The following is a 57671-nucleotide window of genomic DNA, read 5'->3' on the forward strand; positions in this document are numbered from 1 at the left end:
ACAACCACCACTTGCCCCAATCAGCCCTGCAGAGCAAGACGCCTATGCAGGCTATGAGTGGGTGGTACGATTCATACCCTCATTTGTTCCATCGGCGGCCTTATGATCGTCCGGGACTGGACAGCTAGCTGCGGATGAGGTGATCGAACGCGCTGAGCGCAGCCTTGGCGCCCTCGCCTGCGGCGATGATGATCTGCTTGTAGGGCACGGTGGTGCAGTCGCCCGCGGCAAACACGCCGGGCAGGCTGGTGTGGTTTTTCGCATCGACGACGATTTCGCCGAACCGCGACAGCTCCAGCGTGCCCTTGAGCCAGTCAGTATTGGGCAGCAGGCCGATCTGCACGAAGATGCCTTCGAGCGCGAGCGATTGCGCGGCGCCGCTCACCCGGTCTTGGTAGCGCAGCCCCGTGACCTTGTGGCCGTCGCCCGTGACCTCGGTGGTTTGCGCGTTCACGATGATCTCGACGTTGGGCAGGCTGCGCAGCTTGCGCTGCAGCACCGCGTCGGCCTTGAGCTCGGGCGCGAATTCGAGCAGCGTGACATGCGCGACCACGCCGGCGAGGTCGATCGCGGCCTCCACGCCCGAGTTGCCGCCACCGATCACGGCCACGCGCTTACCCTTGAACAAGGGGCCGTCGCAATGCGGGCAGTAGGTGACGCCCTTGGTGCGGTACTGCTCCTCGCCCGGCACGTTCATGTTGCGCCAGCGCGCGCCCGTGGCCAGGATCACGGCCTTGGCGCGCAGGCTCGCGCCGTTTTCCATGCGCACTTCGATCAGGCCGCCCGGCGTGCTCGCGGGCACCAGCGCCTGCGCACGCTGCAGGTTCATGATGTCCACCTCGTACTCGCGCACATGGCGCTCGAGCGCGGCGGCAAACTGCGGGCCTTCGGTCTTGGGGATAGAGATGTAGTTTTCGATGTCCAGCGTATCGAGCACCTGGCCGCCGAAGCGCTCGGCCGCGACGCCCGTGCGTATGCCCTTGCGCGCCGCGTACACCGCAGCCGCAGCGCCGGCCGGGCCGCCGCCGACGATGAGTACGTCGAACGGCTCCTTGGCGTTGAGCTTGGCGGCCTCGCGCGCGGCCGCGCCCTGGTCGAGCTTGGCGACGATTTCGGCCAGCTCCATGCGCCCCTGGCCGAACAGCTTGCCGTTCAAAAACACCGTGGGCACGCCCATGATCTCGCGCGCCTCGATTTCATTTTGGAACAGCGCGCCGTCGATGGCCGTGTGACGGATGCGCGGGTTGAGCACGCTCATGAGGTTGAGCGCCTGCACCACGTCGGGGCAGTTGTGGCAGGTGACGGAGTAGTAGGTTTCGAACTCGTAGTCGCCCTCGAGCTGGCGGATCTGCTCGAGCAGGTCTGCGTCGGCCTTCGGGGGGTAGCCGCCCGTGTGCAGCAGCGCGAGCACGAGCGAGGTGAATTCATGCCCCAGCGGCACGCCGGCAAAACGCGGGCCCGTGCTGGCGCCTGGTTGGGTGATGAGGAACGAGGGCTTGCGCACCGGCAGGTCGTTTTTCTCGACCACGGTGATCTTGTCGGACAGCGCGCGGATGTCTTGCAGCAGCTCGCGCAGCTCTTGCGACGCGGGCCGCTCGTCGAGCGTGGCCACGAGCTCCACGGGGCGCGTGATGCGCTCTAGATAAGCTTTGAGTTGCGCCTTGAGGTTGTCGTCGAGCATGAGAGGGCTCCTGGAATGTCAAAACTACGGGGTGAAAAAAACCGGGCACCCGGCAAGGCGCCAGGAGCCCGGTGAACGTCGGGCCGATCAGGGCGTGCACCTGAGCGGGGTACGCACTGAAGGGCAGAACGCTGGCTCAGATTTTGCCCACGAGGTCGAGCGAAGGCTTGAGCGTGGCTGCGCCTTCGGTCCACTTGGCGGGGCAGACTTCACCGGGGTGGGCGGCGACATATTGCGCAGCCTTGACCTTGCGCAGCAGGTCCTCGGCGTTGCGGCCAATACCTTCGGCAGTGATTTCCACAGCTTGGATAATGCCTTGCGGATCGACGATGAAGGTGCCGCGGTCTGCGAGGCCCTGGCCGGGGCGCAGCACGTCAAAATTGGTGCTGATTTCCCAGGTCGGGTCGCCAACCATGGTGTATTGGATTTTGCGGATGGTGTCCGAAGCGTCGTGCCAGGCCTTGTGCACGAAGTGCGTGTCGGTGGAAACGGAGTAAATCTCGACGCCCATCTTCTGAAACTCGGCGTAGTGGTCGGCCATGTCACCGAGCTCGGTCGGGCACACAAAAGTGAAATCCGCCGGGTAGAAGAAGAACACCGCCCACTTGCCCTTGACGTCGGCATCGGTGATTTCGATGAACTTGCCACCCTTGTAGGCCATGGCTTTGAAAGGCTTGATTTGCGTGTTGAGTACGGACATTTCAGATTCCTTCGGTTGAGTTGCTGAACACGGATGCAAGTCTAGACGCAAACTTGCCATCAAGCCAATTGATAGCCTGCATGCCATCGATTGGGTTTTCCAATGCCACAAAAGCCAAGCGCAATGAGTTTCGCACGACCCCGCCGGGTGCGAACACCGCAGGCTCCTAGGCGCCGCGGGGCGCACAGGTTCAGTAGGTGCGTAGCCGTGCAGGTCTGCAGGGTGATACCTGGGTACACCGCAGCCAACAAGCGGCCCCCCTAAAATTGCACCCCGCGACTACCCACACCCCCGCCCTCCCCGGCCGGGGGTTTCGTCGTTTCTGCCTTTTGTTTTTTGCTTCCCGCGCCTCATGGACTTGCCCAAACTCTCCCCCGGAAAACGCTTTACCCTGCCGCGCCTCGTGGGCAGCGCCGATGCGCTGCTGCTCGCGCAGCTCGCAGCGCGTGAAAAATCGGGGCGGCGGCTCACGGCCATCGTCACGGCCGATGCGAGCGACGCGCAGCGCCTGATCGACGAGATGGCGTTTTTTGCGCCCGACTTGCGCATTGCGCTGTTTCCCGACTGGGAGACGCTGCCCTACGACAGCTTTTCGCCGCACCATGACTTGATCAGCGAGCGCCTTGCCACGCTGTGGCGCATCAGCCAGAAACACCAGGACACGGGCGCCGACGTGGTGCTGGTGCCGGCCACGACGGCGCTGTACCGGCTCGCGCCGCCCTCGTTTCTCGCGGCCTACACCTTTCACTTCAAGACGGGGCAGAAGCTCGACGAGGCCAAGCTCAAGGCGCAGCTCACGCTCGCCGGCTACAGCCACGTCACGCAGGTGGTGAGCCCCGGCGAATACGCGGTGCGCGGCGGCTTGATCGACCTGTTTCCGATGGGCTCGCCCATGCCCTACCGCATAGACCTGTTCGACGACGAGATCGACAGCATCCGCAGCTTCGACCCCGACAGCCAGCGCAGCCTCTACCCCGTGCCCGAGGTGCGCCTGCTGCCGGGGCGCGAATTTCCCATGGACGAGGAGGCGCGCACGCGCTTTCGGCGCCGCTGGCGCGAGCTGATCGAGGGCGACCCAACCAAGAGCCGCATCTACAAAGACATGGGCAACGGCGTGGCCACGGCGGGCATTGAGTATTACCTGCCGCTGTTTTTCGACGACACGGCCACGGTGTTCGACTATCTTGGCGCGCAGGCCACCGTGGTGCTGCACGGTGACGTGCAGGCCGCGTTCGCACAGTTCTGGCAGGACACGCGCGAGCGCTACCGCCTGGCGCAAGGCGACCCCGAACACCCCGTGCTGCCGCCCGAAGCACTGTTTTTGAGCGCCGAGCAGTTCTACACCCGCGCCAACGCCCATGCGCAACTGGCGCTGCGGGCCGCTGCAGGCGCTGGTGCAACGGGCGACGCGACGGCCGAGGGCGCAGCGTCGGTCGAAGGGACAGCAAGTGCGTATGCCGAATTCGCCACCTTGCCCGACCTCACCGTGGTGCGCGGCGCCGACGAGCCACTCACGCGCCTGCAGGCGCATGTGCAGCGCACACCGCAGCGCGTGCTGCTGCTGGCCGAAAGCGCAGGGCGGCGCGAGAGCCTGCTGGACTTTTTGCGCGCGAGCGGCGTGCACCCGCCGGCGTTCGAGTCGCTCGCCGAATTCCAGGCCGCGGATGAAAAAATCGGCATCGCCACCGCGGCGCTGGGCAACGGCTTTTCGTGGCCCGAAGGCGGCATCGACTTCGTCACCGAAACCGAGCTTTTTGCCACCGGGGCCGCCACGCGCCGGCGCAAGCGCCAGGAACAGACCAGCGACGTCGATGCGCTCATCAAAGACCTCTCCGAGCTCAACGTGGGCGACCCCGTGGTGCACAGCGCGCACGGCATAGGCCGCTACCGCGGGCTCGTGCACATGGACCTGGGCGAGAAAAACCCCGACGGCAGCCCGGCGATGCAGGAGTTCTTGCACCTCGAATACGCCGACAAGGCCGCGCTCTACGTGCCCGTGAGCCAGCTGCAGCTCATCAGCCGCTACACCGGCGTTTCTGCCGACGAAGCCCCGCTGCACAAGCTGGGCAGCGGCCAGTGGGACAAGGCCAAACGCAAGGCCGCCGAGCAGGTGCGCGACGCCGCGGCCGAGCTGCTCAACATCTATGCACGCCGCGCTGCGCGCCAAGGCTACGCCTTTCGCTTCCACGCGCAGGACTACGAGATTTTTGCGAACGACTTCGGCTTCGAGGAAACCGCCGACCAAAAGGCCGCAATCCACGCCGTGATCCAGGACATGATCAGCCCGCGCCCCATGGACCGGCTGGTGTGCGGCGACGTGGGCTTTGGCAAGACCGAAGTCGCCCTGCGCGCGGCCTTCGTGGCCGTGACGGGCGGCAAGCAGGTGGCCTTTCTCGCGCCCACCACGCTGCTGGCCGAGCAGCATTACCAGACGCTGGTTGACCGCTTTGCCAAATGGCCTGTGAAGGTGGCTGAGGTGTCGCGCTTTCGCTCCACCAAAGAGGTGGCGGCCACGCTCAAAGGGCTGGCCGAGGGCACGGTGGATATCGTCGTAGGCACGCACAAACTGCTCAGCGCGTCGGTGCACTTCAAAGACCTGGGCCTGCTCATCATCGACGAGGAGCACCGCTTTGGCGTGCGCCACAAAGAGGCCATGAAGCAGCTGCGCGCCGAGGTCGATGTGCTCACGCTCACGGCCACGCCGATCCCGCGCACGCTGGGCATGGCGCTCGAGGGCCTGCGCGACCTCTCCGTGATCGCCACCGCGCCGCAGCGGCGCCTGGCGATCAAGACCTTCGTGCGCAGCGAAAGCACGGGCGTGATCCGCGAGGCCGTGCTGCGCGAATTGAAGCGCGGCGGGCAGGTTTACTTTTTGCACAACGAGGTCGAAACCATTGAAAACCGGCGCCAGAAGCTGCAGGAAATATTGCCCGAGGCGCGCATCGCCGTGGCCCACGGCCAGATGCCCGAGCGCGAACTGGAGCGCGTGATGCGCGACTTCGTGGCGCAGCGCTACAACCTGCTGCTGTGCTCGACCATCATCGAAACCGGCATCGACGTGCCCACGGCCAACACCATCCTCATCAGCCGCGCCGACAAATTCGGCCTCGCGCAGCTACACCAGCTGCGCGGGCGCGTGGGCCGCAGCCACCACCAGGCCTACGCCTACCTCATGGTGCCCGACCTCGAAGGGCTCACCAAGCAGGCGCAGCAACGGCTCGAAGCCATCCAGCAGATGGAGGAGCTCGGCAGCGGCTTTTACCTGGCCATGCACGACCTCGAAATCCGCGGCGCGGGGGAATTGCTGGGCGAGAGCCAGAGCGGCAACATGCTCGAGGTGGGCTTTCAGCTCTACAACGAAATGCTCAGCGAGGCCGTGCGCGCACTGAAGGCCGGCAAGGAGCCCGACCTGCTCGCGCCGCTGTCGGCCACCACCGACATCAACCTGCATGCCCCCGCCCTGCTGCCAGACGACTACTGCGGCGACGTGCACCTGCGCCTGTCGTTCTACAAAAAGCTCGCCACCGCGCACAGCGACGAGCAGATCGACAGCCTGCTCGAAGAAATCGTGGACCGCTTCGGCAAGCTGCCGCCGCCCACGCAAACCCTGATCGACGTGCACCGCCTGCGCGTGCTCGGCAGCCGCTACGGCGTGACCAAAGTCGATGCCGCGCCCGGTGTGATCCACATCAGCTTCAAGCCCCAGCCACCCATAGACCCGATGGCGATCGTCGGGCTGATCCAGAAAAACAAGCACATCAAGCTCGCCGGCAACGAAAAGCTGCGCATCGAACGCGCCCTGCCAGACCCAAAGGCGCGCGCGCAGCTCGTGCGCGACGTGCTGCGCAGCCTAGGCCAGCCGCTCGAGGTTGTGGCGGCTTGAGTGCACAATTATTGACAATTGGTCATCTGCGTATTAACACCCCTCGCCCAGAAAAAAGCCCGCCGAAGCGGGCTTTTTTCTGGGCAGGTTCAGCGCATCAGACGCTCACCGTCTCAGCCGCTTGCTTGAACTCCTCGATCTGGTCGAAGTTCATGTAGCGATAGACTTCGCTGGCCTTCTGGTTGATCACGCCCATTTCGGCATGGTATTCCTCCACCGTGGGCAGACGGCCCAGACGCGAAGCGATGGCCGCGAGCTCTGCCGAAGCGAGGAACACGTTGGTGTTCTTTCCCAGACGGTTCGGGAAATTGCGCGTGCTCGTGGACACCACCGTCGCGCCCTCGTGCACCTGCGCCTGGTTGCCCATGCACAGGCTGCAGCCCGGCATTTCGGTGCGTGCGCCGGCGGTGCCGAAGGTTGCGTAATAACCTTCCTTGATGAGCTCGTTCTGGTCCATCTTGGTCGGCGGCGCGACCCACAGGCGCACGGGGATGTCGCGTTGGCCTTGCAGCAGGCGCGCCGCCGCGCGGAAGTGGCCGATGTTGGTCATGCATGAGCCGATGAAGGCCTCGTCGATCTTGGTGCCCGCCACTTCGGACAGCACCCTGGCGTCGTCCGGGTCGTTCGGGCAGCAGAGGATGGGTTCTTTGATGTCGGCGAGGTCGATCTCGATCACGGCGGCGTACTCGGCATCGACGTCGGCCTCGAGCAGCTGCGGCTTGGCCAGCCACTCTTCCATCTTCTTGATGCGGCGCGCGATCGTGCGGGCATCCTGGTAGCCGTCGGCGATCATGTTCTTGAGCAGCACGATGTTCGACTTCAGGTACTCGATGATGGGCTCCTGGTGGAGCTTGATCGTGCAGCCTGCGGCCGAGCGCTCGGCCGAGGCGTCGGAGAGCTCGAACGCCTGCTCCACCTTGAGGTCCGGCAGGCCCTCGATTTCGAGGATGCGGCCCGAGAAAAAGTTTTTCTTGCCCTTCTTCTCGACGGTCAGCAAACCCTGCTTGATCGCATACAGCGGAATCGCGTGCACCAGATCACGGAGCGTGATGCCAGGCTGCATCTGGCCCTTGAAACGCACCAGCACCGACTCGGGCATATCCAGCGGCATCACGCCCGTGGCCGCGGCAAAGGCCACGAGCCCCGAGCCTGCCGGGAAGCTGATGCCGATCGGAAAGCGCGTGTGCGAATCGCCGCCCGTGCCCACGGTGTCGGGCAGCAGCATGCGGTTGAGCCAGGAGTGGATCACGCCGTCGCCCGGGCGCAGCGCGACGCCGCCGCGGCTGCTGATGAAGGTGGGCAGCTCGCGGTGCATCTTCACATCGACGGGCTTGGGGTAGGCCGCGGTGTGGCAGAACGACTGCATGACCAGATCGGCGCTGAAGCCTAGGCAGGCCAGGTCTTTGAGCTCGTCGCGCGTCATCGGGCCCGTGGTGTCCTGGCTGCCGACGGTGGTCATCTTGGGCTCGCAGTAGGTGCCGGGGCGAATGCCCTGGCCTTCTGGCAGACCGCAGGCGCGGCCCACCATCTTCTGCGCCAGCGTGAAGCCCTTGCCCGTATCCTCGGGCGCCTTGGGCAGGCGGAACACCGTCGAGGCCGGCAGGCCCAGAAATTCGCGCGCCTTGCCCGTGAGGCCGCGGCCAATGATCAGGTTGATGCGGCCGCCCGCGCGCACTTCGTCGAGCAGCACTTCGCTCTTGAGCTGGAAAGTAGCGATGACTTCGCCGTTTTTCTCGATCTTGCCCTCGTAGGGGTAGATGTCGATGACGTCGCCGAATTCGATCTTGCTGACATCGACCTCGATCGGCAGCGAGCCAGAGTCTTCCTGCGTGTTGAAGAAGATCGGCGCGATCTTGCCGCCCAGCGTCACGCCGCCAAAGCGCTTGTTGGGCACATAAGGAATGTCGTGCCCGGTGTGCCAGATCACGCTGTTGGTGGCCGACTTGCGGCTCGAGCCCGTGCCGACCACGTCGCCCACGTAAGCCACGAGGTGGCCTTTTTGCTTGAGCTGCTCGATCACGCCGATCGGGCCGCGCTTGCCGTCTTCCTCGGGCTCGAACGGCGCATCGGGGCGCTTGTTCTTGAGCATGGCGAGCGCGTGCAGCGGAATGTCGGGGCGGCTCCAGGCGTCAGGCGCGGGCGAGAGGTCGTCGGTGTTGGTCTCGCCAGGCACCTTGAACGCCGTCACGGTGATCTTTTGCGGCACTTCGGGGCGCGTGAGGAACCATTCGGCATCGGCCCAGCTTTGCATCACGGCCTTGGCGTGCGCGTTGCCAGCCTGCACCTTCTCGGCCATGTCGTGGAAGGCGTCGAACATCAGCAGCGTGTGCTTGAGCCCCTCGGCTGCGATCGGCGCGACTTCGGCATCGTCCAGCAGATCGATCAAAGGCTTGACGTTATAGCCGCCCACCATGGTGCCGAGCAGCTCGGTCGCCTTGGCCCTGCTGAGCATGCCCACCTGGATGTCACCATGCGCCACGGCGGCGAGGAACGAGGCCTTCACTTTGGCCGCATCGTCCACCCCCGGCGGCACGCGATGCGTGAGCAGGTCGAGCAAAAACTGCGCGTCTTCGCCCGCGGGCGGATTTTTGATGAGTTCGATCAGCTCCCCGGTCTGCTGCGCAGTTAGCGGCAGCGGCGGGATGCCCAGAGCGGCGCGTTCGGCCACATGGTCACGGTAGGCTTTCAACATTTTGTTCTCTTGTGATTGCAATTGGAAACGGCGCAGCCGCGAGGGTTGCGCCCCCACCGGCCGCGCCTGCTGAAACAATTAATTGCGCGAATCCAGCAGACTCGGCGGCGGGTTTTTCTTCAAGGCCTCGGCCACGACCACTTGCTGCGCGCTCATGCATTCATCGGCCATGCGCTGACCGATTTTCTGGTTCATGAGCATGGACTTGTTGGGGATCTGCAGCCAGACGGCGCCGGCCTTGTGGTCTTCGAGGCGAATGGCGCCAGTTGCCGAAACGACGGGCGCCATGTGGTACTTGAAGCCCTTGCCCTCCACGTGGAAGTAACCGGGCGCGGCGTTGTCGGCGGATACCGTGACATACGCGCCGAGTTCGCAAGGCATGCGCCCGACGTACACCTTGTCGGCAATCGCCAACTCTTCGGGCGTGAGCGCTTTTTCCGCCGCATCAAAGCCGCTGGCCACCTGTTTGGCCGCGCTGTGCAGCTGCTCGCGGCTGGTCATGGGTTTGGTCTTGGCGCTCGAGGCCTTGGCCACAGTTTTGTGTGAGGGCTTGGCCGGCGTCGCATCAGAATTCGCAGCAACCGCAAAGGCTGGAACCATGGCCACCAGCACGGAAGCAAACAAGGACTTCATAGAAACTCCTGCAGGAAGGGAAAAGCAAAGTCAGGGGGCATCCGCTGAAGCGGCAAGCGTAAACCAAGCGCGCACGGCCTCGGGCAAGAAAAGCCCTGTTCGGTGTGCACGTTCTAGCACCTGCCAATAGTACCGATAGCTGGCCCGATCGTGCAGCACCCCGTCCATGTTGATGGGAGCCCACTCAGCACCGGCGGCAGCTGCAATGATTTTTGCAGCGTGCTCGACATCGTCCTGCGTGGGCGCGAACGCTTCGAGGATGGGGCGGATCTGCGCCGGGTGGATGCTCCACATGCGCGTGTAGCCCAACTCGTGCGCGGCGCGCGTGGCGGCGGCCTTCATGGCCGCCATGTCGCTGAATTCGGTAACTACGCAATGCGCGGGCACCTTGCCATGGGCATGGCAGGCCGCGGCTATTTCGAGCTTGGCACGCAACACCAGCGGGTGCGAAAACTGCCCTGCCGAAGTCATGGCCTCGGCCGGAACCGCCCCCGCCATGCGCCGAGACGAAGTCCATCAGGCCAAAGCTCAGACTCTGCACGCGCGGATGCGCCGCGATCTCGAAGGCCCGGTACACGGCCTGCGGCGATTCGATCAGCACATGCAGGGGCAAATGCCCCGCCGACGCACGCTGCAACGCCTTTTCCGCCGTGAGCACGTCGTCGATCGATTCCACCTTGGGAATCATGATGTGGCAGAGCCTGTGCCCGGCCTCGCCGGCGATCGTGGCCACGTCGTTCGCAAAAGCGGGGTGATCGACAGGGTGCACGCGCGCTGCGACACGGGCGTGCGGTGCAGCGTCGCGCGCGAGCGCCGCCACGAGCCTGGCGTGGGCCGCCTCGGCGCCTACGGGGGCGCCATCCTCGCAGTCGAGCGTGACGTCGAAAACGCAGGTGCCGAATTCTTGCGTCATCTCGGCCTGCAGCTGCAGGCTTTTGCGCATGCGCGCCTCAACGCCGCTGTAGTGGTCGCAAACCGGCAAAAAACCGGTCTGCGCCTGGGCGCCCAGAAGCACGTCGCGCGGATGGCCTGCGGCGTTACTGCGCTTTGCCACGGAGGGCGGCGCGGATTCCTGGGCCGAGTGCATCGCCATACTGCCGCTTTGCTTTACAGCAGATGCTTCACGCCGTCTTGCTCGGACAGCAATTCCGCCAGGGTGATGTTGATGCGCTCTTGCGAGAAGGCGTCGATCGCCAGCCCCTCGACCACCTTGTATTCACCGTTGGCACAGGTCACGGGGAAGCCGAACATCACGTCTTTTGGGATGCCGTACTGGCCATCCGAAGGAATGCCCATGGTCACCCACTTGCCGTTCGTGCCCAGTGCCCAGTCGCGCATGTGATCGATGGCCGCATTGGCTGCCGAAGCCGCCGAAGACAGGCCCCGCGCCTCGATGATGGCAGCGCCGCGCTTGCCCACGGTGGGCAGAAACACATTGGCGTTCCAATCCGGGTCATTGATCATCTGGGCGACGCTCTGCCCCTGGATGGTGGCAAAGCGGTAGTCCGCGTACATGGTGGGCGAATGGTTGCCCCAGACGATCATTTTTTCGATCTCTGCGACCGGCTTGCCCGTCTTGGCGGCGATCTGGCTCAGGGCGCGGTTGTGGTCCAGGCGCAGCATGGCCGTGAAATTCTTGCGCGGCAGGTCGGGCGCGCTTTTCATGGCGATGTAGGCATTGGTGTTTGCGGGGTTGCCCACCACCAGCACCTTGACGTTGCGGCTCGCCACGGCATTGAGCGCCTTGCCCTGTTCGATGAAGATGGCGCCGTTCACGGCCAGCAATTCGGCACGCTCCATGCCGGGGCCGCGCGGCCGCGAGCCCACCAGCAGGGCGTAGTCGGCATCCTTGAAGGCCGTCATGGGGTTGCTGTGTGCCTCCATGCCCGCGAGCAGCGGGAAGGCACAGTCTTCGAGTTCCATCATCACGCCCTTGAGCGCTTTTTGCGGCCCTTCGACAGGCACCTCGAGCAGCTGCAGGATGACGGGCTGGTCCTTGCCCAGCATTTCGCCGGAGGCGATACGAAACAACAGGGCGTAGCCAATCTGGCCGGCCGCACCGGTGACAGCAACACGTACGGGCTTCTTGCTCATGGTGAAAACTCCAGGAAGTGAGGAAATAGGTCAGCGATTGCACGAGACCAGGCAGATCGCGCAGTTCCGTGGGACTTGCTCCCCCACGGGTTTTGCGCAGCGCATTCGTGGACGGTGCAATCGACGCAAGCACCAGCGCCCGCAATGAACAACCCGACGGGCCGCGCCCTGCACGCCATGCAAACAGAGCGAAAGTTTACCGCCGAACGCGACGCACGGTCAATTTGTCTTATGTCTTATATAAGATATGATTGCACGCAGGCGACCTGCTCAGAGGGTGCGCATGATCCCGCGCACCTGCCCGCCTTGTCCCACCTCCAGCCATGTCTTCGTTGCCCCACTCTGCCGACACCTCTGCGACGGCTGCAACTGCAGCCGCTACGCCGGCGTTCAGCCCGCTGTACCAGCAGATCAAGGGGCTGATATTGCAAGGTCTGCAGCAGGGCGAGTGGAAACCGGGCGAAGCGATCCCGAGCGAGGTCGAGCTTGCTGCGCGCTTTCGCGTGAGCCAGGGCACGGTGCGCAAGGCCATAGACGAACTCGCGGCCGAAAACCTCCTCGTCCGCCGCCAGGGCAAAGGCACCTTCGTTGCCACGCATGCGGAGCAGCAGGTGCAATACCGCTTTTTGAAGCTGCGCCCCGACGTTGGCAACGCCCGCACCGAAGGCCCGGCACAGCGCACGATTCTGGACTGCCGCCGCACACGCGCCAGCGCCGAGGTAGCGCGCGCGTTGGCACTGCGCAGCGGCGACGCCGTCGTGCAGGCGCGGCGGATTCTCTCTTTCGGGGGCACGCCCACCATCCTGGAAGACATCTGGTTGCCCGGCCAGGCCTTCAAAGGCCTCACCGCGGAACATCTGGCCAGCTACCAGGGCCCGACCTACGCCATGCTGGAATTGGAATTCGGCGTGCGCATGGTGCGCGCAGAAGAAAAAATCCGCGCCGTGCTCCCTGATGCCGAGCAGGCCGAGCTGTTGCGGGTCACTACCGGTACGCCGCTCCTGAGCGTGGAACGCATTTCCTACACCTACAACGACGTCCCCATGGAATTGCGCCGCGGCCTGTACCGCACCGACACGCACCACTATCACAATACCTTGATCTAAAGCAGGCACCACATGCTGCAGACACACCCGAGTGTGAGCATCAAATTTTGGCGCGCGGCAGGGCGTGGCAGTGGCCTTGCAATAGAATTTTGCGTTGTCTGCACCATTCCTCCCACAAAGCAACATCCTCGAAGAAAGCACCAGACATGACAGAAATCGCCAAAAAAAGGCCCGAATTCCGCAACATCAATGCACTTTCGGACCTGCCCTCCTACCGCCTTCCTGCCGCAGGCTGGGTTTCCATCCTGCACCGTGTCAGCGGCTTCCTCATGCTGTTGCTGCTGCCCTTCATTCTCTGGATGTTCGATACCTCCGTGTCGTCCGAGATTTCCTTCGAAAGATTCAAGGCGGCATTCCAAGGCGGCCTGGGATTTTTCCCGGGCTGGTTCATCAAGCTCGTGGCGCTGGCATTGATTTGGGCCTATCTGCACCACTTTACCGCGGGCTTGCGCCATCTCTGGATGGACATCAGCCACGAGGCCGTGAGCAAAGAATTCGGCAAAACTTCCGCCGTTGTCACCCTGGTGATCACCATCGCCCTGACGCTGGTGCTCGGTGCCAAGCTGTTTGGCTTGTACTAAGCCATCCCCACCGCTCCAGCAACAAGAAAGGAAACCCCCATGCCCACCAATTACGGCTCCAAACGTACCGTCGTCGGCGCCCACTACGGCCTGCGCGACTGGCTCAGCCAGCGCGCAACGGCCGCGCTGATGGCCTTGTTCACCATCATCGTGCTGGCCCAGTTGCTTTTGTCCCAAGGCCCGATCGGCTACGACCTGTGGGCTGGCATCTTTGCCCACCAGTGGATGAAGGTATTGACTTTTGCCGTCATCGTCGGCCTGGCCTGGCACGCCTGGGTTGGCGTGCGCGACATTTTCATGGATTACATCAAGCCCGTTGGCGTGCGCTTGGTGTTGCAGGTTCTTGCCATCGTCTGGCTGGTCGGTTGTGCCGGCTGGGGCATGCAGATTCTGTGGCGTCTTTGATTTCCGCGACTGAAGGCTAACAATGAGCTATACCAACGCTACCATCTCCAAGCGCAAATTTGACGTTGTCATCATCGGTGCCGGCGGCTCCGGCATGCGCGCCGCACTCGAACTCTCCCGCGCGGGGCTCAACGTGGCTTCGCTCTCCAAAGTTTTCCCCACGCGCAGCCACACCGTGGCCGCCCAGGGTGGCGTGTCGGCCTCGCTCGGCAACATGAGCGAGGACAACTGGCACTACCATTTCTACGACACCGTCAAGGGCTCCGACTGGCTCGGCGACCAGGACGCGATCGAATTCATGTGCCGCGAAGCGCCCAACGTGGTGATCGAGCTAGAACACTTCGGCATGCCGTTCGACCGCAACCCCGACGGCACCATCTACCAGCGCCCCTTTGGCGGCCACACGGCCAACTACGGCGAAAAGCCCGTGCAGCGCGCCTGCGCCGCCGCCGATCGCACCGGCCATGCCATGCTGCACACGCTGTACCAACAAAACGTCAAGGCCAAAACCAATTTCTTCGTCGAGTGGATGGCGCTCGACCTGATCCGCGACGCCGACGGCGACGTGGTGGGCGTGACCGCACTCGAAATGGAAACGGGCGACCTGTACGTCCTCGAGGCCAAGACCGTACTGCTGGCCACGGGGGGGGCCGGGCGTATTTTTGCGGCCTCGACCAATGCCTTCATCAACACCGGCGACGGTCTGGGCATGGCGGCGCGCGCCGGCATCCCGCTGCAAGACATGGAATTCTGGCAATTCCACCCCACCGGCGTTGCCGGTGCGGGCGTGCTCCTGACCGAAGGCTGCCGCGGTGAAGGCGCCATTTTGCTCAACAGCAATGGCGAGCGTTTCATGGAGCGCTACGCCCCCACGCTCAAAGACCTGGCCCCGCGCGACTTCGTCTCGCGCTGCATGGATCAGGAAATCAAGGAAGGCCGCGGCTGCGGCCCCAATAAGGACTACGTGCTGCTCAAACTCGACCACCTCGGGGCCGAGACCATCCACAAGCGCCTGCCCTCGGTGTACGAGATTGGCATCAACTTCGCCAACGTGGACATCACCAAAGAGCCCATTCCCGTGGTGCCCACCATCCACTATCAAATGGGCGGCATCCCCACCAATATCCACGGCCAGGTCGTCACGCAAGCCAATGGCGTACACAACGCCGTCGTGAACGGCCTGTATGCGGTGGGCGAATGTTCCTGCGTGAGTGTGCATGGCGCCAACCGTCTGGGCACCAATTCGCTGCTCGACCTGCTGGTCTTCGGCAAGTCTGCGGGCAGGCATATCGTCGAATTCGTTGCGCAGAACAAAGAACACAAGCCCCTGCCCAAAGATGCCGCGGAGCGCACGCTGGAGCGTCTGAACCAGCTCGAGAAATCCACCGATGGCATTTATGCGCAGGACTTGGCCAACGACATCCGCGCCGCCATGCAGCAGCATGCCGGGGTATTTCGCACGCAGGCGAGCATGGACGAAGGTGTGCAAAAAATCGCCGCCCTCCGTGCCAAGGTTGGCAGCGTCACGCTCAAGGACAAGTCCAAGGTCTTCAACACCGCGCGGATCGAAGCGCTCGAGGTCGACAACCTGATCGAGGTCGCGCAAGCCACCATGGTGTCCGCCGCCGCCCGCAAGGAATGCCGCGGTGCCCATACCGTGGATGACTACGAGCACCCTGCAGACCACGCTGAATTCCCGCTGGGCCGCAACGACAAGGAATGGCTCAAGCACACGCTGTGGTACAGCGCAGGCAACCGGCTCGACTACAAGCCCGTGAACCTCAAGCCGCTCACGGTGGAAAGCATCCCCCCCAAAGTCCGGACGTTCTGAAGCGCCAGCCTCCCAAGAGAACAACCATGCAAAAACGCACCTTCAAAATCTACCGCTACGACCCGGACCAGGACGCCAAGCCGTACATGCAGACCATCGAGATCGAGCTCGATGGCCACGAGCGCATGCTGCTCGACGCCTTGCTCAAGCTCAAGGCGCAGGACCCCAGCCTATCGTTTCGTCGCTCCTGCCGCGAGGGCGTCTGCGGCTCGGACGCCATGAACATCAATGGCAAGAACGGCCTCGCATGCTTGACCAACATGAACTCGCTACAGGGCACCATCGTGCTCAAGCCCCTGCCTGGCTTGCCAGTGATTCGCGACCTGATCGTGGACATGACGCAGTTCTTCAAGCAATACCACTCGATCAAGCCCTACCTGGTCAACGAATCCCCCGCACCTGAAAAGGAGCGTCTGCAATCGCCCGAAGAGCGCGAGGAGCTCAACGGCCTGTACGAGTGCATCCTGTGCGCGAGCTGCTCCACGAGCTGCCCGAGCTTCTGGTGGAACCCCGACAAATTCGTCGGCCCGGCGGGCTTACTGCAGGCCTACCGCTTCATTGCCGACAGCCGCGACGAAGCCACGGGCGAGCGCCTGGACAACCTCGAAGATCCCTACCGTCTGTTCCGCTGCCACACCATCATGAACTGCGTGGACGTGTGCCCCAAGCACCTGAACCCCACACGCGCCATAGGCAAGATCAAGGAATTGATGGTGCGCCGCGCCATCTGATGCTGCGGACTTCCATGGGCGAATCGTTTTCCGCTGCTGATGCGTTGCTGAACGAACGCGAACTGAGCAAGCTGCACTGGCGTTGCCGGCGCGGCCTGCTCGAAAACGATTTGTTCATCTCCCGCTTCTTTGCCCGCTTCGAATCCGAACTGAGGCAATCCCACGCCAGAGGTCTGCTCGCTCTGATGGACCTGGCCGACAACGACCTGCTGGACTTGCTGCTACGCCGCCGCGAGCCCGCTGAGACACTCGATACTCCCGAGGTTTGCACGGTTCTTGCGATGCTGCGCCAGGGCACAGCTGTTATTGTCCCAGGCACAGCAGACCAGACCCGGTGACGTGCATTGGTCACGCCACGCGCTTGCCACCTTTTCAGCCCACTGCCCTACACCCCAAGGAAATGACCATGAAACTAGCCGACTACAAAGCCACCCTGTCCTTCAGCAATGGCAGCCCCAACGTAGATTTGCCGGTCTATCAGGGCAGCATTGGCCCCGATGTCATCGACATCCGCAAGCTGTACGCGCAAACGGGCATGTTCACCTACGACCCGGGCTTCCTGTCCACGGCGTCGTGCCAGTCTGCCATCACCTATATCGACGGCGACAAGGGTGAACTGCTCTACCGTGGCTACCCTATCGAGCAACTGGCCACCCAGTGCGACTATCTCGACACCTGCTACCTTTTGCTCAACGGCGAATTGCCCACCGAATCGCAGCGCGATCAGTTCCACAAACTCGTGATCAGCCACACCATGGTCAACGAGCAGATGCAGTTCTTCCTGCGCGGCTTTCGCCGTGACGCGCACCCCATGGCCGTGCTCACTGGGCTGGTGGGCGCCATGTCGGCCTTCTACCATGACAGCACGGACATCAACAACCCCGAGCACCGCGCCATTTCCGCGATCCGCCTGATCGCGAAGATGCCCACCCTGGTCGCCATGGCCTACAAGTACGGCAAGGGTGAACCCTATATGTACCCGCGCAACGATCTGAGCTATGCGGGAAACTTCCTGCGCATGATGTTCGGCACGCCGTGCGAGGACTACCACGTCAACCCGGTGATCGAACGCGCCATGGACCGGATTTTCATCTTGCACGCCGACCACGAGCAGAACGCCTCCACCTCCACCGTGCGCCTGTGCGGCTCTTCGGGCACGAATCCGTTTGCCGCCATTGCTGCGGGCGTGGCCTGCCTTTGGGGTCCTTCGCACGGCGGCGCCAACGAAGCCTGCCTGAACATGCTCGAAGAAATTCAGGCGATGGGCGGCGTGGCCAAGGTCGGCGAGTTCATGGAGAAGGTCAAAGACAAGAACTCCGGCGTCAAGCTCATGGGCTTCGGGCACCGCGTTTACAAAAATTACGACCCGCGCGCCAAACTCATGCAGGAAACCTGCAACGAAGTCTTGTCCGAACTTGGGCTGGAAAACGACCCGCTGTTCAAGCTGGCCAAGCAGCTCGAGAAGATCGCCCTCGAGGATGACTACTTCGTGCAGCGCAAGCTCTACCCGAACGTGGACTTCTACTCCGGCATCGTGCAACGCGCCATCGGCATCCCGGTCAATCTGTTCACGGGGATCTTTGCGCTGGCCCGCACTGTCGGCTGGATCGCCCAGCTCAACGAGATGATCGGCGACCCAGAATACAAAATCGGCCGCCCGCGCCAGCTCTATACCGGCTCGCCGCGCCGCGACGTGACGGCAGCGGGCAAATAACAACGCTTCGGGGCGCGCGGCCCTGCCCGCGCGCCTTGTGGAAAGCACCTGCGCCGGTGGACTTTCCTGCTACCTGAATCAATCTATACGAGGCGCAGGTTTCCTTGCGCCAGCAGTTTGTCGCGCATGCGCAGCGTCATCGATTGGGTGCTTCCATCGGCGCCCGTGAAGAGGAACAGCGTGGCGTTCGGGCTGATCCAGGTCAGCTGGGTGCGCACCGTGCGTCCCTGGCTCACCAGTTCCACCCAGGTACCAAGCACGAATTCCGGCTGCCACTGAGCCTGCTCGACGCTGGCTGCCGCCCCTTGCTCTGGCCCCGGTGGAGAATCCATCGCCGGCTCCTGCGCAGCTTCGACCGCGGCGGTCTCCTGCGTTGCAGCAGCAGAGGGGTGTGCGGCAGGGACTGCAGGTGCAGCCAGCCCGGCCTGGTGCAGTTCGGTGAGCCGCTGCAAAAAGCTTTGCGCCTTGTCGCGTGGATACGCGATGCTCTCCAGACCCGTTTGCACTTGCGCCAGGATCTCTGGGACCACCCTGGCCAGCCGCTCGGCTTCGGCGCCTGCGCGCTCGGGCTGCGCACTCCATAGCAGCAGCGGCACCATTGCACGCAAAGCCTGCGGGTCGAGGCGCTGGGGCTGCGCTGTGCCAGCACTGCCGTCCTCACTCTGATTTTCCATAGCAAGGGCCACCACATAGGCCCATGGGCCGGTCACGAAATCGGCGATGTCCACCGGCACCCGCGCCCAGTCCGGCAACTGACGAAAGTCGCATGCAATTTTTTCCGCCTGCATCGCGCGCCACAAGGCCTGCTCTTCAGCCTTTTGCTCGGTCTTGCGCTGCCGCTCCTGCACCTCCCAGGCGGCCTCCAGCGCCTTGAGCACCGTCTCGAATGGTGTGGCATCTTCGATGCGCGCTTCGCGCAGCTGACCCACGGCCTCGTCGAGCAGCCGCATGAAGCGGCTGAATCCAGGCGCATCTTCGCTCTCGAATGCCAGGCTGCGGCGCGTGATTTCGTCGAGCAGGCGCCGCGCGGGGTGCATGCCGTCAATGAAAAACCGGCTGTCATGCTGCACCAACTGTTCGAGCGCCGGTGCAAATTCCTGCACGGCACGCAGCACGGGCTGCAGCAGGCGCCGATCTTTTGCGAGCTTCTTCAGCATGCGTCCCACCAGATCCGTCGCAGTGGACTGGGACGAACCCAGCCCCATGGTCGACTCAGCAACGGATGCAAGCTGCACCACCGGTGCAACCAGCGACGCATGCGAGCTCATGTGCGTGGACCCATGAGGCGAAGTCAGTTTTCCGACCAGACGTTCGAGCTGCGCGACGTCCTCCATGGCCTGCACCACAGCTTCGGGAGAAACGTGCTGGCCGGCCGATGGTGCCTGCGGGCCGCTTGCTCCTGCCACTCCGTAGGTGTAAGGGTCCAGTCCACTGGAAAGCATCTGGCGCAGCATGCCGACCGTGAGCAGCGCTTCCTCCGCCGCCGCACCGAATCCGTCGCCACCCAGCGAGGACGACCTAGTGGGCTGGCCTTGTTCACCTGGACTGCGGTACCAAGCCTGGGCATAGCCGCTACTTTGCTTTACCTCTGAAGCGGGAGCCCCCGAGGTGCGCGGCCCTTGTGCTTGCACCGACGCCGCCGCCAGAGCCCCCACCGGCACGCCCAGCATCGCATAGCCCACGGGCTCGACGCCATGCTCGCGCAGGCTTTGGGCAGCATGCCGGTATTCGTTCACCAGCAACGCTCCGAGAGCCACGGACATATGCTGCATCCACAGCTGCCGCACGGGTGCAGCAATGTCCGCATCGGTCATCACACATTGCAATGCGCGCACGTAATTTTCCGGACGCAAGGGGTTGCGTTCGGCCTGCACGCTGCGCAGGCCCTGCGCGGAACTCACCAGGGCATTGAGGTCGGCCAGCACGGCGTCGGTGGCATACACAGCCCGTTGCTGGGCACGTGCGAGCTCGACCTGGCTTTGCATTTCGGCTTCGTCCAGAAGCGCAAGCTCGCCGAAGTCGAGGCCGGTATCCTCCACAGGCGAGGCAGACACCTTGGCCGGGCCTTGCGCGAAGACATCCAGCAGAGCAATCGGGTAGGCCTTGACCAGCGTAGCCCCGTGCTGATTCAAAAGGCGCAGTCCATCGCCGAGCAGCGTGCGCTGCTGGTAGTTTCGCTCCGATGCCTCTGCATTCGCCAATGCCCCGTGGGTGGCATCGACCAGTTGCCGCATGAGCGCTTCTCCCCTGCGCACTGCATCGACGACGCAGGCGCGGAAGACGACTCTCGCTTGTGCTGCACTGAGGGACATGGCGGGGGAAGTCAAGCTCGCGCGGGCCCCGATGCTACCGCGAAACAAGCCCGCTGTAAGAGACCCTGCTACGCTGCTACTTGAGCGCCTTGAAGCGCATGCGCTTGGGCTTGGCGCCCTCTTCGCCCAGGCGTTTCTTCTTGTCGGCTTCGTACTCCTGGTAGTTGCCGTCGAAGAACGTCCACTGGCTGTCGCCCTCGGCCGCAAGGATGTGCGTGGCGATGCGGTCGAGGAACCAGCGGTCGTGGCTGATGACCAGCACGGTGCCGGCAAACTCGAGCAGTGCTTCTTCGAGTGCGCGCAGGGTTTCCACGTCCAGGTCGTTCGAGGGCTCGTCGAGCAGCAGCACGTTGCCGCCCGCGATCAAGGTTTTGGCCAGGTGCAGGCGCCCGCGCTCACCACCAGAGAGCGCGCCGACCTTTTTCTGCTGGTCGCCGCCGTTGAAGTTGAAGCGCCCGCAGTAGGCGCGGCTCGCCATCTGGAACTTGCCCACGGTGATGATGTCGAGCCCGCCCGAAATGTCCTCCCAGACGGTTTTTTCGTTCGCGAGCGCATCGCGGTGCTGATCGACAAAGGCCATCTTCACGGTAGAACCAATCACGACCTCGCCGCTGTCGGGCTGTTCGCGGCCCGCGATCAGCTTGAACAGCGTGGACTTGCCCGCGCCGTTCGGGCCGATGATGCCGACGATGGCGCCGGCGGGGATGTTGAAGCTCAGGTTGTCTATGAGCAGCCGGTCGCCGAACGACTTGCTCACGTTCTTGAACTCGATCACCTGGCTGCCCAGGCGCTCGGCCACGGGGATGAAGATTTCCTGCGTCTCGTTGCGTTTTTGGTATTCGTAGTCGGAGAGTTCCTCGAAGCGTGCGATGCGCGCCTTGCTCTTGGCCTGCCGTCCCTTGGCGTTCTGGCGCACCCATTCGAGCTCTTTCTTCATGGCCTTGGTGCGCGCGTCTTCGGAGCGCTGCTCCTGTTCGAGCCGGGCCTCGCGCTGCTCGAGCCAGGTCGAATAATTGCCCTTGTAAGGGATGCCGTGGCCACGGTCGAGCTCCAGAATCCACTCGGCCGCGTTGTCGAGGAAGTAGCGGTCGTGCGTGATCGCCACCACGGTGCCCGGAAAGCGCTTGAGGAACACTTCAAGCCACTCCACGCTCTCGGCGTCGAGGTGGTTGGTGGGCTCATCGAGCAGCAGCATGTCGGGCTTGGACAGCAGCAGACGGCACAGCGCGACGCGGCGTTTTTCGCCGCCCGAGAGCTGGCCGATTTGCGCGTCCCATGGCGGCAGGCGCAAGGCGTCGGCGGCGATTTCGAGCTGGTGCTCGGAATCGGTGCCCGCCGTGGCGATGATGGCTTCGAGGCGCGCCTGCTCGGCCGCGAGGGCGTCGAAGTCGGCCTCGGGGTCGGCATATGCGGCATAGACTTCATCGAGCTTGGCGCGCGCGGCAAAGACCTCGCCCATCGCCTCTTCGACACTCTCGCGCACGGTGTGCTCAGGGTTGAGCTGCGGCTCCTGCGGCAGGTAGCCGATCTTCAGGCCCGGCATGGGCAGGGCTTCGCCCTCGATCTCCTTGTCCATGCCGGCCATGATCTTGAGCAAGGTGGACTTGCCTGAGCCGTTCAAGCCCAGCACGCCAATCTTGGCGCCGGGGAAAAAACTTAAAGAAATATCTTTGAGAATCTGTCGCTTGGGCGGCACCGTCTTGCTGACGTGATTCATCGAATAAACGTATTGGGCCATGGGATGGGTCTGACTCGCTAAAAATAAACAGGCACGAAGGGCTGGAATTATCGGTGCATGCGACAATATGCCTCTTTGCAGGCTCCAGTACCCTGCAATGTCTGCCCTATCTGAGGGCAAATTTCTCTCCATAAACCCCGCCGGTCTGCAACTGGCGCGACAGCAAATCAAGGCTGTCGCGGCGCACCGGTACCCAGCGCCCAGGACGGGCGCACATCGATCCATGCAATTTGAAGAACTCCAGCTGGCTCCGGCCATCCTGCAGGCCGTGCGCGAGCAAGGCTACGAAACCCCCACCCCGATCCAGACGCAGGCCATCCCTGCCGTGCTCGCGGGCCATGATCTGCTCGCCGGCGCACAAACGGGCACCGGCAAGACGGCCGCTTTCACGCTGCCCATACTGCACCGCCTCGCGCAAGAGCCGGCTGCCAAAGGCAAATCCGGCGCCAAGGCCATACGCGCGCTAGTGCTGACGCCCACGCGCGAGCTCGCCGCGCAAGTCGAAGAGTCCGTGCGCACCTATGGCAAATACCTCGACCTCAAGTCCACCGTGGTGTTCGGCGGCGTGGGCATGAACCCGCAGATCGAGCGTCTGCAGCGCGGCGTCGATATCCTGGTCGCCACGCCCGGGCGTCTGCTCGACCTGCAGGAGCAGGGCTTTCTGGACCTCTCGCAGGTGCAGGTGCTGGTGCTCGACGAGGCCGACCGCATGCTCGACATGGGCTTCATCCACGACGTGAAAAAGGTGCTCGCGCTGCTGCCCAAGCACAAGCAGAGCCTGTTGTTTTCCGCCACTTTCAGCGATGAAATCCGCGAACTCGCCAACGGCCTGCTGCGCGAGCCGCAGCACATCCAGGTCACGCCGAGCAACACCACGGTGCAGCGCATCACGCAGGTGATCCACCCCGTGGGCCGCGCGAAGAAAAAACAGGCGCTGCTGCACATCATCGAACAGCACCAGTGGAGCCAGGTGCTGGTGTTCACGCGCACCAAGTTCGGCGCCAACCACGTGGCCGACTTCCTCAACCAGCACGGCGTCAAGGCCATGGCGCTGCATGGCAACAAGAGCCAGAGCGCACGCACCCAGGCGCTCGCGGACTTCAAGAGCGGTGCGCTGCGCGCGCTCGTGGCCACCGACATCGCCGCGCGCGGCATAGACATCGACGAGCTGCCGCACGTCGTCAATTACGACATCCCGAACGTGCCCGAAGACTACGTGCACCGCATCGGCCGCACGGGCCGCGCAGGCGCGAGCGGCGAGGCCGTGAGTCTGGTGTGCCTAGACGAAGAAGGCTTCATGATGGAGATCGAGCGCTTCACGCGCCAGGAAATCCCCGTGCAGGTGCTCGAAGGTTTGGGCCCCGAGCCCGGCGAAAAAGCCGAGCCGATCGCCATGGGCCGCCAGACCCTCTGGGGTGGCGCGGGCAAGCCGCCCAGCCGCGACGTGATGCAGGCGGCTGCCAAAGCTGCGCGCAGCGAGATGATGGAGCGCATGCGCACCAACAAGGGCGCCAAAGGTGCCCAAGGTGCCCGCGGTGCGGGGCGCGGCGCGCAAACCGGCGCAGCCCAGGATGCCGGCGATGGCCAGGCGCAGCCACGCCCACGCAACGCCAAGCCGCAAGGCAGCGGCCAGGGGCCCAACCAGCGTCCGCGCACCGAACAAAGGTCTGCCAACGGCAATGGCAACCGCGGCCCGGCGCGCCCGCGCCAGGACGGCGGCGCGCGCCAAGGTGGTGGCCCTCGCCATGACGACTCCCAACCCCGCAGCGATGACGCGCACCTGGGCACGCAAATGGGGCACAGCCTGCGCCCCGCAGGTGCGGGCAAAGGCTCAGGCCAGCCCGACCCCATGCGCACCAGCGTGGACACCATGGCGCGGCGCGATGGCCGCGGCGGCAAACCGCGCGGCCAAGGCATGCGCGGGTTTTCGGGGCGTTGATAAATTTCTAACGAAATCGGCTTCTAGCAGCCTGTCGGACTTTGGAATCATCGGCTGCGAATGCGCCGCAGCGGCCCATTTTTTACCGTCTTCTTGCCCCATAGTCCCGCTATGGGGCGGCGAATCCGGCAAAAACTGGCCTCGCTGGGGCCCATTCTCGCTATCGACGCCCAAAGTCCGACAGGCTGCTAGCGCTTTATTGACAAGCGCTAGCAGCTATTAAAAACAAAGCAATCGCAGCCTGCCCGCGGACCTGTCGCGATCACAGAGCAGCAACAAAACGATCAACGGCCTGCGCGAGTGCGGCGGGGTTGTCGGTATAGACCATGTGCTCGCAATCGGGGATCACGGCGAGCTCGCCGCGCGGCAGCGTTTGGGCCAGGCGCTCGGCGGCGTCCTGCAGCAAAAACCAGCTCTGTGCCCCGCGCGCGACCAGCGTCGGCAGCGTGACCCTGCGCAGCGCCTCGAGGTCGGGCATGCCGGGCATGAAGCGCCCGTCCAGCCCGCCCATGGGGTGGCGCGGGTCGAACTTGAGCTGGTACAGGCCGTCTTCGCGCTGCATGAGTTCGTGCCGCGCATTGCGCCGCATGTGCTCCTCGCTGCGCTTCATGCGCGGTGCCTGGCGGCGCACGTACTCGTCCACGCTTTCATAGAGCCGCACGGTCTCGTGGACTTCCTTTTTCGGCTCCCAGCCGGGGTAGGCCACTTCGGGCCCCACATCGACGAGCACCGCGCCGCGCAGCAGTTCGGGCGTGTGCACCATCAAGCGCATGAGGAGCATGCCGCCCACCGAATGCCCGACCACCACGGGGCGCTCGAGCTGTAGCTGAGTAATGATCTGGCGCACGTCCTCGGCCATGGTGTTGTGCGTGGCGTGCGCGTCGCGCGGCCATTCGCTGTCGCCGTGGCCGCGCATGTCCACCGCGATGAGCCGGTATTTGTGCGCGAGCAAGGCACAAAAAGGCCCCCAGGTGCGCCCCGTGACCGCGCCGCCGTGCAGCAGCACCAGCGCCGGGCGGTCTGGCGCGCCCGCACCCCAATCGGTCATGTGCAGGCGCAGCCCCTGCACCAGCAGGTTGCGCGAGACGCAGGCAAATGGCGGCTGCGGCGTGCCGCCGAGGTCGGCAGCGGTGCGCAGCGCGTCACGGAAATACGCGGTGCCGGTGATGTCCAGCGGCGCTGAGGTTTGGGCGAATTCTGTCAAATACATAATGCAGCCGAATATAACGACCGCGGCCTGCCGCCGCCCACTGCCATGCACCCATGCTCTGCACCGCCCGCACGACAACCCCGGCGCTCCATGCCCATGCGCGGGGCTGCGTCCTGCCGCCCTCGCCGGGCCGAAGCGCTGCGCCCCGGCTTGGGTGCGCTTTTGTGCGCGTGCACGGCCTTTTTGCTGGCCGCCTGCGGCAGCACGCCTTTGCCGCCATGGCCAGAACAGGCTTCACAAAGCGGCCAAGCGGCCGCTTCGGAGGTACTGACGCCACCCGCAGCCAGCGCACGCAGCAAGACCGTGCCCGCGCCGCTGGGCCAACGCAGCGCAAGCCAGGTGCGTGTGACGCCGGTGCCGCCGTCCGCGCTCGAGGCGAGCACACCAGCGCAAGGCCCTGCTTCTGCCGCCGCTTCCACCGCATCCACCACCACTTCTGACAGCCCCGCCCTGCCCTACGGCAGCGCCGTCGCAGCCTGGTTCCCCGATCCGGGCACGCGCTACGACCCACCGGGGCTCGCGCCTGGCCGGCAGAGCTTTACGAGCAATGCCGAACTCGCCCTCTGGTTGCAAAAGCTCGCCGCTGCGCCGCCGCATGGCCGCACGCGCAGCAAGCTGCTGAACCTGGGGCTGTCGCAACAGGGCGAGCCCCTGCTGGGACTGCTGCTCACGCAAGCCAAGGACACGGACATTGCGAGCCTGGACGCGAGCGGCCGCCCCACGGTGCTCTTGCTTGCGCAGCAGCACGGCGACGAGCCCGCGGGCGCCGAGGCTATGCTCGTGGTGGCGCGCGAACTCGCGCAAGGCCTGCTCGAGCCGCTGCTCGCGCGCCTGCACGTGATCGTGGTACCGCGCGCCAACCCCGACGGTGCGGCGCTGGGCCAGCCAGGCACCGCGCAGGGCACGGACTTGGAACGCGACCACCTGAGCCTTGCCACCCCCGAGGCGCAGGCGCTCGCACGCCTGGTGCGCGACTACCGGCCGCTGCTCGTGCTCGACGCGCGCGAATACCCTGCCCTTGCACTGCAGCAAAAATTCGATGGCATTGCACGCTACGACGCGCTGCTGAGCTACACCACCACGGCCAACTACCCGCCCTTTCTCGCCAAGGCGGCGCAGCAGTGGTATTACGAGCCGATCACGCAGGCCCTGCGCGCGCAGGGCCTCACTAGCTCCTGGTATTACGAAACTTCTACGCAGCCCGAAGACCGCAGCATACGCACCGGCAGCACGCTGCCAGAGGAAGGGCGCAACGTGCAAGGGCTGAAAAATACCGTGAGTCTGCAGGTAGCCGCGCGCGGCAGCGACCTCGGGCGCGCGCACCTGCAGCGGCGCGTGCACACCATCGTGACGGCCGTCAACAGCGCCTTGCAAAGCACGGCCGAGCGCGCCGCCGAGCTCGAACAGGTGCATTCGTTCGTGGTGCGCGAAACGCGCGCGCAAAACTGCCGCGGCGAACTCGTGCTGATGGCGGAACCCACGCCCGCGCAGCAGGAGCTGGTGCTGCTCGATGCACGCAGCGGCGCCGAAAAAAAGTTCAAGGTCGATGCCCCCTCGGCGCTCGCGCTACGCCCGCTGCAAAAGCGCGCGCGCCCTTGCGGCTACTGGCTCGCAGCCAGCGCCGAGCGCGCCGTCGAACGCCTGCGCCTGCTCGGCGTCGAAGTGCTGCGCGTGGCCGAGCCGGGGACGCTGCTGGCCGAAACCTATGCGCCGGAACTGTCCGCCGACAATGGTGCCGACCCGGCCACGCCCGAGAAGAGCGGCGCCAAGGCCGCAGCAGCCGGCACCACCAGCCTGACCGGCCCAGCCGCCGTGCCGCCCATCGCAGTGCGCCTGCGCCGCAGCGTGATCGACGCGCCCGTGGGCAGCTACTACGTACCGCTCAGCCAATCACTCGCGCCGCTCGTCAGCGCGGCGCTCGAACCCGACACGCCCTTCAGCTACTTCAGCCAGCGGCTCGTGCCCGAACTCTCGGTGCTTGCGCGCGTCCTGGCCGCGCCCGAGCTGGTGTTCGACGACAGCGATTGAACCCAAATTGTCCATGAGGCGGTGCTGCGCACCTACGCGGGCGCCGGCGGGCGGCTGGCGGCTGGCGGCTGGCGCGGCAAGGTGGCGGTGCGTCAGCGGAATGCCCGTGGCGGCCGAGCAGCCGCTGGCTGCTGTCACACCGGGCACCACCTCGAACGCGATGCCGGCCGCCTGTAGCGCGAGCACTTCTTCACCACCGCGACCGAACACATAGGGGTCGCCGCCCTTGAGACGGACGACGCGCAGGCCCTGGCGGGCATGCTCCACCAGCAGGGCATGGATATCTTCCTGGGGGACGGCGTGGTTGCCCAGCACCTTGCCCACGTACACGCGCCGGGCGGTGGCAAGGATCAGCGCCAGCACATCCTCGGCGATCAGCCGGTCGTGCACCACCACCTGGGCTTATTCCAGCCGGTTCAGCGCGCGCAGCGTCATCAGGTCAGCCGCTCCCGGCCCGGCGCCAACGATGCAGACAGAGCCCGCGGCTGGTGCCTCACTCACCATCGATGACTCCCGGTCCCTGGTGAAACACCAGATCGGCGACCACCCGTCCGCCCACCAGGTGCTGCTCGATGATGCGGTCCATGTGCTCGGGTGTCACGCCGTGGTACCAGGTGCCGTCGGGCTGCACGCAGAGGATGGGGCCGCCCTTGCAGGCGGCAAAGCAGCTCACGCGGCTGCGCTTGACGCGCAGCGCGCCTTCGTTCAGCCCGGCGGCCTTGAACTTCTCGCCCAGGCTGTCGAACAGCGCCTGCGATGCGCCGTCCTGCGTGCAGCGTGCGCCGGTGCACACCAGCAGGTGACGGCGGTAGTCGCCGATGCGGGGTTTCTCCGTGTTGCTCATTGCTCGGTTTCCTCGGTTGCGGCGTCGGCCGGTTCGTGCGCGTCGGGTGCCGCCAGCACCTGTTCGATGTAGCCGGCGGGCAGGCGGTGGCGGTCGGCGAGTTCGGCCAGGTCCGCGCCGGCCGCATGGTCGGCCCGCAGCCCCTCGATCCAGCCCAGCAGTCCGCTGGAGAGCGAGCGGCCGGCCTTCTCGCCTTCGCGGGTCTGGAAGTCCTGGTCCGCATCGTACTTGTGGGCGTAGCCGCGTGGGGTGACCATCAGCCCCGCGCGCAGGAGGGTGCTGCTGTTGCCGATCAGCACGGTGCTGAGCATGCCGATCTCCTGTTCGGCCATCTGGTCCAGCGTGGTGTGGACGATGTGCTGGCGGCGCCGGTAGGCGCTCTTGACGACCGCCACCGGCGTGTCCGCCCGGCGGTGCCGCAGGAACAGGCGCTGCGCCTCCACGATCTGGCGCGTGCGGCGCCCGCTCTTGGGGTTATAGAGCGCCACCACGAAGTCGGCCGCGGCCGCCGCGTCCAGGCGCCGCGCGATCACCGGCCAGGGCGTGAGCAGGTCGGACAGCGAGATGGAACAGAAGTCGTGCGTCAGGGGTGCGCCGACCAGGGCCGCGCAGGCGTTGATAGCCGACGCGCCGGGCACGATCTCCACAGCCACGTCGTCCTCCGGCGTCCAGCCGGCCTGAAACAGTACCTCGTAGGTCGGGCCGGCCATGCCGTAGACGCCGGCGTCGCCCGACGAGATCAGGGCCACCTTCTTGCCGGCGCGGGCCGCGGCCAGCGCGTGCACGGCGCGGTCCAGCTCTTCGGTCATGCCCTTGCGCACGACTTCCTTGCCGTCCAGCAGGTCGGCCACCAGCTTGATGTAGGTGACATAGCCCACCACCACGTCGGCCTCGGCGATGGCGGCGCGCGCGCGGGCGGTCATGTGGTCGGTGTGGCCGGGGCCGATGCCCACCAGGCTGATGCGGCCGGTGGTGCACGCGTTGTGCGGGGTGGTGACGGGGGTGTCGGTGGTCATGTCGTTCCTTGGGACGGGCGGGGGTTCAATGGCAAGGCCGCGGTCAGCCATGCAGCGGTTGTTCGGTGGTGGCGCTGGTGTCGGTGTTCCAGGACGGGGCCCAGGTGTTCTCGGTGAACAAGGCCGGCACCGGACGCGCCTGGCGCCACTGTTGCTGGATGAGCAGGGGTGTGTCGTAGAAGCGATCCACCGGACCGATGCACAGCAGGCCCAGCGGCACGGCGCCCGCGGGCAGCGCCAGCAGCGTGTGCAGGTCGCCGGGTTCGAACAGCGACACCCATCCGAGACCCAGGTGTTCGGCGCGCGCGGCCAGCCAGAGGTTCTGCACGGCGGCGCCCGCCGAGCACCACGCCATTTCGCTCGCCAGCGTGCGGCGGCCGAACAGCGTACCGTCGTCTGGCGCCAGCACCAGTGCCCACAGTTCGGCACACTCGCGCACCCCTTCCACCTTCAGCGCCAGGAACTCGGCCGCGCGCGACCCCATGGCCTGGGCGGTGCGCATCCGTTCCTCGTCCACGGCGGCGGCCAGCCGGTCGCGCAACGCCGGGGCGGTGATGCGCAGCACCCGCAGGGGCTGCATCAGCCCCACCGACGGCGCGGCGAGCAGCGCCGATTGCAGGCGCGCCCTGACGTCGTCGGCGATTTGCGTGCCGGCGCTGAAGTGGCGCATGTCGCGCCGCACCTGCATCAGCGACTGCACCGCCTCGCGCTCGGCGACCGTGAAGCGGCGGTTGGGGTCGGTGTTGGCGACGCAAGGCGGGATGGCCGTTCGGGGCATCACGCGCGCCACGGACACGGTGGCATGGCGCCCATCGTTGCCGCGCAGCCGGTGCTTCTCGACGCACAGGGCGGAGGCCTCGGTGGTGCCCGCAGCCAGCAAGGCGGCGGCTTCGGAGACCGAAGGGGTGCCGGTGTGGCGGCGCACGGTTTCGGACGGGTTCGGCACCGCGACCTCGGCCAGCTGGGTCGCGGGGTAGAAGTGCAGCGGCCAGCCGGCCTGCGCCGCCAGCGCCAGCAGACCGGGCTCGTCGGCCTTGAGCGTGATGCTGCCCACGCCAGTCACCTGTCCGCGTTGAAGGCCGGCCACGGCCAGGGCTTCGTCGACCGCGCGCGCCAGCGTGGCCAGCGGCGTGCCGCGGTCGCAGCCGATGCCCAGGGCCACTTTCATGCCGCGGCCTCGGTGGTGGCGTCGTTGCCGGCCGGCAGCGGCGGGCGGTACACCACCAGCCGCTCGTGCAGCGTCTGCCAGAGCGTGTCGTCCACCGGGCGGTGGGTGATCCACAGCACCGCGCGGTAGCGGGCCAGATCCACATCCTCCAGGCGCGTGTGGCGGTGGATGTTCGGTGGCAGCGGGGTGGGGCGGGTCCACCAGTGCGGGCTGCCGGCCTCCTGCACCACGGCCACCGGTTCCTCGTTGACCACCGCGGCCGAGACGCGGGTGATGTTGAGTTTGGGCGCCTCAACCTGCCAGCCCAGCTCACGGCCCAGGATGTCGACCGGGATGGTCTTGCCCACGTCCGACGCGGTGGTGAGCACCGCCGTGGCGCCCAGCAGCGCGGCCACGGTCTCGGCCATGGCGTTGGCGCCGCCCACGTGGCCCGAGAGCACGGGAATGACGAACTGGCCGGCGTCATCCACCACCAGCACGCCGGGGTCCTCGTCCTTGCTCTTCAGGTGCGACGCGATCAGGCGCACCACGGCGCCCAGCGAGACGAAGAACACGATCTGGTCGAAGGCCTGGAAGAGCGACCCGATCTGGTCCTTGAACGCACCCTCGTAGGCCTGCACCGGGTTGGACAGGCCCTGGGTGGCGTCGGTGAACTTGGCCGTGACACAGAGCGACGCCTGCGGCAACTGCCGCGCCAGCGTGGCCGCCTGGGCAACGCCGTGCTTGGTGATGGCGACCAGGCAGACGCGGGGAGGTGCGTTGGTGATGTCCGGGTTCATGGGGCGGTCTCCAGTGGTGGCGGACCGCTCTTTTTCAGGCAGCCCTTGATGCGCTCGCCGCGCACGCGGCGGGGGTTCTTCACGATCAGCAGCGAGAGGTAGCTGACCTTGGTGCCGCGCAGCGCGAGCAGCGCGGGGCCCGAGAGGTGCCGCTCGTCCAGCGCGCCAACGCGTTCGACGAAGTGCGCGCCGGCCAGCAGGTCGCGCGCCTCCAGCCAGTCCAGCAGGTCCTCGATCAGCGGCTTGATCTTCATCAGCACCAGGGTGTCGAAGTCGGGCAGCAGCCGGTCGACCGCGCCCACGCCGTAGGCCGCCGGCACGATGGCCACGGTGTCGTCCTGCTCGGCGAACGGTTCGCCCACATCGGCACAGGCCGCGGTGAACGAATTGACTCCGGCGATGGTGCGCACCGGCAGCCGCTCGTCCAGCCCGCGCAGGGTGCGCGCGAGGTGGCCGAAGGTGGCGTAGGTGGAGGCGTCGCCCTCGACCAGGAACAGCACGTCGCGCCCGGCCTGCAGCCAGGGCAGCACGGTCTGCGCGGCCTTCAGCCAGGCGCGCGCCAGCTTCTCGCCGTCGTGGGTCATGGGAAACAGCAGCGGCGTGTGGGTCTCGGGCAGCGGCAGCCCGGCGCGCTGCACGATGTCCAGCGCATAGCTGGGCGTCTTGCCGCTGCGCACCGGGTAGACCCAGATGGCGTCGCGGCGCTCCAGCGCGGCCCAGGCAGCGCGGGTGATCAGGCCGGGGTCGCCCGGGCCGAGCGAGATGCCGTGCAGGGCGCCCATGCGGGGGGCAGTGGAAGGCGTGGCGTCAGCCATGCGCCGCCTCCTCCGCCGCCACCACCGGCCCGTGTTCGCCGTGGCCCATGGGGCCCACGCCGGCGCACACCAGCCACACCGGGTTCTCGGCGGCCATGCGGTGCATGTGCAGGATGGGGCGGCTGCGCGCGGCCTGCAGCTGCAGCACGTCCCAGTCGGCGTTCAGCTGCTGCAGGGCCTGGGTGGCGGTGGCCAGGTTCTCCAGCGTCACGAAGTTCATCACCAGCCGGCCCTGCGGCCGCAGGCGCCGCAACACCTGCGCGATCAGACCGGCCAGCTCGCCGCCGGAGCCGCCGATGAACACCGCGTCGGGGTCGGGCCAGGTGTCCAGGCCGTCGGGCGCCTTGCCCAGGTGGAGGCTGTAGTTGCTGACACCGAAGGCCGCGTGGTTGCGCCGGGCGATGGCGTGGTCGGCCTCGTTCTTCTCGATGGCGAACACATGGCCCTGCGGGCACAGGCGGGCGGCCTCCAGCCCCACCGAGCCGCTGCCGGCGCCGATGTCCCAGACCACGCTGTCGGCGCGCAACTGCAGCCGCGCCAGGCTGACGGCGCGCACCTCCTGCTTGGTGATCAGGCCCTTCTCGGGCTGGCGCTGCTCGAAGGCGCTATCGGCCAGGCCGAAGCGCACCGGCTGCGGCCGCGGCCGGGTGCGCCACAGCAGCACCACGTTCGGTTCGGCAAAGCGCATGCGGGCCGCCTCCGCCGGGCTGAGTTGCGCATGCACCCGCTCGTCGGGCTGCAGCAGGTGTTCGGCCACGGCCATGTGGAAGTCGCTGCCCAGGCCTTCGGCCAGCAGCAGGCGGGCGATGCGGTCCGGGCTGTTCGCCGGGCTGGTCAGCAGCAGCAGGCGCTGCTCGGCGCGCAGGGCCTGGGCCAGCGCGTACAGGCCGTGCGTGGGCGGGGCGCCGCGCTGCCACTCGCCGGCATCGGCGGCGTGCACGGAGACGATGCGCGCGTCCTGCCAGGCCAGGCCCACGCGGGCACAGGCCAGTTGCAGGGTCGAGAGGTTGGGCAGGATCTCCAGCGCGTCCAGGCACAGGTGCTGGGCAAGGTAGGGTGCGATGCCGTGGCACAGCGGGTCGCCGGTGGCCAGCACCACGCAGGCCTGGTGGGCCTCGCGCGCGGCGCGCACCCAGCCGGGAACCGCCTTCAGCTGGCCGGTCAGGTCGTGGGTGACGGCGCCGGCCTTGAACGTGTGCCGGAACAGCGCCAGCGTGCGCGCGCCGCCGATCACCACGTCGGCCGCGCGCAGGTGGGCCAGTGCGGTGGCGCCGAGGCTGGCCACGCCGTCGTCGAGCACGCCGATCACGCGGCAGCGGTTGGGATCGTGGGAGGGCAGGTCGTTCATTCGGTGTCGAAGTCGGTGTGGTGGGTGTGGCCGATGCCGGTGCGGCCGGCGGTGGCGGGGCGGGGCCGTGCCTCGGCGGGCGCCGAGCGCACATCGGCCACCAGCTTGCCGCTGAAGTCGCACACCAGCACGCGCAGCGCGAAGGCGTGGCCGTAGCGTTCGGGGGCGGTCAGGGTGTCGATGGCGCGCTGCGCCAGCGCTTCGTGAAAGGCCGGGCCCAGTCCGCGCTCGACCATCAGCTCGGCGCCGAAGCGCGCGGTTTCGGCGGCGGCGATGGCGGCGCAGTCCTCGGCCGTGGCGCCGATCTGGCGGGCGATCTCGGCCACCAGGTCGGTGTCCACCATGTTGCGGTTGGCGTGGGTGATGGTCTCGCCCTGGGCGATCTTGGTCAGCTTGCCCACCATCACGCCCAGCACCACCTCGGGCAGGCCCTGGGCCACCACCTCGTCGAGCGCGTAGCGCAGGAAGTCGCCCATCTGCACGAAGCAGGCGGCGGGCAGGCCAGGGCGTTCCGCACGCAGCGTCTGCATGGCGAAGGTCTCGGTGCGGCCGCCGGTGGTCAGCGCCACCACGCCGTGGTCCAGTGTGGCCGCCACCTGGATGCCCTGCACCACGCTGGCCCGCCAGGCGGCGGTGGAATAGGGTTTGACGATGCCGGTGGTGCCCAGGATGCTGATGCCGCCCAGGATGCCCAGCCGCGCGTTGGTGGTCTTCTTCGCCATCTCCTGGCCGCCGGGCACGCTCACCGTGACTTCCAGCCCGTGCTGCGCGAGCAGCCGCGGCGCGGCCTCGTGCAGGTTGTCGGCGATGTTCTGGCGCGGCACCGGGTTGATCGCCGGTCCGCCCACCGCCAGCCCCAGGCCGGGCAGCGTCACCGTGCCCACGCCGTCGCCGGCCACGAAGCTGATCTCGCCCGCTTGGCCGGGCAGCAGCCGCAGGTCCACCGTGAGGTGGGCGCCGTCGGTGCAGTCCGGGTCGTCGCCCGCGAACTTCACCACCATGGCGTGGGCGCTGTGCGCATCGCAGCGCCCGTCGTGCACGGCAAAACGCACGCGCTGGCCGTTGGGCAGCAGGCTCTCCATGGCGTCGGGCACCGCACCGGTTTCCAGTCCCTGCGCGGCGGCCCGGGCGGCCGCGGCCGCGCAGGCGCCGGTGGTGAAGCCGGTGCGGGTGCCGCGCGGGATGGTGCTTTCCATTCAGGCGCCCTCGGCGCGTTGCTGCGCCTCGGCCAGCGCCAGCAGCGCGTGCAGGGCGGCGACCACCAGGGTGGAGCCGCCCTTGCGACCGCGGATGACGATCCAGGGCACGTCGGCGATCTGCGCCATCAGGTCTTTCGACTCCGCGGCCGACACGAAGCCCACCGGCATGCCGACCACCAGGGCCGGGCGCACGCCGTCCTCCACGATCAGCCGCACGAGTTCGATCAGCGCGGTGGGCGCGTTGCCGATGCCGACGACGGCGCCCTGCAGCAGGCCCAGGCGGTGTGCCTTGCGCATGGCCTGCACGGCGCGGGTGGTGTTCTGTGCCTGCGCCTGCGCAATCACGTCGGCGTCGCTGATGAACTGGTGCGTGGCCATGCCGAAGTGCGCCAGGCGCGGCCGCGACAGGCCCGAGCAGATCATCTCCACATCGGCCACCACGGGGGTGCCGCCGCGCAGCATCGCGGCCACGCCCGCACGCACCGCGTCGGGGTGGAAGTCGGTCAGGCCGTTGAACTCGAAGTCGGCGTTGGCGTGGATCATGCGGCGCACGATCGGCCATTGGTCTTCGCTGTAGCCGTGCGGGCCGGCCTCGGCGTCGATGATGGCGAAACTGTCGTGCTCGATGGCCTGGCCGGCGGCGGTGAGCTGCTCGGTGACGGTGTTGACCGTGCTCATGCCGCGGCGCCCTCGTGCACATGGGCGGGCGCGTGGGCGTGCACATGCACCGGGGCGTGCGTGTGTTCGTGCGAATGGCCGTGCCCCAGGTCGTGGGCGATCGCGCGGTAGCTGCAGCCGTCGCAGGGCAGCCGGCTGTCGGGCACACCGGCCAGCAGGTCGTGCACGCGCTGCTCCACCAGCTCGAAGATCTCCTTCTCGAAACCGAAGTGCGTGCCACAGGCAAAGCGCACCTGCGGGTACTGCACCCGCAGGTGGGCGACCTGGCGGTGGATGCGCTGCATCAGCGTGCCGGTGTAGAGGTAGTAGGGCAGCACCACCACCTGGCGCAGACCGATCAGCACCTGGCGCTGAACCACGCGTTCGAGCCGCGGAAAGGTGATGCCGGTGAAGGCCAGGTCCACCAGTTCGTGGTCGCTTTCCTCCTGCAGCCAGCGCGCCATCCGTGCCATGTCGCCGTTGGCGCCGCGGTCAGACGAGCCCCGGCCCAGCAGCACCACGCCGGTGGTGGTGGGGTCGGGCATGTCCAGCTCGGCCATGGCCTGGCGCAGGCGGCGCTGGAGGATGGCGAGGATGGGGTCGCAGGCGCCCAGGTGCGGGCCGTAGAGGAACTCGACGCCGGGTGCGTGCTCGCGGGCGTGCTCGATGGCCTCGGGAATCTCCATCTTGGCGTGACCGGCGGCATTCAGGATCAGTGGCAGCACCAGCACGCGGCGCGACGACCGCGCCGCGGCCAGCAGGCCATCGTGCAGCGAGGGCGCGGCAAATTCGATGAAGCAGACCTCGATGCGCCAGGCCGGCTGGCGCGCGCGCCACTGGTCGACGAAGACGCGGATTTCCTGGTTGCCGGTGTCCTCGCGCGAGCCGTGGCCCACCAGCAGGATCGTGGTGTGATTCATGTCGTGGCTTTCCTGAAGCGGTGTGTGAAGCCCGGGTCGTAGAGCCGGGACCGGGTCAGCTCGGGCCAGTGGCGCGCGCCCAGCGTGGGGCTGGCGATCACCATGGCCTGGCTGACGATGCCAGCGTCGCGGCACTGTTGTTTGATGGTGGCCAGCGTGCCGCGCACGATGCGCTCTTCGCCGGGCCAGCTGGCCTTGTGCACCACGAGCACCGGCGCGTCGTCGGACCAGCCGGCGGCGCGCAGGCCGGCTTCCACCTTGTGCAGCAGCGTGATGGACAGAAAGATGCACAAGGTCGTGCGGTGCGCCGCCAGCGCGGCGAGGTCCTCGCCGTCGGGCATGGGCGTGCGGCCTTCCACCCGCGTGAAGATGGTGGTCTGCGTGACCTCGGGCAAGGTGAAACTCTCGACCGCCGCCGCCGCCGAGGCCATGGCCGAAGACACGCCCGGCACCACCGCCACCGGCACGCCCGCGGCGTCCAGCGGCTGCACCAGTTCGATGAGCGTGCCGTAGAGGGCCGGGTCGCCGGTTTGCAGGCGCACCACGGTGTCGCAGCGCGCCGCGTTTGCGATCAGCCAGGCCGACATCTGCTCCAGCGTCATGTCCTTGCTGTCCGCGATCAGGCAACCCGGCGGTGCCCAGCGGGTGGCCGCCTCGTTCACCAGCGAACCGGCGAACAGGATGGCCCCGGCGTGCGCGATCAGGTCGCGCCCCTTGACCGTGACCAGGTCCGGGTCGCCCGGACCCGCCCCCACAAACCAGACCGTTCCGAGGCCCATGGTGTGCCCCCGGTCAGGCGGCCTGGTGCAGACGGCGATCCACCACCGCGCTGCCCTGCAGGCCACGCAGCGTCTTGGCCAGTGCGAGCACGGCCAGATCGATCAGCGGCTCGGCCAGCACCACGCTCATGTAGGCGGCGCCGAAGCTGCCGATGCTCACCAGGTTCTCGGCGCCCAGGCCACGCCCGTAGAGCGCCCAGAAACCCACCCACAGCACGATGCCGCCCTGGTAGGCCAGCGACAGCTTCAGGGCCTGGCCGTAGCGCAGATCCACATAGGCCATCTGGTCGGGAATCACGCGGCGAGCCAGCGCCGCGGTGGCGAACAGCGGCACCAGCAGCGTGGTCACGTTCATACCGTACTGCGGCAGGTCGAAGGGTGCAAAGAACAGGCCCTGGATCAGCAACCCACCCGCCAGCCCGATGGCCGCGGGTGCCGCGCCGAACAGCAGCATCAGCGTGGTGCCCAGGATCAGGTGCACCTCGGACACGCCCACCGGGTGGTGCGGCAGCACCTCGAAAAAGCAGAACACCAGCGCCGTGGCGAGCAGGGCCCGCAACAGCAGGGCGTGTGCGCCGTCCTTTCTGATCGTGTCGGCCGACAGCTTGGCCGTGTAGCCGATGCAGGCGGCCGCCGTGGTGTAGCTCAGGGCGAGCTTGGCCCCGTCCACCAGACCTGGTTCGATGTGCATGAAGTGACTCCTTGGGTTGGATGCGTTGGACACAACGCGGTTAAAAAGTCGGCAAAGACCCAAGGGAGAGGTGAGGACAGGTTCCGTCGGCGAACGGACAGCCCCCGGCGAGCGCACGCGCAGGCGCTGGCACAGACTCGCAAAGCAATGCGAAGGGACGACATGAGAACACCGGCGAAGACCCCTCACCGCCTTCCCCGACGGTGTTTGGGTAATGCGGCTGCGCTTGGGGCGCAGCCTCCTTGTTGGCCGGTATCCGGGCTGACAGAACGTTTCTCAAAGCCTTCCCGGTGTGACCCAGTGGCGAAATTTTGAGAAATGGGGGCCTTGGCAATGCCTTGGACCACCCGTCTGCTTACCGTTGCGGGGGCAGCGCAGGTTAGGTTCGTCCGTGTGGGACTCGCCCTCCTGCTTCCCGTTGAACTGCGATGCCTGAACAGCATCGCGAGCACCAACAGTTTTTGATTCTATACCCGACACCACTACTGTCCGGTTAAACCCATATTGTTCATTGGGCGGTGCTGCGCACCTACGCAGGCGCTGGCGGACGTCTGACGGTCATTTTGGCCGCTGCCTCGGCGTCCATGGCCGGTGCCATGGACTTCTCGCCCGCGGCCAAACTGCCGCTCCAGTCGCCTCGCCATCATCCCGCGTCCTAATGGACAATCTGGGTTGAACCCAGATTTTCACTGGGCGGAAGTTCCCGGTGTGCGCGTTGTATGCCCCGTCATTGCGAGGACCGCCAGGCCCGTGGCAATCCATGGGGCCTTGGGGTCAGCGCCTGTGCCTCTTGGCAAGGCCGGGACTGAATTGCCGCGCCCCTGCGGGGCTCGCAATGACGGGTGTCGCGACCGCGACCAAACTGCCGTGCCGCCGTCCCGCACCCTAATGAACGTCTGGGATTAACAAGGAAACGTCGATGGCAGACACCTTCTTCGTCTTCGGCCCCATGGGGCAGGTCTATCGCGGCGGCGCGCAAGGGATCGGCCAAGTCCTGCCCGTGCAGGCGGTGCAACGCCCGCAAGCCGTGCGCCGCGCCGATGGCGTGCCGCTGCATGCCGCGCCCCCGCCCAAGCCTGTGCCCGCGGCCAGCACGCCCCCGCGCTGGCAAGAGGCCGTGCGCGCCTACGTGCAGACCGAACAACCCACCCCGGCCGAGCGCCGCCCGCTCACGCAGGTGCGCGACGTGATGACGCCCCACGCGATCAGCGTGCACCCCGACGAGCGCGCCAACGATGCCTGGCAGATGCTGGCCGAGCGCCAAGTGGCGCAGGCGCCCGTGGTCGACGCGCAGGGCCGCGTCGTTGGTCTGTTGCTGCGCGCCGACCTCGCACCCGAGCAACTGTTGCCCGCGGCGGGCGACGTGCAAAACGTGCAAAACGTGCAAAAGGCCATCGCGCTCGCGCGCCGCCCAGTCAGCGAGGTGATGGTGAGCCCGGTGCCCACGGTGGCCCCCGACACCTCGCTGCGCCGCGTGGCCCAGGTGCTTTTGCAAACGGGGCTGCCGGGCCTGCCCGTGACCGACGAGCAGGGCACGCTGCAGGGCTTCATCTCGCGCACCGACATCCTGCGCGCTGTCGCCGCCGACCCGCCGCTGGACCTGTGGGTCGGGCCTGCGCCGGCCTGAAGCCAGCAAGTAGCTATCACATCAATAGCTTCCTGCGCTTATGAATACTTGGCAAAACGCTGATTTGACCAAAATTTTCTGCAAGCCCGGGTTTGCCCCCTTCGGCGCTATGCCGCTTCGTCGAGGCGCAAGCCCTTGGGCAGCGGGAATTTCACCGTCTCCTGCACGCCCTCCATGCGCCGCACCGCGGTCGCGCCCAGCGCCTTGATGCGCTCGAGCACCTGCTGCACCAGGACTTCGGGCGCCGAGGCGCCGGCCGTGAGGCCCACGCGCGCCACGCCCTCGAACCAGCCGCTTTGCAGCTCGGCGGCGCTGTCCACCATGTACGCGGGCGTGCCCAGCTTGGTCGCGAGCTCGCGCAGGCGGTTGCTGTTCGAGCTCGTGGGGCTGCCGACGACGATCAGCACGTCGACCTGCGGGCTCAGCAGCTTGACCGCATCCTGGCGGTTTTGCGTGGCGTAGCAGATGTCTTGCTGCTTGGGCTCGCGCACCTGCGGAAAGCGCGCGCGCACCGCGGCGAGGATGTGCGCCGCGTCATCGACGCTCAACGTGGTCTGCGTGACCACGGCGAGCTTGGCGGTCTGCGCGGGCTGCACGCGCGCAACGTCGTCCACGTCCTCGATCAAGTGGATGCCATGGTCGAGCTGGCCCATGGTGCCCTCGACCTCGGGGTGGCCCTTGTGGCCGATCATGAGGAATTCGTAGCCTTCCTGCGCGAGCTTGGCCACTTCGACATGCACCTTGCTCACGAGCGGGCAGGTGGCGTCGAAAATCTGAAAGCCGCGCGCCTGCGCCTCCTGCTGCACGGCGCGGCTCACGCCATGCGCGCTGAACACCAGCGTCGCGCCCGGCGGCACCTCGGCCAAATCCTCGATGAACACCGCGCCGCGCGCCTTGAGGTCGCTGACCACGTAGGTGTTGTGCACGATTTCGTGGCGCACGTAGATCGGCGCGCCGAACTTGCGCAGTGCGCGCTCGACGATCTCGATCGCACGATCGACGCCCGCACAAAAGCCGCGCGGCTCGGCCAGTACCACCTCTTGCAGCGGCGGCATCACAGCACCCCGATCACGTACACCTCGAAGGTCACGGGCTGGCCGGCCAGCGGGTGGTTGAAGTCGAACAGCAGCGCGCCGTCCTCGCGCACCTGCAGCACCACGCCCGCGTAGCTGCCCTGCGCATCGGGCGTGGGGAACTGCACCACCTCGCCCACGGCGTAGGACTCATCGGGGTCGCCGAGCGCATCGAGCAGCTTGCGCGCCACCCATTGCTGCATCTCGGGCTTGCGCTCACCGAAGGCCTCGCCTGCGGGCAGCTCGAACGTGGCACGCGCGCCCTCTGGCAGGCCCAGCAGGCGCTGCTCCACGGCGGGCGAGAGCTCGCCCGCGCCGAGCGAGAGCGTGGCCGGCTGGCCGCCGAAGGTGTTGATCACATCGCCCGCCGGGCCGGCAAGGCGGTAGTGCAGCGTGAGGAAGGAGCCGGGCTGCACAGTGGGAAGGCTGGAATCAAGGGTGGCGCTGGAGGTCATGGAAGTCCCGATAAACTGGCCTGCATTGTAAAAATCTTGCGACCCCACTCCCGCCATGGCGATCAAAGACCTGCCCGCTGACGCCCAGCCGCGCGAAAAGCTGCTCGCGCGCGGCCCGGGCGCGCTCGCCGATGCCGAGCTTTTGGCCATCCTGCTGCGCACGGGTATTGCAGGCAAAAACGTGCTGCAGCTCGCACAAGAACTGCTCGATGCGCCGCACCGCGACGGCGCCACGGGCAAGGTCTCGGGCGGCTTTGGCGGTATCGCGGGGCTTTTGCACACCACGCCGCGCGAGCTCGCACGCATCAAAGGCCTGGGGCCGGCCAAGCGCGCCGAGCTCGTGGCCGTGCTCGAACTCGCGCGCCGCGCGCTCGCCCAAGAGCTGCGCGAGCGCCCCGCGTTCGACACGCCCGGCGCGATCACGCACTACCTGCAGCTGCACCTGGCCGAAAAAGGGCACGAAGTCTTTGCCGTGCTGTTTCTCGACGGTCAGCACCGCCTGCTCGCGCTCGAGGAGCTGTTTCGCGGCACGCTCACGCAGACCAGCGTCTATCCGCGCGAAGTGGTGCTGCGCGCCCTGCACCACCAGGCCGCGGCCGTGGTGCTCGCGCACAACCACCCGAGCGGCAGCGTGCAGCCAAGCCGCGCCGACGAGGCCCTGACGCAGACGCTGCGGGCCGCGCTCGCGCTCATCGACGTGCGCGTGCTCGACCACGTGATCGTCGCGCCGGGGCAGAGCTTTTCGATGGCCAAAGAAGGTCTGCTGTGAGGGGACTGCTATGAGGGGGCTGCCGTGAGCCACCCACGCTTCGTCGCGCACGCGCTGCAAGACATGGGGCCGCTGCGCGCACGCATCGCGCAGGAGCGCGCCCGTGCCGAGGCCGAGGAACGCGCCCGCCGCGCCGCAGCAGCCCAGGCGCGCGCCGCGCAGCAGGAATTCGCGCGCGCCGTGGGGCCGGTGACGCCACTGCGCGCGCAAGGCACCGTGCTGCTGCGCCCCGAGCCGCCCGCGCCGCTCGCGCTGCAACACCAGCGCGACGAACAGCGCGTGCTGCAAGAGGCGCTCAGCGACGACTTCGACGTGGGTTCGCTGCTCGACACCGACGAGACGCTGAGCTTTCGCCGTCCCGGCATAGCCCCCGAGGTCTCGCGCCGCCTGCGCCAGGGCGCCTGGACGCTGCAGGCCGAGCTCGACCTGCACGGTCTGCGCACCGACGAGGCGCGTGCCGCGCTCGGCCAGTTCTTGCGCACGGCCTTGCAGCGCGGCTTGCGCTGCGTGCGCATCGTGCACGGCAAAGGCCTGGGCTCGCCGGGCAAGAGCCCCGTGCTCAAAGGCCGCGTGCACAGCTGGCTGGTGCAGAAAAACGAGGTGCTGGCCTTCGTGCAGGCGCGCGCCGACGAGGGCGGCGCAGGGGCGCTCGTGGTGCTGCTGCGCGCACAGCGGCAGCGCACGCGCAATGCCGCCGCAAATTTTGGATAAAAAACGCCTCCAGCCCAGGTGTATAAAGCGCTAGCAGCTATACTTTTAGTAACTCCTTCAGCCCGGAGCGGAGCCAGCGGCGTTTGCCTCCACCAGCGACGCCAGCGCCAAAAACGCCTGCATGCCGCGCGTGGCAGGACGCTCGCGGTGGCGCACCAGACACAGCTGGCGCACGAGCGGCGGCAGGCCGGTCGCCACTTCTACCAAGGCGCCGCTGGCCAAAAAATCCGCCACTGCGCTGCGGGAAAGGCAGCTCAAGCCCAGCCCCGCGGCCACGGCACGCTTGATGGCTTCGGAGTTGCCCAGCTCCATGTCGGCGCGCACGCTGCCCAGGTGCGTGAGCAGCCAGCGCTCGACCTCCTCGCGCGTGCCGCTGCCGGGCTCGCGCAGCAGCCAGGGCGCGGCGGCCAGCTGCGCGCGTGTGGGCTGCAGTGCCAGCGCATGGCCCGGCGCAGCGATCACGATCAGCTCGTCGGCACGCCAGCGTTCGACCTGCAAATGCGAATCGCTGCACGCGCCTTCGATCAGACCAAAGTCCACCTCCATCGCCGCGACAGCCGCGACCACCTCGCGCGTGTTGCCCACGGTGAGCTGCACGGGCGCGCCGGGATGGGCCTGTCGGTAAGCGGCCAGTTGCGCCGGCAGCAGGTAGTTGGCAATGGTGGTGCTGGCGCCCAGGTTCAGCGCGGGGCCGCCCTCGTCCCACAGCGTCTGCACCTCCTGCGCCTGGTCAAGCAAAGCCCGCGCGCGCGCCAGCAACTGGCGCCCGTTGTCGTTGAGCACGAGGCGGCGTCCGCGCCGATCGAACAGCGGCCGGCCCAGCGCCGCTTCCAGCCGCGCCAGCGCCTGGCTTGCGGCCGACTGCGTCAGGGCGACGGCCTCGGCAGCGCGGTGCACGTGGTCTTGCTGCGCAATCGCGCAAAACACTTCCAGCTCACGCAAGGAAAAACGCAGGGACATGGTTGATCGTTTTATCTAATCAAAAAAAGAAGAATTATCCGTTTTACTTCTTGAAATCAAGAGCGCAGCATCGCGCCCATGTCTGAACTTACGCGCCCCGAACATCGTCCTGCCTCGGCACCCTCTCCTTGTTTCCGCCAGATGCACCTGCTGCGTCAGCGCGCTCCTGGCCTGGCGCTCACGCTCGCGCTGGCCTTGGCGGCCGCGTGGCTGGCCGAAAAGCCCTGGGTGGCACGCTGGGGCCTGTCGGCACTGACGCTGGCGATCGTCGGCGGCATCGTGCTGGGCAACACGGTGTACCCGGCCTTGCATACCCGGTGCGGCACGGGCGTGGACTACGCCAAGCAGCGGCTGCTGCGGCTGGGCATCATCCTGTTCGGCCTGCGCATCACGCTGCAGCAGATTGCACAAGTGGGCTGGTCGGGCGTACTGATCGATGTGGTCATGCTCACGAGCACCTTTGGCCTGGCGGTATGGCTGGGCCGCTGGCTGCGCATCGACGGCCAGACCGCCATTCTGATCGGCGCCGGCAGCTCGATCTGCGGCGCGGCCGCCGTGCTGGCCACCGAGCCGGTGATCCAGGCGCGCGGTGACAAGGTGGCCGTGGCGGTGGCCACGGTGGTGGTGTTCGGCACGCTGGGCATGTTCGGCTACCCGCTGCTGCACCCCTGGCTGGCTTCGCTGGGGGCGAGCGACGCGGCCTACGGCGTGTATGTGGGCTCGACCGTGCACGAGGTGGCGCAGGTGGTGGGCGCGGCCCGCGCCGTGGGCGAAACCGCAGCCGATCAGGCGGTGATCACCAAAATGATCCGTGTAATGCTGCTGGCGCCTTTTCTGCTGGCGCTGTCGTTGGCCGTAGCGCGCCGCGGCGTGCGTGTCGGCGCCCGTGTGCACGTGGTCGCACCCACAGTTGCGTCCACAGTTGCATCCACAGTTGCGCCGGTAGTCGCGCCCATAACGGCAACCGCGCCCGCAGCAGATGCCAGCGGCCGTGGCCGCATCACGATCCCGTGGTTTGCGCTGGGCTTTGTGCTGGTGGCGCTGCTCAATTCGCTGCCGCTGCTGCCTGCCGTGCCCAAGGCGATGCTGCTTGCGCTGGACAACCTGCTGCTGGCCATGGCCATGGGCGCGCTGGGGCTGAGCACGCACGCCAGCGCCATTCGCCGCGCCGGCAGCCGCCCGCTGGCCTTGGCCGCGCTGCTGTTTGCCTGGCTGGTGCTGGGCGGCGGGCTGGTCAATGCGGTGCTGGGGCACTGGGGGCGCTGAGCAAAAGGCTTGTGCGCTCACATTGCGACGGCTTGGCGGGCGCTGCCCACGAAGCCGCCTGAGAACCTGTTCACGACGTTTTCATGGGCTATGTTGCCCCGCAAAGGCAGTGATTGCAAGGCGCCCAGACTGTCTGAAGCCCTTTTGGCAAGGCCGTGAACCATGTCCTCGCGATCGCTTGGACACGCAGCGCGAGCACGAATGATTATCCCCGCACCGGCTGCACAACCCTGTGGAAAAGCCCGAAAAGGCCTTGTCCGGAATCTGCAATCCATTGATTTTTATATACCAATGACGCATTGCCAAAATTCTCAGCAGGAGGGCACCCGCTTATCCCACGCGCCGCTGGACAAGCATGTGGATAAGTTTGGGCTTGTGCAGTATGGCCGCGGCAAGCCCTTGATTTGCCGGGCGGCGTCGCAGATTGCCTGTTTTTCGTGCACGAGGCGGGGCCGAAAAAGGCATGATTCCAGATTGTCCATGAGGCAGGTGCTGCGCACCTATGCGGGCGCTGGCGGAAATCAGTGCTGCGGGTGCCCATGCACCGAAACGCCGGAAATCGGCCACTTTCTCGGCCAGAGCCGTCTCTTTTCAACCCGTATTGCGCAAACCCGCGGCAATGCCGTTAATGGATAGATGGATGCCGGTGTGCACGCGCTCGTCGCCGGGTTCGGCGCGCCAGCGGCGCAGCAGTTCTGCCTGCAGGTGGTTCAGCGGGTCGATGTAGGGGAAGCGGTAGCGGATCGAACGCGCGAGCGCGCTGTTGTGCGCCAGACGCTGCCTGTCGCCCGTGATGCGGTACAGCGCGTCGGTGGTGCGCTGCCATTCGGCCTCGATGGCGCTGAACACACGCGCGCGCAGCGCCGGATCGGCAACGAGCTCGCTGTAGAGCGCGCCCAGCGCGAGGTCGCTCTTGGCCAGCACCATGTCCATGTTCGACAGCAGGGTGCGGAAAAACGGCCAGTGGCGGACCATTTTTCGTAGCAGCGCAAGCTGCGTTTTCGGGTCTTTGTCGGCTTGTTCGATGAAAGCCTGCACGCCCGAACCAAAGCCGTACCAGCCCGGCAGCGTGATGCGGCACTGGCCCCAGCTGAAAGTCCAGGGAATCGCGCGCAGGTCCTCGATGCGCTGCGAGGGCTTGCGCGAGGCCGGGCGCGAGCCGATGTTGAGCTCGGCAATCTCGCGGATCGGCGTGGCGTGGAAAAAATACTCGGCAAAGCCCGGCGTCTCATAGACCAGCGCGCGGTACGCGGCAAAGCTGGCGGCCGAGAGCTGCTCGGCCGCGGCGTGGAAGGCGGGCGTCGCGGGCTTGGTGGGCTGCAGCAGCGTGGCTTCGAGCGTGGCGGCAACCAGGGTTTCGAGGTTGCGGCGCCCGATTTCGGGGTTGGAGTATTTGGAGGCGATCACTTCGCCCTGCTCGGTCAGGCGCAGTTGCCCACGCACCGTGCCCGGCGGCTGCGCGAGAATGGCCTCGTAGCTCGGCCCCCCGCCGCGCCCCACGGTGCCGCCGCGCCCGTGGAACATGCGCAATCGGATGCGGTAGGACTGCGCGAGCTGGTCGAACAGCTCCACGAGCGCGGTTTCGGCGCGGTACAGCTCCCAGTTGCTCGTGAAGATGCCGCCGTCCTTGTTGCTGTCGGAGTAGCCGAGCATGATGTCCTGCTCGCCATGCTCCCCTTGCGCGCCGCTGCCGCTGCGCTGCACCATGGCGGCGATACCGGGCAGGGCGTAAAAGTCGCGCATGATGGGCGCGGCGTTGCGCAGGTCGGCAATGGTCTCGAACAAGGGCACGACGATGAGCTCGCTGCGCGCCGCGTCGTCCAGGGTGCCGTGCAGCAGGCCCACCTCTTTTTCGAGCAGCAGCACTTCGAGCAAATCGCTCACTGATTCGGTGTGGCTGATGATGTAGTGGCGTATGGCCTCGGGGCCGTGGCGTGCGCGCAGCTGCCGCGCGGTCTCGAAGATCGCGAGCTCGCTGCGCGTGGTGGCCGAATACGCGGCGTCGAGCACGCGCAAGGGGCGCGCGTCGTTCAGCAGGCGCATGAGCAGCGTGCACTTGGCGTCCTCGGCCAGCGCGGCGTAGGCCGGCTCCAGGCGCGCCACCGCAAGCAGCTCGGCCACCACGGCCTCGTGCTGGTCGGAGCTTTGGCGCAAGTCCACCGTGGCCAGGTGGAAGCCGAACACCTGCACGGCGCGCATCAAGGGGTGCAGGCGCTCGCGCGCGAGGTCGGCGCCGTGGTGCGCGCGCAGCGAGGCCTCCATCACGCGCAGATCAGCCAGCAGTTCCTCGGCGCTCGCGTAAGGGTTTTGCGGCGCGACGGCGTGGCGCGCGGCCTCGCCGCCGGTCAGCTCCTTGAGCGTGGCGGCAAGGCGCGCATAAATGCCGGTGAGCGCGCGGCGGTAGGGTTCGTCCTGGCGGTGCTCGCTGGTGTCGGGCGAGCGCGCGGCGAGCGCGGCCATTTCGGGCGTGGTGCGCACCAGGCGCGCCGACATGGACAGCTCGGCGCCCAGAAAGTGCACCTCGCGCAGGTAGTGGCGCAGCGCCATGTCGGCCTGGCGGCGCAGCGCGTGCTGCAAGGTGTCGGCGTTGACGTTGGGGTTGCCGTCGCGGTCGCCGCCTATCCACTGGCCCATACGCAAAAAGCTGTGCACCGGCAGCTCGCCGAGCGCGCCCTCGAGCATGGCGTAGATCTTGGGAATTTCGCGCAAAAAGGTCGATTCGTAGTACGAGAGCGCGTTTTCGATCTCGTCCGCCACGGTGAGGTGGCTGAAGCGCAGCAGGCGCGTCTGCCACAGCTGCACCACGCGCGCGCGCAGCTGGGCTTCGTTGGCCGCGAGCTCGCGCGGCGTGAGCGCGTCCTTGGCGCTGTGGTAGAGCTGGGCGCGCGCGAGGATGTCGTCGCGCTGGTTCAGCAGCTGGGCAATGCTGCGCTCGGCGTCGAGGATGCTCTTGCGCTGCACCTCGGTCGGGTGCGCCGTGAGCACCGGCGAGACGTAGCTGTGCGCCAGCGTTTCGGCGATGGTCTGCGGCGCAATGCCGGCCCAGCGCAGCCGTGCGAGCGCCACATCGATGCTGCCTTCCTGCGTCTCGCCCGCGCGCTCGTGCACGGCGCGGCGGCGGATGTGGTGGCGGTCTTCAGCCAGATTCGCCAAATGGCTGAAATAGGTGAAGGCGCGGATCACGCTCACGGTCTGGTCGCCCGTGAGCGACTTGAGCAAGGTTTTGAGCGCCTGGTCGGCTGCCTGGTCGGCATCGCGCCGAAAGGCCACGGAGAGCTTGCGCACCTGCTCGACGAGCTCGAAGGCGGCCACGCCCTCCTGCTCGCGGATCACGTCGCCCAAAATGCGCCCGAGCAGGCGGATATCCTGGATCAGCGGAAAGTCTTTGTCGGTTTTTTTCACGGAAAATGCCTTTGCAGCGGCAGCAAAATGGCGCTTTCTGCGCCCGGCTGCGCCCGGTTGCCATGGTGGCGCATGCTAGCATCCGCCGCTCTTTTTTTGCCTGCGGCAGACCGTCTTCACTTTTGCCTTCGTGCGCACGATGACTCCGAACGAATCCCCCCCCTCCTCCATCGTGATCGCCACGCGCGAAAGCCGCCTCGCGCTGTGGCAGGCCGAACACGTGCAGGCGCTCTTGCAGGCGCGCGGGCACCGCGTGCGCCTGCTGGGCATGACCACGCAGGGCGACCAGATCCTGGACCGCAGCCTGAGCAAGGTCGGCGGCAAGGGGCTGTTCGTCAAGGAGCTCGAAGTGGCGCTCGAACAGGGCCGCGCGCAGATCGCCGTGCATTCGCTCAAGGACGTACCCATGGACTTGCCCGAGGGCTTTGCGCTGGCCTGCGTGCTCGAGCGCGAAGACCCGCGCGATGCCTTCGTCGCGCCGCACTATACGAGCCTGGACGAGCTGCCCACAGGCGCGGTGCTCGGCACTTCGAGCCTGCGCCGCCAGGTGCTGCTGCAGGCGCTGCGGCCCGATCTGCGCATCACGCCGCTGCGCGGCAACCTCGACACGCGGCTGCGCAAGCTCGACGAAGGGCAGTACGACGCCATCGTGCTCGCGGCCGCGGGCCTCAAGCGCCTGGGCCTGGGCGCGCGCATCCGCAGCATCTTCGCGCCCGACGAAATGCTCCCCGCTGCGGGCCAGGGTGCGCTGGGCATCGAAGTGCAAAGCGCGCGCACCGACTTGATCGCTGCGCTCGCGCCGCTCGCGCACACCCCCACGTGGCTCGCCGTGAGCGCCGAACGCGCCGTGAGCCGTGCGCTCGGCGGCAGCTGCTCCATGCCGCTGGCGGCGCACGCGCGCTGGGTGCAGGGCAAATTGCAGCTCGATGCCGCCTGGGGTGACCCCGAAGGCCGCGCGCCGCTCGTGCGCGCGAGCACTGCCGCCGCGGTGCAAAGCCATGCCGAAGCCGAGGCGCTGGGAATGCAAGTCGCCGCGAGCCTGCGCGCTGCCGCAGCGGTGGGGGACGGGGCAGCGCAAGCTGTGCCTGGCTTGCCTAGCAGCGCGGCATGACGGCGCAGGCGCAGAGCATGGGCGAAGACATGGGCGTGGGCGTGCAAGTCCTTGTCACCCGCCCTGCTCCTGAAGCCGCGCGCTGGGTGCAGCAGCTTGGCGCGCGGGGCATCAGCGCCGCCGCCCTGCCCTTGATCGACATCGCCCCCTGCGCGGACGCCGCGAGCCAGGTTGCCTTGCAACAGGCGCGCGCGCAGCTCGCGCAATACCAGGCGGTGATGTTCGTAAGCGTGCCCGCCGTGCGCCATTTTTTGATGCCAAATGAGGCTCTAGCGCCTGATGTACCTGCGCTGAAAGCTATGCAAACAAGAGCATGGGCGCCCGGCCCCGGCACGGCGCGCGCGCTGCAGCAGGCGGGCTGGCCCGCGGCGCGGCTGGACAGCCCGCCCACCGAAGCCGCGCAGTTCGATTCCGAAGCGCTGTGGCAGCGTGTGGCGCCGCAGGTGGGGCCGGGCGCGCGCGTGCTCATCGTGCGCGGGCGCGAGGCGGGCAGACTTCAGAGCCAGGGCCCGCACCAGGGCCAGGGCCGCGACTGGCTCGCACAGCAGGTCGAAGCTGCGGGCGGCAGCGTCGAAACCGTGGTCGCCTACGAGCGCGCCGCGCCCCATTGGGGCCCCGAGCAGCTGCGCCGCGCGCATGCCGCCGTGGCGGCGCGCAGCTGGTGGCTGCTCAGCAGCTCCGAGGCCGTGCGCCATCTGCACGCGGCCCTGCCCGACCTGCCGCTCGCAGAGGCGCGCGCAATCGCCACGCACCCACGCATCGCCGCCGCCGCGCGCGCCGCAGGCTTCGGGCTGGTGCGCGATTGCCGCCCTACGGTGGCAGACGTGGCGGCCGTGCTGGGAGCCTCGATAGAATCGGCTCCATGAGCTCCGCGCCCAATTCCGGTCATTCCAGCGCTGCCCCTGCCGCGGCCGCCGCGCCTGCCGATCTTGGCGCCACCGCGCCACCCGCTGCCGCACCCGCTGCGGCGGCGCCTGCACAGCAGCCCTTCCAGCCCCCGCCATCTCCTCTTCATCCGCCCGCACCACCCGCACCATCGCCTGCTCCGCAGTCGCCGTGGACGGCCCAGTCCGCGCATACGCCGGCTCCGGTCGCCCCCCGCTCCGGGCTGCAGGCCTATCTGCTGGTCGCAGCCGCGGCCTTGGCCGTCGCCGCCCTGGTCAGCAGTGTGCTGCTGTGGCAAAAGCTGGGCGGCATCCAGGAACAGCTGGCACGCCAGTCGGCCGATTCGAGCACCCAGGCGGTCGAAGCCCGTACCCTTGCGCGCCAGGCCGAAGAACTGGCGCGCGACGCCAGCACGCGCCTGAGCGTGCTCGAAGCCCGCGTGAACGAATCGGCGCTGCAGCGCAGCCAGCTCGAGGAGCTCATGCAAAGCCTGTCGCGTTCGCGCGACGAAAACCTGGTGGTGGACATAGACGCCGCCATTCGCCTCGCCCAGCAGCAAGCGCAGCTCACCGGCAGCCTGGAGCCGCTCGTGGCCGCGCTCAAAAGCGCCCAGCAGCGCATAGAGCGCGCCGCCCAGCCGCGTCTGGCGCCGATCCAGCGCGCCATCACGCGCGACCTGGACCGGCTCGCGCGCGCCAACGTCACCGACACCGCGGGCCTGCTCGCGCGCCTCGATGAACTCGTGCGCCTGGTGGACGACCTGCCCGTGCACAACGAAGTCGCCCGGGCTGAGAGCACGCGCCGCCTGACGCAAACGGGGCAAGCCGCAAAGCCAGCGGACGCGGAAGATCCGTCCTGGTGGCACTCGGGCTTGCAAAATCTGTGGCAGGCCGTGCGCGACGAGACCCGCCTGCTCGTGCGCGTGCGCCGCATTGACCAGCCCGAAGCCATGCTGCTCGCGCCCGAGCAGGCGTTTTTCCTGCGCGAAAACCTCAAGCTCAAGCTGCTGAACGCGCGCCTGGGCCTGTTCGCGCGCCAGTACGATGCGGCGCGCGCCGACCTCGCGGCAGCAAGCGCGGCGCTCAACAAATACTTCGACCCCACGTCCCGCCGCACGCAAAACGCCGCCACACTCCTGCAGCAGGCGCAGGCGAGCATCAAGGCTGCCGAGCTGCCGCGCGTGGACGACACGCTGGCCGCGCTGGCCACGGCCGCGGCCGGGCGCTGAGAACGGTGAAGGGCTAGCCCATGCGCGCTGCACTGTGGTTTCTGATCCTTTTCGGCATGGCCGCGGCCGCGGCCCTTTTTGCGGGCAACAACCAGGGCAGCGTCACGCTGTTTTGGCCGCCGTACCGCATCGACTTGTCGCTGAACCTCGTACTGCTGCTGCTCGCGCTCGGCTTCGTCACGCTGTACGCGGCCCTGCGCGCACTCGCGGCCCTGCTCGAGCTGCCGCGCGAAGCACGCCGCTGGCGCTTGCGTCAAAAAGAGCGCGCCATGCACGGCGCCTTGCTCGACGGGCTGGCCCATTTGCTCGCCGGGCGCTTCGTGCGCGCGCGCCGCGCTGCCGACGCTGCGCTGCAACAAGAGCAGGCGCTGCAAGCCGGCGGTGAAACCGTGGCCCACGCCGTCGCTTTGCGCACACTCGCGCACGTGGTCGCAGCCGAAGGTTCGCACGCCCTGCAAGACCGCAGCACGCGCGAAACGCATTTGCGCGCCGCCCTCGCCAGCGCTCCCGCGCAAGGCCCCGTGCGCGTGCAGGAGTTGCGCGAAGGCGTGCAACTGCGCGCCGCGCGCTGGACGCTCGACGACCGCGACCCCGCAGGTGCGCTGGAGCAACTCGCGGCGCTGCCGCACGGCGCGGCGCGGCGCACGCTGGCGCTGCGCATCAAGCTCAAGGCCGCGCGGCTCGCGGGCCGTACCGGCGATGCGCTCGAGACCGCGCGTTTGCTCGCCAAACACCGTGCGTTCTCGGCCACTGCGGCGCAAGGCATTCTGCGCAGCCTGGCCACCAATCTGCTCGATGGCGCGCACGACGCCGCCCAGTTGCAGCAGCTTTGGACCGCGCTCGAACCCACCGAACGCAACATGCCCGAGCTTGCCATCCACGCCGCGCAACGCCTGGCCGCGCTGGGTGGAGAGCCCTCGCAGGTGCGCGCTTGGCTGCTACCGGCATGGGAGCGCCTGGTGGAGCTGCCGCACGCCTTGCCGGACGCGCAGGCCCTCAAGCTCGTGCGCACGCTCGAAGCCAGCCTGGACAGCCTGGACGCCGCCTGGCTCGCGCGCATAGAGGCTGCGCAGCAGGCCAACCCGCGCGACAGCCGCCTGCAGTACCTCGCCGGCGTCGCCTGCCTGCGCCGCGGCCTCTGGGGCAAGGCGCAGCAATTGCTCACCCAGGCCGTGACGCAGTTGCACGACGCCAGCCTGCGCGCCAGCGCCTGGTGCCATCTGGCCACGCTGGCCGAGCAGCGCGGCGACGCCGAAGCCGCTGCGCAGGCCTGGAAGAACGCGGCCTTGCAGGTCGCGCAGCACACTTGAGCCGCAAGACGCTTGCGTTTGGAGGCGCGTGAGGATACTGAAGCGGCGGCCGCTACGGCGGAGCCACGCGGCAGTCTGTAACCAGGTGGAGCGCCGCTTGCCCCTACGCTGCCGTCGCCACGACGCCCAAAGAAAGACGGGGCAAGAAAAAGCCGCACTCAAGGCGTGGGCAATGGCAGAGCCGTTTTGTAGCGTACCTGCTTGAGGGCAAAGCTGGTGCGGATTTTTTCGATCCCGGGAATGGGCGTGAGCTGCTCCAGGATGAAGCGCTCCAAGGCCGGGATGTCTGCCAGGGCCACGCGGATCAGGTAGTCCGAATTTCCCGTCATCAAATAGCACTCCATGACCTCAGGGTGCTCGACAATGCGGCGCTCGAAATCAGCCAACGCCTCTTTGCTCTGTGTCTTGAGGCTGATGCTGATGAACACCGTGAGCCCCAGCCCCAAGGCTGCGGCATTGGTCAGTGCCACATAGCGGCTGATGACACCCGCCGCCTCCAGCGCCTTCACGCGGGCGAGGCAAGGTGACGGCGACAAATGCACGCGCCGCGCCAGTTCCACGTTCGACAAGGAGCCGTCGGCTTGCAGCTCCGCCAAAATACGTAAATCGACTGCGTTGAGTTTCATGTGCTGAATTTCTCATGGTTTCCAGCATGATATTTTGAAACTCCTGCTTTTCACGAGATACATCGGCAACTAATTCGGGCGCTGCAAGGCTAAAGTGCTTGCCATGAATGTCCATCGATCTCTTCCTCCGCGCGGGTCTGCCGCAGCTCCTGCAGACGAGGATCCACAGGAAAGCGCGGAGTGGCGCGATGCATTCATTGCCTTGCTGACCCATGCCGGGCCACAGCGCGCGCTCCATATGCTCGACCTGCTGGCGCAAACGGCACGCCAGTGTGGCGTGGGCTGGAAGCCGACCCTGAACACCCCTTATGTGAACACCATCGCGGCACAGGATCAGCCTGTGTTTCCGGGCGATCTGGCCATCGAAGAGCGCCTAGCATCCATCATGCGCTGGAACGCCCTTGCGATGGTGGTGCGCGCCAACCAGGCCTATGGCGAGCTCGGCGGTCACATCGCCAGTTATGCCAGCGCTGCCGATCTGTTCGAGACGGGTTTCAACCACTTTTTCCATGCCCGCGAAGGCTTGGGGCCAGGACAGCACCGCGGCGATCTGGTGTTTTTTCAGCCACACAGCGCGCCCGGTGTGTATGCACGCGCTTTCCTCGAGGGTTTTTTTTCCGAGCAGGACTTGCAGCACTATCGGCGCGAGATCATCGCGCCCCATACGGGCGCTCGGGGCCTGTCCAGTTACCCGCACCCCTGGCTCATGCCCGATTTCTGGCAATTTCCGACCGGCTCCATGGGCATCGGGCCCATCAGTTCCATCTACCACGCGCGCTTCATGCGCTATCTCACGCATCGCGGTCTGCTCGACAACGCTGGCCGCAAGGTCTGGGGCGTGTTCGGCGACGGCGAGATGGATGAGCCCGAATCCATGAGCGCTTTGACCCTGGCTGCGCGCGAGTCCCTCGACAACCTGGTGTGGGTGGTGAATTGCAACCTGCAACGTCTCGATGGCCCGGTGCGCGGCAACGGCCGCATCATCGACGAACTCGAACGCCTGTTCGCTGGCGCGGGCTGGAACGTCATCAAGCTGCTGTGGGGCAGCGACTGGGATGGTCTGTTTGCGCGCGACCACACGGGGGCGCTGTTGCGCGCGCTCGAAGAAACCGTGGATGGGCAGATGCAGACCTTTGCCGCCAAGGATGGGCGCTTCAACCGCGAGCATTTCTTCGGCCAGACGCCTGAGCTTGCGCATCTTGCACAAGGCATGACGGACGAGCAGATCGACCGGCTGCGCCGCGGCGGGCACGACATGGTCAAGATTTATGCCGCCTACGCTGCCGCAGCAGCGCACACGGGCCAGCCCACGGTGATCCTGGCGCACACCAAGAAAGGCTATGGCATGGGCCAAGCCGGGCAAGGCAAGATGACCACGCACAGCCAGAAAAAACTCGATGAAAGCGAGCTGCTTGCTTTTCGCAACCGCTTCAACCTGCCGCTGAGCGACGCGCAAACCACGGGCCTTGCGTTTTACCGTCCCGCGCCGCAAAGCCCTGAAATGCAGTACCTGCACCAGCGCCGTGCACAGCTCGGCGGCTATTTGCCGCGCCGTGAAACCGCCTGCGACTTGTTGCCGGTGCCGCCTGCACAGAGTTACGCCAGATTTGCCCTGCAAGCCGATGGCAAGGAAATGAGCACCACCATGGCGTTTGTGCGCATGCTCGGCAACTTGCTCAAAGACCCGCAGCTCGGCCCGCGCATCGTGCCCATCGTGGCCGATGAGGCCCGCACCTTCGGCATGGCCAACCTGTTCAAGCAGGTAGGAATTTACTCCAGCCTGGGTCAGCGTTACGCCCCTGAAGACATAGGCTCCGTGCTCAGCTATCGCGAGGCGCTGGACGGGCAAATACTCGAAGAAGGCATCAGCGAGGCCGGCGCACTGGCCAGTTGGACGGCGGCCGCCACCAGCTATAGCGTGCACGGCTTGGCCATGCTGCCGTTTTACATCTACTACTCGATGTTCGGCTTTCAGCGCGTGGGCGACGCCATCTGGGCTGCCGCCGATCAGCGTGCCCGGGGCTTTTTACTGGGCGCCACTTCGGGCCGCACGACACTCGCGGGCGAAGGCTTGCAACACCAGGACGGCAGCAGCCACCTCGTGGCTGCGACCATCCCAAACTGCAAGGCCTATGACCCCGCCTTCGCTGGCGAGCTCGCCGTGCTGCTTGAACATGGTATGCGCGAGATGCTGGTCGAGCAGCGCGACGTCTTCTACTACATCACGCTCATGAACGAAAACTACGCCCAGCCCAGCTTGGATGATGCTGCCGTCGAAGGGGTGCTGCGTGGTTGCTATGTTTATAAAAGCTACTCAAGCAATACAGAAGCGCACGAGAGGCCGATTTCATCTCAAACTGTGACCTTGCTCGGTTCTGGCGCCATCCTGACCGAAGTGTGCAAGGCTGCCGAGCAACTGGCTGCCGAAGGCATCCAGGCCACTGTGCTCAGCGTGACGAGCTGGAGCGAGCTGGCGCGGGACGCGCAGGCTTGCACGCAGCAAAAAATGGCGGGCGAATCCAGCGCGAGCGTGCCCTGGCTGCTACAGCAATTGCAAAAAACGCAGGGCCCGGTAATTGCTGCAAGCGATTATGTGCGCGCCGTGCCCGAGAGCATCCGCGCCTGGATTCCGGCGCCGCGTCCCTACCTCACCCTGGGCACCGACGGTTTCGGGCGCAGCGATACCCGTGCGGCCTTGCGTGATTTTTTTGCCGTCGATGCGGCGCACATCGTCCAAGCGGCGCACCACGCGCTCATGCTGTAAAGAAAGCGTCCAGCAAAGGCACGAGCGTCGCAAACTCCTGCGCAAAGCGCGCGCGGTTGACGAAATACGCCTCGCAGGCCACGGCAAAAAACTCCGCGGGGCCCGTGGCCGCGTAGGCGTCCAGCCAGGGCCAGTCGGCGCCGAAGCGTTCGGCCAGGATCACGCGCTCACGAAAATCCGCGTAAGCCGGCGCCCAGGCTGCATGCCAGCAGGCGCGCGCGGTCTTCACGCTGCGCGTGCCCATGAAGCCCTTGGGCAGCGGCGGGCAGCCGTCGGCCGCGCCGTCGCGCATGTCGAGCTTGTGCGCGAACTCGTGGATCACCACGTTCGCGCCCTGCGCCGCGGTGTGTGCGCCCGCGGCCACGTCGGGCCAGCTGAGCATCACGGGGCCCTGCTGCATGGCCTCGCCGGTCAGCACCTCGCGGTAGCGGTGCACCACGCCCGCCTCGTCCATCGCTTCGCGCTGCGCCACGGCGGGGCCGGGGTGCAGCACGATGCCGACGAAGCCATCCCACCAACGCAGCGCCTGCGCGGGCGGCCCCCAGTGCAGCAAGAGCACGCAGGCTTGCGCGGCAACTTGCAGCGCCATGGCGTCCGTCACCTGTAAACCGTGCGCGCCGTGAAACTCCTTGTGCCGCAAAAACAGCGCGCTCAAGGTGCACAGCTTTTGCTGCTCCTCGGGCGCCAAGGCGGCCAGGAAGGGGTAGGTGTGCAGCGTCTGCTGCCACAGCGCCGGAGCGATCTCTGGCACGCTACGCCAGCGCGCAAGCAACGCCTGCGCGCTGCGCCGCCAAGCCTGCCCGAACGTCGCCATGGCTGCGGAGTGGGCCTTGGTTCAGCCTTGCGGCCAAGCTTCGCGCGTCAGATCGTGGCGCGCGAAGCCTTGGGCGTCGAGGCGCAGCACCTCGGCGCGCGGCGGCGTGGCGGACAGGTCCCAGTCGCTGAGCACCACGCGCCGGCCCTCGGGCGCGAGCGCGTGCGCGCCCGGGCGATGCGTGTGGCCGTGCAGCAGCCACTGCGCCTTGGCGGTGCGCAGCCAGGCGCGCGCGGCGGCGTCATCGACGTCGGCATACCCGGCGCCTGATTCTGCGTGTTTGCGCGCGCTGCTTTGCGCGCGCATGCCGCGCGCCTGCGCCCGGCGCGCGGGCAAAGGCTGGGCCAGAAAGCGCTGCTGCCACGCGGGCGCGCGCGCCTGGGCGCGAAAGCGCTGGTAGTCCACGTCGTCCACGCAGAGCTGGTCGCCGTGGCTCAGCAAGATGCGCTGCCCGGCGAACACCAGCACCGTGGGGTCGGCCAGCAGCGTAAGGCCACAGGCGCGCGCAAAGCCTGCGCCGGCCAGAAAGTCGCGGTTGCCCACCATGAAATACACAGGCAGGCGCTGCGCCGTGGCGCGGAGGATGGCGCAGCATTCGGCCTCGAAGCTGGCTCCACCGACCGCATCGTCCGCACCAGATGCCTCGGAAGCCGCTTCGCTCCCCGTGGCTTCGATCGCATCGTCACCGACCCAGACTTCAAACAGGTCGCCCAAGATGAACAGCGCGCTCGCCTGTGTGCGCTGCATGTAGTCGCGCCACACGGCAAACGTGGCGCGCTCGGGTGCCTGCAGGTGCAGGTCGGAGATGAAGTCGAGCGTGTGCCAGCCTGCGGGGGCGACGAGTTCTTCGGGGGCTGACTCGCAGCGCGGCAGGCCGAGCGACATGGCGCAAAAAAATCAGAGCGCGACGGCTTTTTCGATCACCACGTCGGTCTTGGGCACGTCGTCGTGGAAGCCCTTGCGGCCCGTGGGCACGGCCTTGATCTTGTCCACCACGTCGGCGCCGTCAATGACCTTGCCGAACACCGCATAGCCCCAGCCCTGCGCGGTCGGTGCGGTGAAGTTCAGGAAGCCGTTGTCGGCCACGTTGATGAAAAACTGCGCCGTGGCCGAGTGCGGGTCGCTGGTGCGCGCCATGGCGATGGTGTAGGTGTCGTTCTTCAGGCCGTTGTTGGC

The 57671-nt window shown here is 66.8% G+C and carries 46 protein-coding genes, 3 pseudogenes and 1 riboswitch (1 of these 50 running past the window's edge); of the genes and pseudogenes, 20 read left to right on the plus strand and 29 right to left on the minus strand.

Features of this window, described 5'->3' with window-relative positions; translation table 11 throughout:
• A pseudogene (locus tag FK527_RS12530) lies at positions 1–128 on the plus strand (IS481 family transposase); the annotation flags it as partial.
• Here the strand turns inward: FK527_RS12530 and ahpF are convergent.
• Both ahpF and ahpC read right to left on the minus strand, forming a co-directional pair.
• Positions 125–1681 (minus strand): alkyl hydroperoxide reductase subunit F, encoded by a 1557-nt coding sequence (gene ahpF, locus FK527_RS12535; protein WP_144734400.1) that lies wholly within the window; start codon positions 1679–1681, stop codon positions 125–127. The pseudogene FK527_RS12530 and the gene ahpF sit on opposite strands and share 4 nt — an antisense overlap.
• Positions 1682–1817: 136 nt before the next feature.
• Complete coding sequence (ahpC, locus tag FK527_RS12540; protein WP_144734403.1) at positions 1818–2381, minus strand: alkyl hydroperoxide reductase subunit C; 564 nt, start codon at positions 2379–2381, stop codon at positions 1818–1820.
• A 352-nt stretch (positions 2382–2733) separates the two neighbouring features.
• Here ahpC and mfd point away from each other — a divergent pair, with 352 nt between their 5' ends.
• The gene (gene mfd, locus FK527_RS12545; RefSeq protein ID WP_144734406.1) at positions 2734–6264 is read left to right on the plus strand and encodes a transcription-repair coupling factor; all 3531 of its coding nucleotides are present in this window, start codon (positions 2734–2736) and stop codon (positions 6262–6264) included.
• Between the two features lie 97 nt (positions 6265–6361).
• On the opposite strand, the gene acnB is transcribed toward mfd, so the two are convergent.
• The 4 genes and pseudogenes from acnB to FK527_RS12565 all read right to left on the minus strand — a co-directional run bounded on the left by acnB (position 6362) and on the right by FK527_RS12565 (position 11683).
• Positions 6362–8956: a bifunctional aconitate hydratase 2/2-methylisocitrate dehydratase gene (gene acnB / locus FK527_RS12550; protein WP_144734409.1), complete on the minus strand. Its 2595-nt coding sequence runs from the start codon at positions 8954–8956 to the stop codon at positions 6362–6364.
• Between the two features lie 78 nt (positions 8957–9034).
• Positions 9035–9589: a hypothetical protein gene (locus tag FK527_RS12555; RefSeq protein ID WP_144734411.1), complete on the minus strand. Its 555-nt coding sequence runs from the start codon at positions 9587–9589 to the stop codon at positions 9035–9037.
• Positions 9590–9619: 30 nt separating this feature from the next.
• A pseudogene (locus FK527_RS12560) lies at positions 9620–10676 on the minus strand (HpcH/HpaI aldolase/citrate lyase family protein).
• Between the two features lie 20 nt (positions 10677–10696).
• The gene (locus tag FK527_RS12565; protein WP_144734414.1) at positions 10697–11683 is read right to left on the minus strand and encodes a malate dehydrogenase; all 987 of its coding nucleotides are present in this window, start codon (positions 11681–11683) and stop codon (positions 10697–10699) included.
• A 323-nt stretch (positions 11684–12006) separates the two neighbouring features.
• Between FK527_RS12565 and FK527_RS12570 the strand changes: the two genes are divergently transcribed.
• The 7 genes from FK527_RS12570 (at position 12007) to gltA (ending at position 18051) form a co-directional block, all read left to right on the plus strand.
• Positions 12007–12789, plus strand: a complete 783-nt coding sequence (locus FK527_RS12570; protein ID WP_144734417.1) for a GntR family transcriptional regulator — start codon at positions 12007–12009, stop codon at positions 12787–12789.
• A gap of 146 nt (positions 12790–12935) precedes the next feature.
• On the plus strand, positions 12936–13370 hold the full coding sequence (gene sdhC, locus FK527_RS12575; RefSeq protein WP_144734420.1) for a succinate dehydrogenase, cytochrome b556 subunit: 435 nt from the start codon (positions 12936–12938) through the stop codon (positions 13368–13370).
• Between the two features lie 39 nt (positions 13371–13409).
• Positions 13410–13775, plus strand: a complete 366-nt coding sequence (sdhD, locus tag FK527_RS12580) for a succinate dehydrogenase, hydrophobic membrane anchor protein (RefSeq protein ID WP_144734423.1) — start codon at positions 13410–13412, stop codon at positions 13773–13775.
• 22 nt (positions 13776–13797) lie between these two features.
• Positions 13798–15606, plus strand: coding sequence for a succinate dehydrogenase flavoprotein subunit (gene sdhA, locus FK527_RS12585; RefSeq protein WP_144734426.1), 1809 nt, complete (start codon positions 13798–13800; stop codon positions 15604–15606).
• A 26-nt stretch (positions 15607–15632) separates the two neighbouring features.
• A complete protein-coding gene (locus tag FK527_RS12590; RefSeq protein WP_144734429.1) occupies positions 15633–16337 on the plus strand; it encodes a succinate dehydrogenase iron-sulfur subunit in 705 nt (234 codons plus the stop codon).
• 14 nt (positions 16338–16351) lie between these two features.
• Positions 16352–16675, plus strand: a complete 324-nt coding sequence (locus tag FK527_RS12595) for an FAD assembly factor SdhE (RefSeq protein ID WP_144734432.1) — start codon at positions 16352–16354, stop codon at positions 16673–16675.
• Positions 16676–16743: 68 nt separating this feature from the next.
• A complete protein-coding gene (gltA, locus tag FK527_RS12600) occupies positions 16744–18051 on the plus strand; it encodes a citrate synthase (protein WP_144734435.1) in 1308 nt (435 codons plus the stop codon).
• An 83-nt stretch (positions 18052–18134) separates the two neighbouring features.
• Here the strand turns inward: gltA and FK527_RS12605 are convergent, their stop codons facing one another.
• Complete coding sequence (locus FK527_RS12605) at positions 18135–20363, minus strand: DUF1631 family protein (RefSeq protein ID WP_144734438.1); 2229 nt, start codon at positions 20361–20363, stop codon at positions 18135–18137.
• Between the two features lie 76 nt (positions 20364–20439).
• Entirely contained in the window at positions 20440–22101 is a 1662-nt protein-coding gene (gene ettA, locus FK527_RS12610; RefSeq protein WP_144734441.1) for an energy-dependent translational throttle protein EttA, read from the minus strand.
• 223 nt (positions 22102–22324) lie between these two features.
• Here ettA and FK527_RS12615 point away from each other — a divergent pair, with 223 nt between their 5' ends.
• The gene (locus FK527_RS12615; protein WP_144734444.1) at positions 22325–24040 is read left to right on the plus strand and encodes a DEAD/DEAH box helicase; all 1716 of its coding nucleotides are present in this window, start codon (positions 22325–22327) and stop codon (positions 24038–24040) included.
• A 262-nt stretch (positions 24041–24302) separates the two neighbouring features.
• Here FK527_RS12615 and FK527_RS12620 read toward each other — a convergent pair whose 3' ends face one another.
• Positions 24303–25244 (minus strand): alpha/beta fold hydrolase, encoded by a 942-nt coding sequence (locus tag FK527_RS12620; protein WP_186298436.1) that lies wholly within the window; start codon positions 25242–25244, stop codon positions 24303–24305.
• Between the two features lie 96 nt (positions 25245–25340).
• Here FK527_RS12620 and FK527_RS12625 point away from each other — a divergent pair, with 96 nt between their 5' ends.
• Positions 25341–27278, plus strand: a complete 1938-nt coding sequence (locus FK527_RS12625; RefSeq protein ID WP_246072792.1) for a M14 family metallopeptidase — start codon at positions 25341–25343, stop codon at positions 27276–27278.
• Positions 27279–27320: 42 nt separating this feature from the next.
• Here the strand turns inward: FK527_RS12625 and FK527_RS17590 are convergent.
• The 12 genes and pseudogenes from FK527_RS17590 to FK527_RS12685 all read right to left on the minus strand — a co-directional run.
• Positions 27321–27674, minus strand: a pseudogene (locus FK527_RS17590) (SAM-dependent methyltransferase); the annotation flags it as partial.
• A gap of 97 nt (positions 27675–27771) precedes the next feature.
• Positions 27772–28122, minus strand: a complete 351-nt coding sequence (locus tag FK527_RS12635; RefSeq protein WP_144734450.1) for a (2Fe-2S) ferredoxin domain-containing protein — start codon at positions 28120–28122, stop codon at positions 27772–27774.
• Complete coding sequence (gene cobJ / locus FK527_RS12640; RefSeq protein ID WP_144734453.1) at positions 28119–29138, minus strand: precorrin-3B C(17)-methyltransferase; 1020 nt, start codon at positions 29136–29138, stop codon at positions 28119–28121. The genes FK527_RS12635 and cobJ overlap by 4 nt, the downstream gene beginning before the upstream one ends.
• A 43-nt stretch (positions 29139–29181) precedes the next feature.
• The gene (gene bluB / locus FK527_RS12645) at positions 29182–30306 is read right to left on the minus strand and encodes a 5,6-dimethylbenzimidazole synthase (RefSeq protein WP_144734456.1); all 1125 of its coding nucleotides are present in this window, start codon (positions 30304–30306) and stop codon (positions 29182–29184) included.
• The gene (locus FK527_RS12650; protein ID WP_186298437.1) at positions 30303–31085 is read right to left on the minus strand and encodes a cobalamin biosynthesis central domain-containing protein; all 783 of its coding nucleotides are present in this window, start codon (positions 31083–31085) and stop codon (positions 30303–30305) included. The genes bluB and FK527_RS12650 overlap by 4 nt, the downstream gene beginning before the upstream one ends.
• The gene (cobI, locus tag FK527_RS12655; RefSeq protein ID WP_144734459.1) at positions 31082–31900 is read right to left on the minus strand and encodes a precorrin-2 C(20)-methyltransferase; all 819 of its coding nucleotides are present in this window, start codon (positions 31898–31900) and stop codon (positions 31082–31084) included. Before cobI ends, FK527_RS12650 begins: the two co-directional genes overlap by 4 nt.
• Entirely contained in the window at positions 31893–33248 is a 1356-nt protein-coding gene (gene cbiE / locus FK527_RS12660; protein ID WP_144734462.1) for a precorrin-6y C5,15-methyltransferase (decarboxylating) subunit CbiE, read from the minus strand. The genes cobI and cbiE overlap by 8 nt, the downstream gene beginning before the upstream one ends.
• Positions 33245–34444, minus strand: a complete 1200-nt coding sequence (locus FK527_RS12665) for a cobalt-precorrin-5B (C(1))-methyltransferase (protein WP_144734465.1) — start codon at positions 34442–34444, stop codon at positions 33245–33247. The genes cbiE and FK527_RS12665 overlap by 4 nt, the downstream gene beginning before the upstream one ends.
• Entirely contained in the window at positions 34445–35125 is a 681-nt protein-coding gene (locus tag FK527_RS12670) for a precorrin-8X methylmutase (protein WP_144734468.1), read from the minus strand.
• The gene (locus FK527_RS12675) at positions 35122–36024 is read right to left on the minus strand and encodes a sirohydrochlorin chelatase (protein WP_144734471.1); all 903 of its coding nucleotides are present in this window, start codon (positions 36022–36024) and stop codon (positions 35122–35124) included. Before FK527_RS12675 ends, FK527_RS12670 begins: the two co-directional genes overlap by 4 nt.
• Positions 36021–36803, minus strand: a complete 783-nt coding sequence (cobM, locus tag FK527_RS12680; RefSeq protein ID WP_144734474.1) for a precorrin-4 C(11)-methyltransferase — start codon at positions 36801–36803, stop codon at positions 36021–36023. Before cobM ends, FK527_RS12675 begins: the two co-directional genes overlap by 4 nt.
• 13 nt (positions 36804–36816) lie before the next feature.
• Positions 36817–37494 carry an energy-coupling factor ABC transporter permease gene (locus FK527_RS12685; RefSeq protein WP_144734477.1) on the minus strand — a complete coding sequence of 226 codons (678 nt, stop codon included), beginning with the start codon at positions 37492–37494 and terminating at the stop codon, positions 36817–36819.
• A 230-nt stretch (positions 37495–37724) separates the two neighbouring features.
• Positions 37725–37965, minus strand: a riboswitch (cobalamin riboswitch).
• A gap of 448 nt (positions 37966–38413) precedes the next feature.
• Between FK527_RS12685 and FK527_RS12690 the strand changes: the two genes are divergently transcribed.
• Entirely contained in the window at positions 38414–39121 is a 708-nt protein-coding gene (locus FK527_RS12690; protein ID WP_144734480.1) for a CBS domain-containing protein, read from the plus strand.
• Positions 39122–39228: 107 nt separating this feature from the next.
• Here FK527_RS12690 and ispH read toward each other — a convergent pair whose 3' ends face one another.
• Together ispH and FK527_RS12700 are read right to left on the minus strand one after the other, a co-directional pair.
• Positions 39229–40176 (minus strand): 4-hydroxy-3-methylbut-2-enyl diphosphate reductase, encoded by a 948-nt coding sequence (ispH, locus tag FK527_RS12695; RefSeq protein WP_144734483.1) that lies wholly within the window; start codon positions 40174–40176, stop codon positions 39229–39231.
• Complete coding sequence (locus FK527_RS12700) at positions 40176–40649, minus strand: FKBP-type peptidyl-prolyl cis-trans isomerase (RefSeq protein ID WP_144734486.1); 474 nt, start codon at positions 40647–40649, stop codon at positions 40176–40178. The genes ispH and FK527_RS12700 overlap by 1 nt, the downstream gene beginning before the upstream one ends.
• A 55-nt stretch (positions 40650–40704) precedes the next feature.
• Here FK527_RS12700 and radC point away from each other — a divergent pair, with 55 nt between their 5' ends.
• The gene (gene radC, locus FK527_RS12705) at positions 40705–41418 is read left to right on the plus strand and encodes a RadC family protein (RefSeq protein ID WP_144734490.1); all 714 of its coding nucleotides are present in this window, start codon (positions 40705–40707) and stop codon (positions 41416–41418) included.
• Between the two features lie 63 nt (positions 41419–41481).
• Complete coding sequence (locus FK527_RS12710) at positions 41482–42129, plus strand: Smr/MutS family protein (RefSeq protein WP_144734570.1); 648 nt, start codon at positions 41482–41484, stop codon at positions 42127–42129.
• A gap of 57 nt (positions 42130–42186) precedes the next feature.
• Here the strand turns inward: FK527_RS12710 and FK527_RS12715 are convergent, their stop codons facing one another.
• Positions 42187–43089: a LysR family transcriptional regulator gene (locus FK527_RS12715; RefSeq protein WP_144734493.1), complete on the minus strand. Its 903-nt coding sequence runs from the start codon at positions 43087–43089 to the stop codon at positions 42187–42189.
• A 141-nt stretch (positions 43090–43230) separates the two neighbouring features.
• On the opposite strand from FK527_RS12715, the gene FK527_RS12720 reads away from it, so the two are divergent.
• Positions 43231–44355: a YeiH family protein gene (locus FK527_RS12720; protein ID WP_144734573.1), complete on the plus strand. Its 1125-nt coding sequence runs from the start codon at positions 43231–43233 to the stop codon at positions 44353–44355.
• 591 nt (positions 44356–44946) lie between these two features.
• Here the strand turns inward: FK527_RS12720 and ppc are convergent.
• The gene (ppc, locus tag FK527_RS12725) at positions 44947–47757 is read right to left on the minus strand and encodes a phosphoenolpyruvate carboxylase (RefSeq protein WP_144734496.1); all 2811 of its coding nucleotides are present in this window, start codon (positions 47755–47757) and stop codon (positions 44947–44949) included.
• Positions 47758–47896: 139 nt separating this feature from the next.
• Between ppc and hemC the strand changes: the two genes are divergently transcribed.
• The 4 genes from hemC to FK527_RS12745 are packed head-to-tail and all read left to right on the plus strand — an operon-like array spanning position 47897 to position 52291.
• A complete protein-coding gene (gene hemC, locus FK527_RS12730; protein ID WP_144734499.1) occupies positions 47897–48868 on the plus strand; it encodes a hydroxymethylbilane synthase in 972 nt (323 codons plus the stop codon).
• Entirely contained in the window at positions 48865–49734 is an 870-nt protein-coding gene (locus FK527_RS12735) for a uroporphyrinogen-III synthase (RefSeq protein ID WP_246072794.1), read from the plus strand. The genes hemC and FK527_RS12735 overlap by 4 nt, the downstream gene beginning before the upstream one ends.
• Complete coding sequence (locus FK527_RS12740) at positions 49731–50981, plus strand: uroporphyrinogen-III C-methyltransferase (RefSeq protein WP_144734502.1); 1251 nt, start codon at positions 49731–49733, stop codon at positions 50979–50981. Before FK527_RS12735 ends, FK527_RS12740 begins: the two co-directional genes overlap by 4 nt.
• Positions 50982–51001: 20 nt before the next feature.
• The gene (locus FK527_RS12745; protein WP_144734505.1) at positions 51002–52291 is read left to right on the plus strand and encodes a heme biosynthesis protein HemY; all 1290 of its coding nucleotides are present in this window, start codon (positions 51002–51004) and stop codon (positions 52289–52291) included.
• 158 nt (positions 52292–52449) lie between these two features.
• On the opposite strand, the gene FK527_RS12750 is transcribed toward FK527_RS12745, so the two are convergent.
• On the minus strand, positions 52450–52917 hold the full coding sequence (locus FK527_RS12750; RefSeq protein ID WP_144734507.1) for an Lrp/AsnC family transcriptional regulator: 468 nt from the start codon (positions 52915–52917) through the stop codon (positions 52450–52452).
• A 103-nt stretch (positions 52918–53020) separates the two neighbouring features.
• On the opposite strand from FK527_RS12750, the gene mdeB reads away from it, so the two are divergent.
• Complete coding sequence (mdeB, locus tag FK527_RS12755) at positions 53021–55681, plus strand: alpha-ketoglutarate dehydrogenase (RefSeq protein ID WP_144734510.1); 2661 nt, start codon at positions 53021–53023, stop codon at positions 55679–55681.
• On the opposite strand, the gene FK527_RS12760 is transcribed toward mdeB, so the two are convergent.
• The 3 genes in view from FK527_RS12760 to FK527_RS12770 are tightly spaced (at most 21 nt apart) and all read right to left on the minus strand, a layout consistent with a single transcriptional unit that may run on beyond the window.
• Entirely contained in the window at positions 55671–56495 is an 825-nt protein-coding gene (locus tag FK527_RS12760; protein ID WP_144734513.1) for a M90 family metallopeptidase, read from the minus strand. The two genes, mdeB and FK527_RS12760, sit on opposite strands and share 11 nt — an antisense overlap.
• 21 nt (positions 56496–56516) lie before the next feature.
• Positions 56517–57380, minus strand: coding sequence for a UDP-2,3-diacylglucosamine diphosphatase (locus FK527_RS12765; RefSeq protein WP_144734516.1), 864 nt, complete (start codon positions 57378–57380; stop codon positions 56517–56519).
• Between the two features lie 12 nt (positions 57381–57392).
• Positions 57393–57671 carry the 3' portion of a peptidylprolyl isomerase gene (locus FK527_RS12770; protein ID WP_144734518.1) on the minus strand. 228 nt of this gene lie beyond the right edge of the window, so only the last 279 of its 507 coding nucleotides appear in the window; its start codon lies beyond the right edge, outside the window — the gene reads right to left on this strand; the stop codon is at positions 57393–57395.

Source organism: Extensimonas perlucida (assembly GCF_007655255.1).
GTDB classification, from domain to species: domain Bacteria; phylum Pseudomonadota; class Gammaproteobacteria; order Burkholderiales; family Burkholderiaceae_C; genus Extensimonas; species Extensimonas perlucida.

Coding starts and splice junctions, on each gene's coding strand:
- ahpF (WP_144734400.1), bottom strand. CDS start 1,681: ATGCTCGACGACAACCTCAAGGCGCAACTCAAAGCTTATCTAGAGCGC.
- ahpC (WP_144734403.1), bottom strand. CDS start 2,381: ATGTCCGTACTCAACACGCAAATCAAGCCTTTCAAAGCCATGGCCTAC.
- mfd (WP_144734406.1), top strand. CDS start 2,734: ATGGACTTGCCCAAACTCTCCCCCGGAAAACGCTTTACCCTGCCGCGC.
- acnB (WP_144734409.1), bottom strand. CDS start 8,956: ATGTTGAAAGCCTACCGTGACCATGTGGCCGAACGCGCCGCTCTGGGC.
- FK527_RS12555 (WP_144734411.1), bottom strand. CDS start 9,589: ATGAAGTCCTTGTTTGCTTCCGTGCTGGTGGCCATGGTTCCAGCCTTT.
- FK527_RS12565 (WP_144734414.1), bottom strand. CDS start 11,683: ATGAGCAAGAAGCCCGTACGTGTTGCTGTCACCGGTGCGGCCGGCCAG.
- FK527_RS12570 (WP_144734417.1), top strand. CDS start 12,007: ATGTCTTCGTTGCCCCACTCTGCCGACACCTCTGCGACGGCTGCAACT.
- sdhC (WP_144734420.1), top strand. CDS start 12,936: ATGACAGAAATCGCCAAAAAAAGGCCCGAATTCCGCAACATCAATGCA.
- sdhD (WP_144734423.1), top strand. CDS start 13,410: ATGCCCACCAATTACGGCTCCAAACGTACCGTCGTCGGCGCCCACTAC.
- sdhA (WP_144734426.1), top strand. CDS start 13,798: ATGAGCTATACCAACGCTACCATCTCCAAGCGCAAATTTGACGTTGTC.
- FK527_RS12590 (WP_144734429.1), top strand. CDS start 15,633: ATGCAAAAACGCACCTTCAAAATCTACCGCTACGACCCGGACCAGGAC.
- FK527_RS12595 (WP_144734432.1), top strand. CDS start 16,352: ATGGGCGAATCGTTTTCCGCTGCTGATGCGTTGCTGAACGAACGCGAA.
- gltA (WP_144734435.1), top strand. CDS start 16,744: ATGAAACTAGCCGACTACAAAGCCACCCTGTCCTTCAGCAATGGCAGC.
- FK527_RS12605 (WP_144734438.1), bottom strand. CDS start 20,363: ATGTCCCTCAGTGCAGCACAAGCGAGAGTCGTCTTCCGCGCCTGCGTC.
- ettA (WP_144734441.1), bottom strand. CDS start 22,101: ATGGCCCAATACGTTTATTCGATGAATCACGTCAGCAAGACGGTGCCG.
- FK527_RS12615 (WP_144734444.1), top strand. CDS start 22,325: ATGCAATTTGAAGAACTCCAGCTGGCTCCGGCCATCCTGCAGGCCGTG.
- FK527_RS12625 (WP_246072792.1), top strand. CDS start 25,341: ATGCCCATGCGCGGGGCTGCGTCCTGCCGCCCTCGCCGGGCCGAAGCG.
- FK527_RS12635 (WP_144734450.1), bottom strand. CDS start 28,122: ATGAGCAACACGGAGAAACCCCGCATCGGCGACTACCGCCGTCACCTG.
- cobJ (WP_144734453.1), bottom strand. CDS start 29,138: ATGACCACCGACACCCCCGTCACCACCCCGCACAACGCGTGCACCACC.
- bluB (WP_144734456.1), bottom strand. CDS start 30,306: ATGAAAGTGGCCCTGGGCATCGGCTGCGACCGCGGCACGCCGCTGGCC.
- FK527_RS12650 (WP_186298437.1), bottom strand. CDS start 31,085: ATGAACCCGGACATCACCAACGCACCTCCCCGCGTCTGCCTGGTCGCC.
- cobI (WP_144734459.1), bottom strand. CDS start 31,900: ATGGCTGACGCCACGCCTTCCACTGCCCCCCGCATGGGCGCCCTGCAC.
- cbiE (WP_144734462.1), bottom strand. CDS start 33,248: ATGAACGACCTGCCCTCCCACGATCCCAACCGCTGCCGCGTGATCGGC.
- FK527_RS12665 (WP_144734465.1), bottom strand. CDS start 34,444: ATGGAAAGCACCATCCCGCGCGGCACCCGCACCGGCTTCACCACCGGC.
- FK527_RS12670 (WP_144734468.1), bottom strand. CDS start 35,125: ATGAGCACGGTCAACACCGTCACCGAGCAGCTCACCGCCGCCGGCCAG.
- FK527_RS12675 (WP_144734471.1), bottom strand. CDS start 36,024: ATGAATCACACCACGATCCTGCTGGTGGGCCACGGCTCGCGCGAGGAC.
- cobM (WP_144734474.1), bottom strand. CDS start 36,803: ATGGGCCTCGGAACGGTCTGGTTTGTGGGGGCGGGTCCGGGCGACCCG.
- FK527_RS12685 (WP_144734477.1), bottom strand. CDS start 37,494: ATGCACATCGAACCAGGTCTGGTGGACGGGGCCAAGCTCGCCCTGAGC.
- FK527_RS12690 (WP_144734480.1), top strand. CDS start 38,414: ATGGCAGACACCTTCTTCGTCTTCGGCCCCATGGGGCAGGTCTATCGC.
- ispH (WP_144734483.1), bottom strand. CDS start 40,176: ATGCCGCCGCTGCAAGAGGTGGTACTGGCCGAGCCGCGCGGCTTTTGT.
- FK527_RS12700 (WP_144734486.1), bottom strand. CDS start 40,649: ATGACCTCCAGCGCCACCCTTGATTCCAGCCTTCCCACTGTGCAGCCC.
- radC (WP_144734490.1), top strand. CDS start 40,705: ATGGCGATCAAAGACCTGCCCGCTGACGCCCAGCCGCGCGAAAAGCTG.
- FK527_RS12710 (WP_144734570.1), top strand. CDS start 41,482: ATGGGGCCGCTGCGCGCACGCATCGCGCAGGAGCGCGCCCGTGCCGAG.
- FK527_RS12715 (WP_144734493.1), bottom strand. CDS start 43,089: ATGTCCCTGCGTTTTTCCTTGCGTGAGCTGGAAGTGTTTTGCGCGATT.
- FK527_RS12720 (WP_144734573.1), top strand. CDS start 43,231: ATGCACCTGCTGCGTCAGCGCGCTCCTGGCCTGGCGCTCACGCTCGCG.
- hemC (WP_144734499.1), top strand. CDS start 47,897: ATGACTCCGAACGAATCCCCCCCCTCCTCCATCGTGATCGCCACGCGC.
- FK527_RS12735 (WP_246072794.1), top strand. CDS start 48,865: ATGACGGCGCAGGCGCAGAGCATGGGCGAAGACATGGGCGTGGGCGTG.
- FK527_RS12740 (WP_144734502.1), top strand. CDS start 49,731: ATGAGCTCCGCGCCCAATTCCGGTCATTCCAGCGCTGCCCCTGCCGCG.
- FK527_RS12745 (WP_144734505.1), top strand. CDS start 51,002: ATGCGCGCTGCACTGTGGTTTCTGATCCTTTTCGGCATGGCCGCGGCC.
- FK527_RS12750 (WP_144734507.1), bottom strand. CDS start 52,917: ATGAAACTCAACGCAGTCGATTTACGTATTTTGGCGGAGCTGCAAGCC.
- mdeB (WP_144734510.1), top strand. CDS start 53,021: ATGAATGTCCATCGATCTCTTCCTCCGCGCGGGTCTGCCGCAGCTCCT.
- FK527_RS12760 (WP_144734513.1), bottom strand. CDS start 56,495: ATGGCGACGTTCGGGCAGGCTTGGCGGCGCAGCGCGCAGGCGTTGCTT.
- FK527_RS12765 (WP_144734516.1), bottom strand. CDS start 57,380: ATGTCGCTCGGCCTGCCGCGCTGCGAGTCAGCCCCCGAAGAACTCGTC.